The 54,628-nt window shown below is 73.4% G+C and carries 58 protein-coding genes (2 of these 58 running past the window's edge); 31 read left to right on the forward strand and 27 right to left on the reverse strand.

Annotated elements, in window-relative coordinates; all coding sequences use genetic code 11:
- The 7 genes from AB0C21_RS34605 to AB0C21_RS34635 form a co-directional block, all read left to right on the forward strand.
- On the forward strand, positions 1 to 88 hold the final stretch of the coding sequence (locus tag AB0C21_RS34605) for an ATP synthase subunit C (RefSeq protein WP_149264590.1). 164 nt of this gene lie to the left of the window's left edge; only the last 88 of its 252 coding nucleotides appear in the window; its start codon lies off the left edge, out of view; the stop codon is at positions 86 to 88.
- On the forward strand, positions 85 to 339 hold the full coding sequence (locus AB0C21_RS34610; RefSeq protein WP_500210007.1) for a hypothetical protein: 255 nt from the start codon (positions 85 to 87) through the stop codon (positions 337 to 339). The genes AB0C21_RS34605 and AB0C21_RS34610 overlap by 4 nt, the downstream gene beginning before the upstream one ends.
- A complete protein-coding gene (locus AB0C21_RS34615; protein ID WP_500210009.1) occupies positions 336 to 860 on the forward strand; it encodes a hypothetical protein in 525 nt (174 codons plus the stop codon). Before AB0C21_RS34610 ends, AB0C21_RS34615 begins: the two co-directional genes overlap by 4 nt.
- Complete coding sequence (locus AB0C21_RS34620; protein WP_500210011.1) at positions 845 to 2,353, forward strand: V-type ATP synthase subunit A; 1,509 nt, start codon at positions 845 to 847, stop codon at positions 2,351 to 2,353. The genes AB0C21_RS34615 and AB0C21_RS34620 overlap by 16 nt, the downstream gene beginning before the upstream one ends.
- Entirely contained in the window at positions 2,350 to 3,843 is a 1,494-nt protein-coding gene (locus AB0C21_RS34625) for a V-type ATP synthase subunit B (protein ID WP_500210013.1), read from the forward strand. Before AB0C21_RS34620 ends, AB0C21_RS34625 begins: the two co-directional genes overlap by 4 nt.
- Positions 3,840 to 4,445, forward strand: a complete 606-nt coding sequence (locus AB0C21_RS34630) for a V-type ATP synthase subunit D (protein WP_500210015.1) — start codon at positions 3,840 to 3,842, stop codon at positions 4,443 to 4,445. Before AB0C21_RS34625 ends, AB0C21_RS34630 begins: the two co-directional genes overlap by 4 nt.
- A gap of 178 nt (positions 4,446 to 4,623) precedes the next feature.
- On the forward strand, positions 4,624 to 5,250 hold the full coding sequence (locus tag AB0C21_RS34635; protein WP_500210017.1) for an SPFH domain-containing protein: 627 nt from the start codon (positions 4,624 to 4,626) through the stop codon (positions 5,248 to 5,250).
- Between the two features lie 27 nt (positions 5,251 to 5,277).
- Here the strand turns inward: AB0C21_RS34635 and AB0C21_RS34640 are convergent, their stop codons facing one another.
- Entirely contained in the window at positions 5,278 to 5,724 is a 447-nt protein-coding gene (locus tag AB0C21_RS34640; RefSeq protein ID WP_500210019.1) for a hypothetical protein, read from the reverse strand.
- Between the two features lie 25 nt (positions 5,725 to 5,749).
- Complete coding sequence (locus AB0C21_RS34645) at positions 5,750 to 7,039, reverse strand: MFS transporter (protein ID WP_500210021.1); 1,290 nt, start codon at positions 7,037 to 7,039, stop codon at positions 5,750 to 5,752.
- Positions 7,040 to 7,178: 139 nt separating this feature from the next.
- Between AB0C21_RS34645 and AB0C21_RS34650 the strand changes: the two genes are divergently transcribed.
- The 3 genes from AB0C21_RS34650 to AB0C21_RS34660 all read left to right on the forward strand — a co-directional run bounded on the left by AB0C21_RS34650 (position 7,179) and on the right by AB0C21_RS34660 (position 9,333).
- Positions 7,179 to 7,865, forward strand: coding sequence for an ArsR/SmtB family transcription factor (locus AB0C21_RS34650; protein ID WP_500210023.1), 687 nt, complete (start codon positions 7,179 to 7,181; stop codon positions 7,863 to 7,865).
- Positions 7,866 to 8,007: 142 nt separating this feature from the next.
- Positions 8,008 to 8,574 carry a TetR family transcriptional regulator C-terminal domain-containing protein gene (locus tag AB0C21_RS34655; RefSeq protein WP_500210025.1) on the forward strand — a complete coding sequence of 189 codons (567 nt, stop codon included), beginning with the start codon at positions 8,008 to 8,010 and terminating at the stop codon, positions 8,572 to 8,574.
- 15 nt (positions 8,575 to 8,589) lie between these two features.
- Complete coding sequence (locus AB0C21_RS34660; protein ID WP_500210027.1) at positions 8,590 to 9,333, forward strand: (R)-mandelonitrile lyase; 744 nt, start codon at positions 8,590 to 8,592, stop codon at positions 9,331 to 9,333.
- Between the two features lie 49 nt (positions 9,334 to 9,382).
- On the opposite strand, the gene AB0C21_RS34665 is transcribed toward AB0C21_RS34660, so the two are convergent.
- On the reverse strand, positions 9,383 to 9,772 hold the full coding sequence (locus AB0C21_RS34665; RefSeq protein WP_500210029.1) for a DUF302 domain-containing protein: 390 nt from the start codon (positions 9,770 to 9,772) through the stop codon (positions 9,383 to 9,385).
- Positions 9,773 to 9,920: 148 nt separating this feature from the next.
- Here AB0C21_RS34665 and AB0C21_RS34670 point away from each other — a divergent pair, with 148 nt between their 5' ends.
- Positions 9,921 to 10,289, forward strand: a complete 369-nt coding sequence (locus AB0C21_RS34670; RefSeq protein WP_500210031.1) for a thioredoxin family protein — start codon at positions 9,921 to 9,923, stop codon at positions 10,287 to 10,289.
- A gap of 11 nt (positions 10,290 to 10,300) precedes the next feature.
- Complete coding sequence (locus tag AB0C21_RS34675) at positions 10,301 to 10,573, forward strand: metal-sensitive transcriptional regulator (protein WP_149264603.1); 273 nt, start codon at positions 10,301 to 10,303, stop codon at positions 10,571 to 10,573.
- Between the two features lie 2 nt (positions 10,574 to 10,575).
- Here the strand turns inward: AB0C21_RS34675 and AB0C21_RS34680 are convergent, their stop codons facing one another.
- Positions 10,576 to 11,262, reverse strand: coding sequence for a pentapeptide repeat-containing protein (locus AB0C21_RS34680; RefSeq protein ID WP_500210033.1), 687 nt, complete (start codon positions 11,260 to 11,262; stop codon positions 10,576 to 10,578).
- A gap of 230 nt (positions 11,263 to 11,492) precedes the next feature.
- Here AB0C21_RS34680 and AB0C21_RS34685 point away from each other — a divergent pair, with 230 nt between their 5' ends.
- The gene (locus tag AB0C21_RS34685) at positions 11,493 to 12,242 is read left to right on the forward strand and encodes a ZIP family metal transporter (RefSeq protein WP_500210035.1); all 750 of its coding nucleotides are present in this window, start codon (positions 11,493 to 11,495) and stop codon (positions 12,240 to 12,242) included.
- A 50-nt stretch (positions 12,243 to 12,292) separates the two neighbouring features.
- Here AB0C21_RS34685 and AB0C21_RS34690 read toward each other — a convergent pair whose 3' ends face one another.
- From AB0C21_RS34690 to AB0C21_RS34705, 4 genes are all read right to left on the reverse strand, one after another.
- Positions 12,293 to 12,625: a MerR family transcriptional regulator gene (locus tag AB0C21_RS34690; protein WP_500210037.1), complete on the reverse strand. Its 333-nt coding sequence runs from the start codon at positions 12,623 to 12,625 to the stop codon at positions 12,293 to 12,295.
- A gap of 68 nt (positions 12,626 to 12,693) precedes the next feature.
- Complete coding sequence (pflA, locus tag AB0C21_RS34695) at positions 12,694 to 13,488, reverse strand: pyruvate formate-lyase-activating protein (protein ID WP_500210039.1); 795 nt, start codon at positions 13,486 to 13,488, stop codon at positions 12,694 to 12,696.
- Positions 13,485 to 15,743, reverse strand: a complete 2,259-nt coding sequence (gene pflB / locus AB0C21_RS34700) for a formate C-acetyltransferase (protein ID WP_500210041.1) — start codon at positions 15,741 to 15,743, stop codon at positions 13,485 to 13,487. The genes pflA and pflB overlap by 4 nt, the downstream gene beginning before the upstream one ends.
- Before the next feature lie 294 nt (positions 15,744 to 16,037).
- A complete protein-coding gene (locus AB0C21_RS34705; protein ID WP_500210043.1) occupies positions 16,038 to 16,913 on the reverse strand; it encodes a class I SAM-dependent methyltransferase in 876 nt (291 codons plus the stop codon).
- A 78-nt stretch (positions 16,914 to 16,991) separates the two neighbouring features.
- On the opposite strand from AB0C21_RS34705, the gene AB0C21_RS34710 reads away from it, so the two are divergent.
- Positions 16,992 to 17,384 (forward strand): VOC family protein, encoded by a 393-nt coding sequence (locus AB0C21_RS34710; RefSeq protein WP_500210044.1) that lies wholly within the window; start codon positions 16,992 to 16,994, stop codon positions 17,382 to 17,384.
- Between the two features lie 15 nt (positions 17,385 to 17,399).
- On the opposite strand, the gene AB0C21_RS34715 is transcribed toward AB0C21_RS34710, so the two are convergent.
- A complete protein-coding gene (locus AB0C21_RS34715; RefSeq protein ID WP_500210046.1) occupies positions 17,400 to 17,906 on the reverse strand; it encodes a MarR family winged helix-turn-helix transcriptional regulator in 507 nt (168 codons plus the stop codon).
- 97 nt (positions 17,907 to 18,003) lie between these two features.
- On the opposite strand from AB0C21_RS34715, the gene AB0C21_RS34720 reads away from it, so the two are divergent.
- Both AB0C21_RS34720 and AB0C21_RS34725 read left to right on the forward strand, forming a co-directional pair.
- Positions 18,004 to 20,139, forward strand: a complete 2,136-nt coding sequence (locus AB0C21_RS34720; protein ID WP_500210049.1) for an MMPL family transporter — start codon at positions 18,004 to 18,006, stop codon at positions 20,137 to 20,139.
- A 72-nt stretch (positions 20,140 to 20,211) separates the two neighbouring features.
- Positions 20,212 to 20,718 (forward strand): hypothetical protein, encoded by a 507-nt coding sequence (locus tag AB0C21_RS34725; protein WP_500210051.1) that lies wholly within the window; start codon positions 20,212 to 20,214, stop codon positions 20,716 to 20,718.
- Positions 20,719 to 20,751: 33 nt separating this feature from the next.
- Here the strand turns inward: AB0C21_RS34725 and AB0C21_RS34730 are convergent, their stop codons facing one another.
- Together AB0C21_RS34730 and AB0C21_RS34735 are read right to left on the reverse strand one after the other, a co-directional pair.
- Positions 20,752 to 21,150, reverse strand: coding sequence for an ester cyclase (locus AB0C21_RS34730; RefSeq protein ID WP_500210053.1), 399 nt, complete (start codon positions 21,148 to 21,150; stop codon positions 20,752 to 20,754).
- 300 nt (positions 21,151 to 21,450) lie between these two features.
- The gene (locus tag AB0C21_RS34735) at positions 21,451 to 21,645 is read right to left on the reverse strand and encodes a hypothetical protein (protein ID WP_149264613.1); all 195 of its coding nucleotides are present in this window, start codon (positions 21,643 to 21,645) and stop codon (positions 21,451 to 21,453) included.
- Positions 21,646 to 21,842: 197 nt separating this feature from the next.
- Here AB0C21_RS34735 and AB0C21_RS34740 point away from each other — a divergent pair, with 197 nt between their 5' ends.
- The 3 genes from AB0C21_RS34740 (at position 21,843) to helR (ending at position 25,460) form a co-directional block, all read left to right on the forward strand.
- Positions 21,843 to 22,388, forward strand: coding sequence for a P-loop nucleotide/nucleoside kinase family protein (locus AB0C21_RS34740; RefSeq protein WP_500210056.1), 546 nt, complete (start codon positions 21,843 to 21,845; stop codon positions 22,386 to 22,388).
- Positions 22,389 to 22,510: 122 nt separating this feature from the next.
- Positions 22,511 to 23,002 (forward strand): cupin domain-containing protein, encoded by a 492-nt coding sequence (locus AB0C21_RS34745; protein ID WP_149264615.1) that lies wholly within the window; start codon positions 22,511 to 22,513, stop codon positions 23,000 to 23,002.
- A 304-nt stretch (positions 23,003 to 23,306) separates the two neighbouring features.
- Positions 23,307 to 25,460, forward strand: coding sequence for an RNA polymerase recycling motor ATPase HelR (helR, locus tag AB0C21_RS34750; RefSeq protein ID WP_500210058.1), 2,154 nt, complete (start codon positions 23,307 to 23,309; stop codon positions 25,458 to 25,460).
- Between the two features lie 14 nt (positions 25,461 to 25,474).
- Here the strand turns inward: helR and AB0C21_RS34755 are convergent, their stop codons facing one another.
- Positions 25,475 to 26,026 (reverse strand): MarR family winged helix-turn-helix transcriptional regulator, encoded by a 552-nt coding sequence (locus AB0C21_RS34755; protein ID WP_500210060.1) that lies wholly within the window; start codon positions 26,024 to 26,026, stop codon positions 25,475 to 25,477.
- Positions 26,016 to 26,738 (reverse strand): SDR family NAD(P)-dependent oxidoreductase, encoded by a 723-nt coding sequence (locus AB0C21_RS34760; protein ID WP_500210062.1) that lies wholly within the window; start codon positions 26,736 to 26,738, stop codon positions 26,016 to 26,018. Before AB0C21_RS34760 ends, AB0C21_RS34755 begins: the two co-directional genes overlap by 11 nt.
- Positions 26,739 to 27,062: 324 nt before the next feature.
- Between AB0C21_RS34760 and AB0C21_RS34765 the strand changes: the two genes are divergently transcribed.
- Positions 27,063 to 27,962: an esterase/lipase family protein gene (locus tag AB0C21_RS34765; protein WP_500210064.1), complete on the forward strand. Its 900-nt coding sequence runs from the start codon at positions 27,063 to 27,065 to the stop codon at positions 27,960 to 27,962.
- A 63-nt stretch (positions 27,963 to 28,025) separates the two neighbouring features.
- Here the strand turns inward: AB0C21_RS34765 and AB0C21_RS34770 are convergent, their stop codons facing one another.
- On the reverse strand, positions 28,026 to 28,502 hold the full coding sequence (locus AB0C21_RS34770; RefSeq protein ID WP_500210066.1) for an iron chaperone: 477 nt from the start codon (positions 28,500 to 28,502) through the stop codon (positions 28,026 to 28,028).
- 50 nt (positions 28,503 to 28,552) lie between these two features.
- A complete protein-coding gene (locus tag AB0C21_RS34775; RefSeq protein ID WP_500210068.1) occupies positions 28,553 to 29,008 on the reverse strand; it encodes a carboxymuconolactone decarboxylase family protein in 456 nt (151 codons plus the stop codon).
- 175 nt (positions 29,009 to 29,183) lie between these two features.
- Here AB0C21_RS34775 and AB0C21_RS34780 point away from each other — a divergent pair, with 175 nt between their 5' ends.
- The 3 genes from AB0C21_RS34780 to AB0C21_RS34790 all read left to right on the forward strand — a co-directional run bounded on the left by AB0C21_RS34780 (position 29,184) and on the right by AB0C21_RS34790 (position 35,419).
- Complete coding sequence (locus AB0C21_RS34780) at positions 29,184 to 31,679, forward strand: helix-turn-helix domain-containing protein (RefSeq protein ID WP_500210070.1); 2,496 nt, start codon at positions 29,184 to 29,186, stop codon at positions 31,677 to 31,679.
- A gap of 103 nt (positions 31,680 to 31,782) precedes the next feature.
- Positions 31,783 to 32,721 carry a DUF5996 family protein gene (locus AB0C21_RS34785; protein WP_500210072.1) on the forward strand — a complete coding sequence of 313 codons (939 nt, stop codon included), beginning with the start codon at positions 31,783 to 31,785 and terminating at the stop codon, positions 32,719 to 32,721.
- An 85-nt stretch (positions 32,722 to 32,806) separates the two neighbouring features.
- Positions 32,807 to 35,419, forward strand: coding sequence for a DUF4132 domain-containing protein (locus AB0C21_RS34790; protein WP_500210074.1), 2,613 nt, complete (start codon positions 32,807 to 32,809; stop codon positions 35,417 to 35,419).
- A 20-nt stretch (positions 35,420 to 35,439) separates the two neighbouring features.
- Here the strand turns inward: AB0C21_RS34790 and AB0C21_RS34795 are convergent, their stop codons facing one another.
- The 3 genes from AB0C21_RS34795 to AB0C21_RS34805 all read right to left on the reverse strand — a co-directional run bounded on the left by AB0C21_RS34795 (position 35,440) and on the right by AB0C21_RS34805 (position 38,747).
- Positions 35,440 to 35,760: an antibiotic biosynthesis monooxygenase gene (locus AB0C21_RS34795; protein ID WP_353820958.1), complete on the reverse strand. Its 321-nt coding sequence runs from the start codon at positions 35,758 to 35,760 to the stop codon at positions 35,440 to 35,442.
- Positions 35,761 to 35,937: 177 nt separating this feature from the next.
- Positions 35,938 to 37,179 carry an oxygenase MpaB family protein gene (locus AB0C21_RS34800; protein ID WP_500210076.1) on the reverse strand — a complete coding sequence of 414 codons (1,242 nt, stop codon included), beginning with the start codon at positions 37,177 to 37,179 and terminating at the stop codon, positions 35,938 to 35,940.
- A gap of 335 nt (positions 37,180 to 37,514) precedes the next feature.
- Positions 37,515 to 38,747, reverse strand: a complete 1,233-nt coding sequence (locus AB0C21_RS34805; RefSeq protein WP_500210078.1) for an acetyl-CoA hydrolase/transferase family protein — start codon at positions 38,745 to 38,747, stop codon at positions 37,515 to 37,517.
- 194 nt (positions 38,748 to 38,941) lie between these two features.
- Here AB0C21_RS34805 and AB0C21_RS34810 point away from each other — a divergent pair, with 194 nt between their 5' ends.
- Positions 38,942 to 39,280 (forward strand): VOC family protein, encoded by a 339-nt coding sequence (locus AB0C21_RS34810; RefSeq protein ID WP_500210080.1) that lies wholly within the window; start codon positions 38,942 to 38,944, stop codon positions 39,278 to 39,280.
- 228 nt (positions 39,281 to 39,508) lie between these two features.
- Positions 39,509 to 40,603 (forward strand): NBR1-Ig-like domain-containing protein, encoded by a 1,095-nt coding sequence (locus AB0C21_RS34815; protein WP_500210082.1) that lies wholly within the window; start codon positions 39,509 to 39,511, stop codon positions 40,601 to 40,603.
- A gap of 192 nt (positions 40,604 to 40,795) precedes the next feature.
- Here the strand turns inward: AB0C21_RS34815 and AB0C21_RS34820 are convergent, their stop codons facing one another.
- Positions 40,796 to 41,617, reverse strand: a complete 822-nt coding sequence (locus AB0C21_RS34820) for an SAM-dependent methyltransferase (protein WP_500210083.1) — start codon at positions 41,615 to 41,617, stop codon at positions 40,796 to 40,798.
- A gap of 68 nt (positions 41,618 to 41,685) precedes the next feature.
- Positions 41,686 to 42,618, reverse strand: coding sequence for a LysR family transcriptional regulator (locus AB0C21_RS34825; protein ID WP_500210085.1), 933 nt, complete (start codon positions 42,616 to 42,618; stop codon positions 41,686 to 41,688).
- Between the two features lie 73 nt (positions 42,619 to 42,691).
- On the opposite strand from AB0C21_RS34825, the gene AB0C21_RS34830 reads away from it, so the two are divergent.
- The 3 genes from AB0C21_RS34830 (at position 42,692) to AB0C21_RS34840 (ending at position 46,198) form a co-directional block, all read left to right on the forward strand.
- On the forward strand, positions 42,692 to 43,528 hold the full coding sequence (locus tag AB0C21_RS34830) for an EamA family transporter (RefSeq protein WP_500210087.1): 837 nt from the start codon (positions 42,692 to 42,694) through the stop codon (positions 43,526 to 43,528).
- A gap of 327 nt (positions 43,529 to 43,855) precedes the next feature.
- Entirely contained in the window at positions 43,856 to 44,617 is a 762-nt protein-coding gene (locus AB0C21_RS34835) for an SAM-dependent methyltransferase (protein WP_500210089.1), read from the forward strand.
- A 54-nt stretch (positions 44,618 to 44,671) separates the two neighbouring features.
- Entirely contained in the window at positions 44,672 to 46,198 is a 1,527-nt protein-coding gene (locus tag AB0C21_RS34840) for a class I adenylate-forming enzyme family protein (RefSeq protein ID WP_500210091.1), read from the forward strand.
- A 45-nt stretch (positions 46,199 to 46,243) separates the two neighbouring features.
- Here AB0C21_RS34840 and AB0C21_RS34845 read toward each other — a convergent pair whose 3' ends face one another.
- Positions 46,244 to 46,807: a hypothetical protein gene (locus AB0C21_RS34845; protein ID WP_500210093.1), complete on the reverse strand. Its 564-nt coding sequence runs from the start codon at positions 46,805 to 46,807 to the stop codon at positions 46,244 to 46,246.
- Positions 46,807 to 47,064: a hypothetical protein gene (locus AB0C21_RS34850; protein ID WP_500210095.1), complete on the reverse strand. Its 258-nt coding sequence runs from the start codon at positions 47,062 to 47,064 to the stop codon at positions 46,807 to 46,809. Before AB0C21_RS34850 ends, AB0C21_RS34845 begins: the two co-directional genes overlap by 1 nt.
- 853 nt (positions 47,065 to 47,917) lie before the next feature.
- Between AB0C21_RS34850 and argG the strand changes: the two genes are divergently transcribed.
- Positions 47,918 to 49,366 carry an argininosuccinate synthase gene (gene argG, locus AB0C21_RS34855; RefSeq protein WP_500210097.1) on the forward strand — a complete coding sequence of 483 codons (1,449 nt, stop codon included), beginning with the start codon at positions 47,918 to 47,920 and terminating at the stop codon, positions 49,364 to 49,366.
- Positions 49,367 to 49,405: 39 nt separating this feature from the next.
- On the opposite strand, the gene AB0C21_RS34860 is transcribed toward argG, so the two are convergent.
- Together AB0C21_RS34860 and AB0C21_RS34865 are read right to left on the reverse strand one after the other, a co-directional pair.
- Entirely contained in the window at positions 49,406 to 50,149 is a 744-nt protein-coding gene (locus tag AB0C21_RS34860) for an aquaporin (RefSeq protein ID WP_500210098.1), read from the reverse strand.
- 111 nt (positions 50,150 to 50,260) lie between these two features.
- Positions 50,261 to 50,815 (reverse strand): Rv1733c family protein, encoded by a 555-nt coding sequence (locus AB0C21_RS34865; protein WP_500210100.1) that lies wholly within the window; start codon positions 50,813 to 50,815, stop codon positions 50,261 to 50,263.
- Between the two features lie 107 nt (positions 50,816 to 50,922).
- On the opposite strand from AB0C21_RS34865, the gene AB0C21_RS34870 reads away from it, so the two are divergent.
- Positions 50,923 to 51,774, forward strand: a complete 852-nt coding sequence (locus tag AB0C21_RS34870) for a universal stress protein (RefSeq protein WP_500210101.1) — start codon at positions 50,923 to 50,925, stop codon at positions 51,772 to 51,774.
- A 7-nt stretch (positions 51,775 to 51,781) separates the two neighbouring features.
- Here the strand turns inward: AB0C21_RS34870 and AB0C21_RS34875 are convergent, their stop codons facing one another.
- Positions 51,782 to 52,372, reverse strand: a complete 591-nt coding sequence (locus AB0C21_RS34875; protein WP_200842427.1) for a TetR/AcrR family transcriptional regulator — start codon at positions 52,370 to 52,372, stop codon at positions 51,782 to 51,784.
- A 93-nt stretch (positions 52,373 to 52,465) separates the two neighbouring features.
- On the opposite strand from AB0C21_RS34875, the gene AB0C21_RS34880 reads away from it, so the two are divergent.
- Positions 52,466 to 53,125, forward strand: coding sequence for an HAD family hydrolase (locus AB0C21_RS34880; protein WP_500210102.1), 660 nt, complete (start codon positions 52,466 to 52,468; stop codon positions 53,123 to 53,125).
- A 6-nt stretch (positions 53,126 to 53,131) separates the two neighbouring features.
- On the opposite strand, the gene dmpG is transcribed toward AB0C21_RS34880, so the two are convergent.
- Complete coding sequence (gene dmpG, locus AB0C21_RS34885; RefSeq protein WP_500210104.1) at positions 53,132 to 54,181, reverse strand: 4-hydroxy-2-oxovalerate aldolase; 1,050 nt, start codon at positions 54,179 to 54,181, stop codon at positions 53,132 to 53,134.
- Positions 54,178 to 54,628, reverse strand: the 3' portion of a protein-coding gene (locus AB0C21_RS34890) for an acetaldehyde dehydrogenase (acetylating) (protein ID WP_500210105.1). 437 nt of this gene lie beyond the right edge of the window; the window shows 451 of its 888 coding nt (coding positions 438-888); its start codon lies off the right edge, out of view — the gene reads right to left on this strand; it ends in the stop codon at positions 54,178 to 54,180. The genes dmpG and AB0C21_RS34890 overlap by 4 nt, the downstream gene beginning before the upstream one ends.

Below are 54,628 nucleotides of genomic sequence, written 5' to 3' on the forward strand. Positions count from 1 at the left end.
CGGGCGCGCGATGGTCATCGTCGGGCTCGCCGAGGGCATCGCCATCTACGGGTTGATCATCGGCATCATCCTGATCGGGAAGGCATGAGCTCCGCGAACGGCACCGGAGGAAGCGCCGCCGGCCGTGTCGCCGTGCTGGGGGAGCGCGCCCGAGTGGAGGGCTACGGTCTCGCCGGGGCGCTGGTCAGCCCGGCGGACGGCGCCGGGGAGGTACGGTGCGCCTGGGAGGCGCTGGACGACGCGGTGGCCGTCGTGGTGCTGACGCCCGCCGCCGCCGAAGTCCTGGAGGACGCGCGCCGCCGGCGTCCAGGGGTCCTGACCGTGGTGATGCCGCCGTGACCGGTGACCGTCACATCGAGAACGCGCTCGCTCCGGTGCGCGCGGCCTTGGCGGACGGCGCCCGCGCCGAGGCCGCCCGCCTGGTCGCCGGCGCCGAACGCGACGCCGCCGCGATCGTGGGCCGGGCCCGCGCGGAGGCGGCCCGGATCCTGGACGACGCGCGGGCGGCGGGACGCGCCGACGGGGCACTCGCCGCCGCGGCGGAGCGCTCCCGGGCGCGCGCGGCCTCGCGCGCGATCGTCCTGCGGGCGCGCAGGGAGGCCTACGAGGAGCTGCGCCGCCGGATCGACGGCGAGGTCCGGGCCCTGTTCGACGGCCCGGACGCCCCGGCGAACGAGCGGGCGCTGACGGCGAGGGCCCGCGGGCTGCTCGGGTCCGGCGCGCTCGTCGGGCGGGTGAGCGGCGGCGGCCTGGTCGCCCGCGGTCCCGGCGCGGAGGTGGACCTGTCCGCCCGCGCCCTCACCGACCGGGCGGTGGCGGCTCTCGGGACGGAGGTGGCGGAGCTGTGGGCGCCGAGGTGACCCGCGTCAACGGCCCCCTCGTGGAGACGTCCGGCATGCGCGGCACGGCGATGAACGACGTGGTCGAGCTCGGCCCGGCCCGCCTCCCCGGCGAGATCGTCGCGCTGGAGGGCGACGCGGCCACCGTCCAGGCCTACGAGTACACCGGCGGGCTCGCGCCCGGCGCGCCCGCCGCCACGACCGGCCGCGCCCTGTCCGCGCCGCTGGGCCCGCACCTGCTCGGCGGCGTCTTCGACGGGCTGCTGCGCCCGCTGAGCGATGCGGGGGTCTGGCTCGACCCGTCCACCCGCGCCGCGCAGGCGGACGCGCGCCGGACCGAGTACTGGCCGGTCCGGCGGCCCCGCCCCTATGCCGAGCGGCTCGACGCCGACACGCCGCTGCACACCGGGCAGCGCGTCATCGACCTGCTCTTCCCCGTGCCGTTCGGCGGGACCGTCGCCGTTCCCGGCGGCTTCGGGACGGGCAAGACGATGCTGCTCCAGCAGGTCGCCAAGTGGTGCGACGCCGACGTGATCGTCTACGTCGGGTGCGGCGAGCGCGGGAACGAGATGGCCGACGTGCTCGAGGAACTCGCGGAGCTGGACGACCCCCGGACGGGCGGCAGGCTCGCCGACCGCACCGTCGTCATCGCCAACACCTCCAACATGCCGATGATGGCCCGCGAGGCGGGCGTGCACAGCGGCGTCACCGTGGCCGAGTACTTCCGCGACCAGGGCAGGGACGCCGTCGTCATCGCCGACTCGACCTCGCGGTGGGCGGAGGCGCTGCGCGAGTTCGCCTCCCGCGCGGGCGAGCTGCCCGGCGAGGAGGGCTATCCGGCCGCGCTGCCGTCCGCGCTCGCCGCCTTCTACGAGCGCGCCGGACGGGTACGGACGCGGGACGGCGCCGAGGGCTCGGTCACCGTCATCGGTGCGGTGTCCCCGCCGGGCGGCGACATGACCGAGCCCGTCACCGCCTACACCGAACGGTTCGTGCGGGCGCGCTGGAGCCTGGACAAGGACCTGGCCTACTCGCGGCACTACCCGGCGGTCTCCTGGTCGGGGTCCTTCGCCCGGGACGTCCCGGTCCTGGCGCGCAGCCACGCCGCCGCCGGAGACCCGGAGTGGGCGCACCGGCGCGCGCGCACGGCGGGCCTGCTGGCCGAGGCCGACCGCCTGACCGCCCTCGCCGAACTCGTCGGCACCGCGACGCTGCCGGCCGCCGAACGCGTGACGCTCGTGGCAGGGCGCCTGCTGCGGGAAGGCGTCCTGCAGCAGAGCGCCCTCAGCCCGAACGACGCGTCCTGCACGCCCGAGCGCACCGCCGCGCTCACCGATGCCGTCCTCGCCGTGGTGGACCGGTGCCAGGACCTGGCCGGCCGAGGAGTCGCCGCCTCCGCGATCGAGGACCTGGACTACTCGCCTCTCGTGCGGGCCCGCGAGGACGCCCGGACCGCGGCGGACGTCCGCGAGCGCCGCGACACGATTCTGAGCAGGCTGGACGGCCTGCCGTGACCGGGGACGCCGACCCGCGGCAGGCGGCGGGGCGCGGCGGCTGGCCGAGGCCCTCCTACACCGGGATCGCGCGGGTCCGGGGACCGCTCGTGGTCGTGACGGGCGCCGGGAGCGTCGGATGGGACGAGTTCGCCGACATCCAGGTCGGCCCGGACGACAACCTCCCAGAAGACGACCGTGCGGAGACCGAACGCGCAGGCGGCGACGCCTCGGACGAGAGGGGCTCGGACGCCGACCGCCACGGGCTCGTGCTGGACACCGCGCGCGACCGCGTGCTCGTGCAGGTGCTGGAGGGCACCGGCGGACTGCGCACGGAGGGCATGCGCGTCACCTTCAGCGGCGCGCCGCTGCGCGTCCCGGTCGGAACGGCCTGGCTCGGACGCGTCTGCGACGGTATGGGGCAGCCGCTCGACGGCGGCCCGCCGGTGCTCGGCGGCGCCGACGCCCCGGTGGTCGGCGTCCCCCTGAACCCCGTGCACCGCGAACCGCCCGCCGAGCCGGTGCTGACCGGGATCTCCGCCATCGACGCCCTCACCATGCCGGCCCGGGGCCAGAAGCTGCCGATCTTCTCCCGGGCCGGGCTCCCGCACCTGGAGCTGGCGGCCCAGATCGCCGCGCAGGCGTCGGCGGGCGACGAGCCCTTCTGCGTCGTCTTCGCCGCGATGGGCCTGACCCACGCCGACGCCGCCGCCGTCCGGGAGACGCTGGAGGGCCGCTCCGCCTCCGGCGAGCTGGTGCTGCTGCTCAACCTCGCCGACGCCCCCGTGATCGAGCGGACCCTCACCCCCCGCATCGCGCTGACCGTGGCCGAGCACCTCGCCTTCGCGGAGGGACGGCACGTCCTGGTCGTCATGGGCGACATGACGTCCTACTGCGAGGCCCTGCGCGAGGTGTCCGCCGCGCGCGGCGAGATCCCCGCGCGCCGCGCCTACCCCGGCTACCTCTACAGCGACCTGGCCTCCCTCTACGAGCGGTGCGGGCGCGTCCGCGGACGCCCCGGATCGGTCACGCTCGTCCCCGTCCTGACGATGCCCGGCGGCGACATCACGCACCCCGTGCCCGACCTGACGGGCTACATCACCGAGGGCCAGATCGTCCTGTCCGAGGAACTGCACGCGCTCGGCGTGTACCCGCCCGTCGACGCGCTGGAGTCGCTGTCACGGCTCATGCGCAAGGCCGCCGGACCCGGCCGCACACGCGCCGACCACCTCGACGTCGCCGCGCAGACGACGGCCGCCCTCGCCGGGGCCCGCCGCGCCCGCGAGCTCGGCGAGCTCATCGGAGCGGGCGCCCTCAGCGACACCGACCGCCACTACCTCGACTTCGAGCGCGCCTGCCGCGAGACCCTCATCTCCCAGGGCAGGACGGAGGCCCGCGCGCTCGACCGGACGCTGGACAGGGCGTGGCAGGCGCTCGCCGCACTGCCGCGCCGCGAACTCACGATGCTGCCGCGCGAGATGATCGACGACCACCTCGGGCGGGAGCGGTGAACACCGGCCCGCGGGGGCGCGCGGGGCGGCTCTGGCTCCGGCAGCGCATCGCGGCCGCCGAAGCCGCCCTCGACCTGCTGGAACGCAAGCTCGCCATCCTGCGGGACGAGCAGGCCGGGCTCCACCGGCTCGCCGAGGGAACCGGCGCGGAATGGGAGCGCCGCTGCCGGGAGGCCGACCGGCTGCTGGCGCGCGCCGCCCTGCTGGGCGGACGCCGCGTGCTGCCCCTGGCCACGACCGGAGAGCCCGCCGACCTGACCGTGGAGCACACCTCCCTCATGGGCGTGGCCTATCCCCGGCGCATCCGCTTCGAGGCGCCCGTCGGGCCCGCGCCGTCGCCGTCCGGCGTCGCCCTGGCCCCGGCGCGCCGGGCCTGCCGGGCCGCGCTCGAAGCCGCCTGCGCCCACGCCGCCGCGACGGCCGCCGCGGCCGCCGTCGACGCCGAGGCCGCCGCCACGCGGCAGCGCATCCGCGCGGTCGAACGCCGCCGCCTTCCCCGGCTGCGCTCCGCACTGGAACAGATCGAGGTCGCCCTGGAGGAGCGCGAACGCGAGGACGGCGCCCGCCTGCGCCTGCTCACGGTCCACGACGACCGGTCCTGAGCACGGCGGACGCATGCCCGATCGCGCCTCTTCGCAATCCCGGTCGTCCTCTACATGGTCGGCCTCGCCGAATTGGTGGCCGTGCCCGATGGCGAAGCGGCCGCGCAGCGGTCATGGTGGAAGCACGGGTCACCAGGTGAAGGCCCGGCCCGCGGGCCGGAACGCCAGGGGAGGACGCATGAACAGGGACCTCCTGAGAGGCGGTCCGACGGCCGCTGCCCCGCCTCCTCGGGACGAGTTGCCGCCCGGCTTCCTCACATGGACGTCGCTCGCCGTCCTGGCCCTGCTCGTGCTGATCACGATGCTGGTCATCGCGTCACTGCGAGTCGTGCCCGAAGGGGAGCGCCTGGTGGTCTCCCGGCTTGGCCGCCCTCCCACGGTGCGGGGGCCGGGCCGTGCGCTGGTGGTGCCGGGCGTCGACCGGTGGGTCCGCGTGCCCCTGCGCTGGAATCCGATGGACGTATGGCTCGAAGCGTCCACTCGGGACGGGGTGCTCCTGCGGCTGAAGGCGATGGTCCTCGTGGCGGTGTCCGACCCCGCCCGCCATGCGCTGCGGCCGGTTCCGCAGACGGCGGCGGTCAGCTTCACCGTGGAGGGCCGGCTGCGCCGCCACATCGCGGACCGGGACCTGAGTGAACTGGGCGGGCTGACCTCCGACCAGATGAGACTCCTGACCAGCGACCTGGATGAGGCCGTCGGCGAATGGGGGCTGACGGTCACGCTGCTGGAAGTCGTCCGAGCCGACGTCCCCCTCGCAGGCCTGAACCGATGGCTCGCCGACCGCGCCCCCGCTCCGCCGCAGTGAGCCTCGGGACGGCCGACCAATGAGCACTCAAGCGAGAGGCCGCCAGCGACCCTCGTAGGCGGGGCCTTCAAGGCGGTAGCGTTTCGGGGCGCCGTTTCCGCGCCACTCGACTCGCATCACTCCGGCGTTCTTCGGCACGGCGCGATGGGGCACGAGCAGTTCTTCGAGCGCGTCATAGCGGGCATCGACTCCTCCCTGCACCGGATGATCCTCCTCAGGGTTCGTGCCCGCCTCGAACCGGTCGTGCCAGGCAATGAAGATCGCCCACTGCTCCCGTTCCATGGCCAGTACTTCGGTGCTCAGGGGCCAGACGCGGTGTTCCGCGCCACCGCCCCTTCCGGGTAGCGCCCAGAAGTAGTGCGGAACGCCGTCGATATCCGCGATGCCTCCCCTCGGACCGTCGTACCACTCGAATTCGACGTGCACCCGTTCGAATCCCGTGGACGACGGCGTTTCCTCCGCGCTCCGCTCCATGGCGCCCATGGTAATTATCCCGCGTTCAGCGACGATGGGGCTGTTCGGTCGCGGCTGTGCGGTTCTCGCTGATCCAGCGGGCGGCGAGCAGGCCGGAGCCGGCGGTGAGGACGGCGGCGGCGATGACGGTGGCGTTGAGGCCGAGGGCGTCGGCGAGGACGCCGGCGACCAGGGCGCCGGCGGCGTAGCCGATGTCGCGCCAGAAGCGGTAGGTGCCGAGCGCGTTGGCGCGCCAGGCGGGGTGGGCGTGGTCGGACACCGAGGCGATCAGGGCCGGGTAGACCATCGCGGTGCCGATGCCCAGGACGGCGGCGGACACGACGCCCGCCAGCAGCGGCCGGGCCAGCAGCGCGAGGGCGAGCACGAAGGCGGCGGACTGGACGAGCATGCCCGCCACGATGAGCGGCTTGCGGCCGACGCGGTCGGCCAGATGGCCGGTGGGGATCTGCCCGAGCCCCCACAGCAGCGGGTACAACCCCTTGATCAGCCCGACGGCGGCCAGGCCGAGGCCGTGGTCGGTGAACAGCAGGGGGAAGACGCCCCAGGTCAGGCCGTCGTTGAGGTTGTTGACCAGCCCGGCCTGGCTGGCGCCGCGCAGCGAGCGGTCCCGCCAGGACGTCCGGGCGAACACGGTGCCCGGCCCGGTCCGCTCCCCGGCGGGGACGGGCCTGGGATGTTGGGCCAGTTCGAGGGCGACGTGCGCCGCGGTGTCCCGTACGACCAGCGACAGCCCCAGTCCCGCGGCGGCGAACACCACGCCGATGAGCTCGGGCGCGGGCCGCAGCCCGTAGGCGGTGGCCAGGTATCCGGTGAGCAGCGAGGTGGCGCCCACGGCGACGTACCCGGCGGCCTCGTTGAGGCCGGTGGCCAGCCCGCGCCGTGCGGGGCCGACGAGGTCGATCTTCATGTTGACGGTCATCGACCAGGTGAGCCCCTGGTTGACGCCCAGCAGGACGTTGGCGGCCACGATCCAGCCCCAGGACGGCGCCCACGCGAGGGCGAACGGCACCGGGAGGCCGACCAGCCAGCCGGCGAGCAGCAGCGTCCTGCGGTGGAACCGGGCGGTCAGCGCGCCCGCGGCGAGGTTGGTCAGCGCCTTGGTGACGCCGAAGGCGATGATGAAGGAGAACACCGCCAGGTCGCTGGTCAGCCCGAACACCGTGGTGCCGATCAGCGGGACGGTCGTGCGCTCCAGGCCGACCAGGGCGCCGACGCAGACGTTCACGACGACCAGCAGCGCGAACTGCGGCCAGTTCTCCCGAAGCCCCAGCCGGACCGGTCGCGCGGACGGGCGATCGGCGGAAACGTTCCTCACGCCCGCGCCCCCGCCTCATCGGGCAGCGGTGGCGGGCGCCTCTCGGCGAAGCCCAAGAGAAGTCCTCCAAGGTCAGGTCGTTGTGGGGATGCGGGACGCATCCGTGGACTACAATATTCCATGGATTTATGGAGGATTGATGGCGAAACAGGTTCCCGCGGGTTCGAAGGCGTCGAAGACGCGGCTGTACGAGGCGTTCGCGGCCGGCGGCAAGGCCCTGGCCAACGGCAAGCGGCTCGAACTACTGGACCTGCTGGCCCAGGGCGAGCGGACGGTCGACGCGCTGGCCGGCGCGGCCGGGCTGAACCTGACGACGGCCTCGGCCCACCTCCAGATCCTCAAGCAGGCCGGGTTCGTCGCCACCCGCCGCGAAGGCGTGCGCATCCACTACCGGCTGGCCGGGGACGACGTCGCGCAGCTGCTCGCGCTGCTGCGCAAGGTCGCCGACACCCACCAGGCCGCCGTCCCGGCCGCCCGCGACGCCTACCTCGGGGACGACGGCGCGGCGGAGATCACGCGCGACGAGCTGCGCGCCAGGGCGGCGGCCGGTGCGGCCACGGTGCTGGACGTCCGGCCGTTCGAGGAGTACCTGGCCGGGCACATCCCCGGCGCTATCTCCATTCCCGTCGAGAACCTGGCCGCGCGGATCGGTGAGCTGCCCGACGGCGGGGAGATCGTCGTGTACTGCCGGGGCGAGTACTGCGTGCTGGCCTACGACGCGGTCCGGCTGCTGGCCGAACACGGCCGCCGCGCGGTCCGGCTCAGCGACGGCATGCTCGAGTGGCGCCTCGCCGACCTGCCCGTCCATGCGGGGGAGTCGGCGTGACTGACGCCGCTGGCCGACGACATCGTGTCCGGCCGTTCCTCGCCCGAGGCGGTCGCGGCGGAGTGAGGGCGCCGGGGACGGGCCGCGCGGGCCGGCGAGGCAGGCGGTCGACTCTGTACCTATTGGTATGTACACTGGCCGGGTGAGTACACGGGAACGGCTGGTGGAGAGCGCGCGCGAACTGCTGTGGGAGCGCGGCTACGTGGGAACGAGCCCGAAGACCATCCAGCAGCGGGCCGACGCCGGCCAGGGCAGCATGTACCACCATTTCGCGAGCAAGGAGGACCTCGCTCGCGCCGCCATCGACCGCACCGCCGAGGAGATGCGCGCGGCCATCGACGCGCAGCTGTCCGGCCCGGGTCCGGCCGTCGAGCGCCTCGCCGCGTACCTGCACCGGGAGCGGGACGTCCTGCGGGGCTGCGCCATCGGCCGGCTCACCCAGGACCCCGACGTCATGGCCGCGCCCGCGCTCCGCGGCCCCGTCGAGGAGACCTTCGCCTGGCTTCGCGCGCGGCTCGCGGCGGTGGTGCGCGAGGGAGTGGACCGGGGAGAGCTGGAGCCCTCGGTGGACCCCGCGTCCACCGCGGCCGCGATCGTCGCCACGCTCCAGGGCGGATACGTGCTCGCCCGCGCGGCGGGAGCCTCCGAGCCCTTCGACCAAGCGATCACCGGAATCCTCGCGCTGCTCGACGCGCGCACCGTCCGCTGACCCCCGAGGAACGCCATGCAGATGACCCATGGAACCGCCGACCGCGCCGCCGCCCCGCCCGAATGGTTCACCGGCGACGCCTGGATCGCGCCGGTGGCCGACTCCGGGGAAGGCGCGCGGACGCAGATCGACAGCGTCCGCTTCGCCCCCGGGGCCCGCACCGTGTGGCACCGGCACCCGCTCGGGCAGGTGCTCGTCGTCACCGAGGGCATCGGGCGCGTGCAACGGCGCGGCGGGCCGGTCGAGACGGTCCGCGCCGGCGACACCGTGCGCATCGCGCCTGGCGAATGGCACTGGCACGGCGCCGCCCCCGACCGCCCGATGACGCATCTGGCCATCGAGCCGATCCCGGACGACGGCGCCTCGGCCGAGGCGGGAGAGCCGGTCGGTGACGGTGAGTACCGGGGCGGCGACGCGGAGGACGTCCCGCCGATCACTCGCACGGTGCTGCTCGACCAGGTCCTGGCGCCGCCCCGGAGCACGCACCGGGTCGAGGTCCGCCGCATCACCATCGCGCCCCGCCGGGCGGCCGGGCTGCATGTGCACAACGGGCCGGTGTTCGGCAGCATCGAGACCGGCTCGGTCGTCTACCAGATCGAGGGCGAGGAGGCGGTGGTCCTCGGTCCCGGTGACGTCTTCCACGAGCCCGAAGGGGCCCGCATCGCGCGCTTCGACGCCGAGGAGGACGGCGTGACGTTCCTCGGGTACTTCCTGCTGGCCGCCGGTCAGGAGGCCGAGATCGAGTTCCCCGGCCTCTGAGCGCGGCGGGCGGCGTCGGGCGCGGCTCGGGCGGGCTCCATCGCGCGGCTCAGGAGTCCAGCCGCCTCAACGCCGAGGCAAGCCGCCGCGTCGCCTCGTCGGCGACCGGCCCCAGGTCGGGACGGTCGCTGACCGACACCATGACCTGCGGGTCCAGCGCCTCCACGACGGTGTCGTCGCCGTCGACGCGGACCACGACGTTGCAGGGCAGCAGCAGGCCGATCTGCCGGTCGATGCCGAGCGCCTGGTGCGCGAGCGCCGGATTGCAGGCGCCCAGGATGAGGTAGGCCTCCATCGACTCGCCGAGCTTCTCGTGCAGGGTGGCCCGCACGTCGATCTCCGTCAGCACGCCGAAGCCCTGGTCCGTCAGCAGCCTGCGCACCTGGTCGACGGTCTCGCCGAACGGCCGCCGCAGTCGGACGCTGATCGAGTAACCCATGATGCTCCCCCCTTGAGGGATGCCTTCCCCAACGGGCCCGCATCAACGCGGGTTCCCGCCGCGCCGCTCGCATCGGTCCCGGAATAAGGGGGTTCCGGTGCCGGTTCCTATACCCGTAGGGGTATCCAGCGAAGGAACGGAGACCGTGATGGCCACGACGGAACTGACGCGCGAGAACTTCGACGAGGTCCTCGACGGCAACGACACGATCCTGATCGACTTCTGGGCGAGCTGGTGCGGGCCGTGCCGCTTCTTCGGGCCGGTGTACGAGCGGGTCTCCGGGCGGCACGACGACATCGTCTTCGGCAAGGTCGACACCGAGGCCCAGCCGGAGCTGGCCGGGGCGTTCGGCATCACCTCGATCCCCACCCTGATGATCATCCGGGAGAACGTGGTGCTGTACGCGCAGCCGGGCGCCCTGCCCGAGCAGGAACTGGAGAAGCTGATCGACGGCGCCCGCGCGGTCGACATGGACGACGTTCGGCGCCGGGCCGCCGAGCAGAAGCGCAGCGCCTGAGGAGGAGCGGGATGGAACTGGAGAGGGATGCGCTCGACGACGTCGTGCTGCGGCTGAAGCGGGCCCAGGGGCAGATCGGCGGCGTCATCAACATGATCGAGGAGGGGCGGGACTGCGCCGACCTGGTCACGCAGCTGGCCGCCGTCTCGCGGGCGCTGCACCGCGCCGGCTTCAAGATCATCGCTACCGGGCTGGAGCGCTGCGCCATGCCGGAGAACGCGGGCACCGAGCAGGCCGCCGTCGACCGCGCGCAACTGGAGAAGCTCTTTCTCACGCTCGCCTAGGTTCAGTCCTCGACGGTGATGCCGAGTTCCGCGGCGAGCGCGTCCAGAAGCCCCATCGCGTCGGCGCTCGACACGATCGCGCCCTGGAATGAACTCAGGCCGGCGACCCCGCGCAGGTCGCAGCCGCGGAACCGGACCGCCTTCATCGTCGCCCCCGAGAACTGGGCGCCGCTGAGCCGGCAGTTCTCGAACCGGACTTCGGTCATGCCGGCGGACTGGAACGTCGCCTCGGCAAGGTTGCAGTCGCGGAACACCACGTCCCGCAGGTGCGCGAACCTGAAACCGGCGAGGTCGGCGCGGCATCCCTCGACCAGCACGTCCCGCAGCCCGCTCTCGGGGAGCTGCATCCCCGTCATCCGCGCGTTCGCGATCCGCACGCCGAACATCCGCGAGTTGAACGCCCGCAGGTTCGCCAGGTCGGTGTCGCCGAACGCGCAGTCGGCGAACCCGGCCCGGTGCAGTACCACCCCGGTGAAGGCGGTCTGCGTGAACCGGCAGCGCTCGAACCCGACGTCCTCGACCCCGTCCGGATCGTCCATGGACAGGGTTTCCGCCCCGTACTCCAGCGACAGGTACTTCCCGTCATGCCGGAGATGCCGCTCGACCTTCCCGGCAGGCGTGAGCGTGCGGGGGATCTGGGGCGGCCTGGGCTCTCTCACCGGGGACGAGGAGGCGGCACGAGCGGGCATGCGCCGACCCTACTAGCCGGCACCACCCGGCTTCCCGCTACCGTGCCTGCGGCGAAGAGGACGAGGCGGCGCCCCGAAGAGCGCGGGCGCCCGTCGGAGAGCGCATGCTTCGCGGTTCGGGGCGTTTCAGACCGAACCGGCGGGTAGTCGCAGGGCGGCGTGCCGGATGGTGCGCCGCTCCGCGTGCCGGACCCGGTACCGCGTGGCGGTCGTGGACGGAAGGGAGAGCCGTGCAGGGAGCGTTGCAGGCCGGAGGATGGGGTTTGCTGGCCGGGTCGGCGCTGGTGATGGGCGCCCTGGTCGGCTTCCTGGCTCCGGTCCCGGCCCGGGTGGTGGCGAGCGTGATGGCGTTCGGCAGCGGCGTCCTGCTGTCGGCGGTGTCCTTCGACCTGATCGCCGAGGCGCACGACCGGGGTGGGCTGGCCCCGACGGCGATCGGCGCGGTGGCCGGCGCGGTCCTCTACGCCGGCGCCAACGCCGCCCTGGCCTGGCGGGGCGCGCGGCACCGCAAGCGCTCGGGAGGGCAGCAGCCCTCGGAGGAGGAGCAGCCCGGATCGGGGAGCGCGATCGCGCTGGGGGCGCTGCTGGACGGCGTGCCCGAGTCGATCGTGATCGGCACGAGCCTGCTGGGCGGCGGCGCGGTCAGCCTGGTCACCGTGGTCGCGGTGTTCATCAGCAACGTGCCCGAGGGCCTGTCGAGCGCCTCGGGGATGCGCCGTGCGGGACGCGGCCGCGGGTACGTCTTCGGGCTGTGGAGCGGCATCGCCGTGATCAGCGCCCTGGCGGCGGTCCTCGGCTACACGGCGCTCGGGGACGCTCCCGCCGACCTCCTCGCCGGCATCACCGCGCTGGCCGGCGGCGCCATCCTCACCATGATCGCCGACACGATGATCCCCGAGGCCTACGAGGACACCCACCTGTTCACCGGCCTGATCATCGTCGTGGGGTTCCTGGCGGCGTTCGCCCTGTCCCACGCCTGAGCCGCGCGGGTGCGGCCCCTCCGGATCGCTTCGGCGGCAGCTCCGGCGGGTCAGGCCGCCGCGAGGGGACCTCCGGACGCCTCCTCGTGCGGCTCGGCGGCCGCGGCCTGGTCGCGGACGACGACCTCGACTCCCGGGGCGAGGACCGCGGGCCGCCCGGCGGCCAGGGCGCGGGCCGCGCGATGGGAGGAGACGACGTTCAGCCCCGCGCCGTGGAGGCGGACCATCAGCGCGGCGACCCGGACCTCCTCGGCGCTGTAGTCGCGGGCGTGACCGGCGCCTTCGCCCGCCTGCGTCGCCCGCAGGTAGCCGGTGCTGGTCCATCTGTCGAGCTGCCGATACGTCAGTCCGGGGATCTGGCTGAGCAGTTGACCTGCGTTCACGTGCACCTCCTGCGAGGAGGGTGTTCCCGCTCGGCGGAGTTCATGCGCGGAGGGCGGCCGCGCGGTTCTCAGCGCGCGGTGACGCCGTGCGCTTCGAACCTCGCCCGGATCCGCTCGACGGCGTCGGCGGTGGGCGGCTCCACCTCGGCCAGCGGGAAGCGGATGCCGAGGCGCCGGTACTTGGCCGCGCCCAGGCGGTGGAAGGGCAGCACGTCCACATGCTCGACGTTGGGCAGCGCGGAGACGAAGGACGCGACGCCGTCCGCCTCGGCCGGGGCGTCGGTGATGCCGGGGACGAGGACGTAGCGCACCCACACCGGCTTGCGGAGTGCCGCGAGCCGTTCGGCGAAGCGCAGCGTCGGCGCGAGGTCGCGCCCGGTGAGCCGGCGGTAGACGGCGGGAGTCCACGCCTTGATGTCGAGCAGCACCAGGTCGGTGCCGGCCAGCAGCCGGTCGTCGGCGCGGTCGCCGAGGTGGCCGGAGGTGTCCAGCGCCGTGTGCAGGCCGAGGCCGCGGGAGCGGTGCAGCACCTCGGCGGTGAAGGCCGGCTGGAGCAGGGGCTCCCCGCCGCTGATCGTGACGCCGCCGCCGGCCACCGAGATGAACCGGCGGTACTCGGCGATCTCCGCGACGAGCTCGTCGACGGTGGTGCGGGGGCTGTCGCGCATCCGCCACGTCTCCGGGTTCTCGCAGTACAGGCAGCGGAGCGGGCACCCTCCGGTGAACACCACGAACCGCGTCCCGGGGCCGTCGACGCCCGTCGAAAGGTCCCAGGAGCTCACCGCGCCGGCGAGCCCGCCGGGTTCGGGCGGGGCGAGCAGTTCGGCGTCGGCCTCGCGCAGGACGCGTTCCCGGGCGTTCACAGCGCACCGTGGAACGTGCGGCCGACGACGTCCCGCTGCTGCTCGCGGGTGAGCCGCACGAAGTTCACGGCGTACCCGGACACCCGGATGGTCAGCTGCGGGTACCGCTCCGGGTGCTCCATCGCGTCCAGCAGGGTGGCGCGGTCGAGGACGTTGACGTTCATGTGGAACCCGCCCGCGTCGGTGTACCCGTCGAGGATGCCGGTGAGGTTGCCGATCCGCTCCTCCGGCGTGCGGCCGAGGCCGAGCGGGGTCACGGTCTCGGTCAGCGAGATCCCGTCCTGGGCCGTCTCGTAGGGGAGCTTCGCCACCGACAGCGCGGCGGCGACCATGCCGCGGCGGTCGCGCCCGTTCATCGGGTTCGCCCCGGGCGCGAACGGCTCCCCGGCCCGGCGGCCGTCCGGGGTGTTGCCGGTGTGCCGGCCGTACACCACGTTGGAGGTGATGGTCAGCACCGACAGGGTGTGCTCGGCGTTCCGGTACGCCGGGCGGCGGCGGACCTTGTCCATGAACGACTCGACCAGCTCGACGGCGATCCGGTCGGCGCGGTCGTCGTTGTTGCCGTAGGCGGGGTAGTCGCCTTCGACGCGGTAGTCGACGGCGAGGCCCGTCTCGTCGCGGATCACCGCGACCTTCGCGTGCCTGATGGCCGACAGGCTGTCGGCCGCGACCGACAGGCCGGCGATCCCGCACGCCAGCGAACGCGTGACCGGGTGGTCGTGCAACGCCATCTCGACGCGCTCGTAGGCGTACTTGTCGTGCATGTAGTGGATGACGTTGAGCGCGTCGACGTAGGTGGCGGCCAGCCAGTCCAGCATGGCGTCGTAGGCGGCCCGCACCTCCGCGTAGTCGAGGAGGTCGCCGGTGATGGGCGGACGCGGCGGTGCGACCTGCACGCCGGTGACCTCGTCCCGGCCCCCGTTGATCGCGTAGAGCAGCGCCTTGGCGAGGTTGACGCGGGCTCCGAAGAACTGCATCCGCTTGCCGACCTCCATGGCCGACACGCAGCAGGCGATCGCGGTGTCGTCGCCGAACCGGGGGCGGATCAGGTCGTCGTTCTCGTACTGGAGCGAGCTGGTCTCGATCGACACCTGGGCGCAGAACCGCTTGAACGGCTCGGGCAGCCGCGGCGACCACAGGACCGTGAGGTTCGGCTCCGGGGCGGGCCCGAGGTTGTACAGGGTCTGCAGGTAGCGGAACGACGTCCGGGTCACCAGCGTCCGGCCGTCCTCGCCCATCCCGCCGATGGCCTCGGTCACCCAGGTCGGGTCGCCGGAGAACAGCTCGTCGTACTCGGGGGTGCGGAGGAAGCGGACGATCCGCAGCTTGATGACCAGGTCGTCGACGAGTTCCTGGGCCCGCTCCTCGTCGATGCGGCCCTCGTCCAGGTCGCGGCTCAGGTAGACGTCGAGGAACGTGGACGTGCGCCCCAGCGACATGGCCGCGCCGTTCTGCTCCTTCACGGCGGCCAGGTAGCCGAAGTACAGCCACTGGACGGCCTCCTGCGCGGTGCGGGCCGGTCCCGAGACGTCGAACCCGTACGAGGCGGCCATCCGCTTCAGCTCGCCGAGGGCGCGGACCTGCTCGGCCAGTTCTTCGCGGTCGCGGACGACGTCCTCCGTCGAGGGGAGGTCGTCGAGGCGCGCCCGCTCGGCGCGCTTGGCCTCGATGAGCCGGTCGACGCCGTACAGCGCGACGCGCCGGTAGTCGCCGATGATGCGGCCGCGCCCGTAGGCGTCGGGCAGGCCGGTGATGACGCCCGCCTTGCGCGCCCGGAGGATCTCGGGCGTGTAGGCGTCGAAGACCCCGTCGTTGTGGGTCTTGCGGTACTCGGTGAAGACCTTCCGGACGGCCGGGTCGAGCTCGTACCCGTAGGCGGCGAGCCCGGCCTCCACCATCCGCAGGCCGCCCGCCGGCATGATCGCCCGCTTGAGCGGCGCGTCGGTCTGCAGCCCCACGACCAGCTCGCGGTCGCGGTCGATGTAGCCGGGCGCGTGCGAGGTGATCGAGGACGGCGTCGACGCGTCCACGTCGAGGATCCCGCGGCGGCGCTCCTCGGGGAACAGGGCGCTGACCTTCGCCCACACCGCGGACGTGCGCTCGGTGGGCCCGGTCAGGAAGGACGCGTCCCCCTCGTAGGGGGAGTGGTTCCGCTGGACGAAGTCGCGCACGTCGACGCGGTCGCGCCACGCGCCGCCCCGGAAGCCGCGCCACGCGGCCGGCGCGGTGTCCCGCCCGGTCTCCAGTACCGTCATCGTCCCTCCAACGGGTCCCGCGCCCCGACGGCCCGGTGCGCCACCCCCACTCTTCGCCAGTGGGGAGGTCCAGGGGATGGACGGAGGTCCGCGGCACGGGGACGAAGGTCCCAAATGATCAGGAGGCCGCGGGGAGGGACCGGCGCGGTACGCCGCCGGTGAGCGGGCCCCGCCTCGTGACCGGCGGTGTCGAAAGGCGGGGCCCGCGTCGGCAGGCCACGCGGGTGGCCGCCGACATCTCCTTCAGCGCCACGGGCCCTCGTTGTGTCACCCGGCCCGCGAGAGAGGTCCGCGCTACCGGTCGGCGGTCAGGACGCGGCCGGACGCCAGGGAGCGCGTGCTGCGGACGGGCATGGCGAGCGCCTTGGCCAGGGTGAGCAGGTCCGTGTCGCCGGACACCGTGTAGCCGTGCTCGGCCAGCAGGTCGCGCATGGCGGCCGGTGTCCAGGCGGAGCGCCATGGCTCGTGCGCCATCGGGTCGGGCTGCCGGGACAGCCGCCTCATCGCCCGGGCCAGGGGCCGCCCGACCGAGGCCACCAGCGACGGTGACTGGTAGTTCACGACGAGCCGGCTCCCCGGGGCGGAGGCCTCGGCGACGGCCCGCACCGTGGCGGCCACCTCGGCGCGGGTCAGGTAGGGGACCACGCCCTCCCAGATCCAGGTGGTGGGCCGGTCGGTCCGGTACCCGGCCGCCGCGAGGGAAACGCCGAGATCATCGTCGGCGGTGAAGTCGACGGGCACGAAGGCGACCTTCCCGGCGGGCGGGGGCAGGGCCGCGGCGCGCTCCCGCTTGTCCCGCTGGGAACGGGGATGGTCGACTTCGAACACGGCGGTCCCGGCCAGCTCGGGCATCCGCCAGGCCCGCCCGTCCAGGCCGGCGCCGAGGATCACGAGCTGCGGCCGGGCCCGCTCCCTGACGGCGTCGTCGATGGCGACCGTCCGCGGCACCAGTCCTTCGGCCGTGGCCCGCAGGAACTCGTACTCGAGCCGGGGGCCCATGCCCTGGGGAGGCACGCCCGAACGGACCTGCTCGACCGCCTCCAGCTCGTCGGGACGGAGCAGCGCCGACGCGGTGGCATCGTCGAACCGGTCGGGGGCCAGGCGGCCGTGCGCCACCGCCCGGCCCTGGCAGACGAGCACGGCGGTCCGGCTGCCCTCGGTCCTGTCCATGCCGGCTCTCCCATCCCTTCGGCGTGCACCCGGGGGCTTCCGAGCGCGCGGCGGCCGCACTGATCGTACGCTCGCGGAGTGCGACTCGACCTGATCACGATCGTCGTGGACGACTACGACGACGCCATCGCGTTCTTCACCGGTGCCCTCGGTTTCGACCTGGTCGAGGACTCGCCCTCGCGCACCGACGACGGGCGCCCCAAGCGGTGGGTGGTCGTCCGGCCGCCGGATGGTCGGACGGGCGTCCTGCTGGCCCGCGCGGACGGCCCGCGCCAGGCGTCCGCCGTCGGGAACCAGGTCGCCGGACGCGTGGGCTTCTTCCTGCGTGTGGAGGACTTCGGCGCCGCCCACGACCGCATGACGGCCGCGGGCGTGGAGTTCGTCACCGCGCCCCGCACCGAGCCCTACGGCCGCGTCGCCGTCTTCCTCGACATCGCCGGCAACCGCTGGGACCTGCTCGGTCCGGCCTAGGACGGGCGCCCGCGCCTAGCGTCCGGAGTCGCGGGTGCGGAGAGCCGACAGCTCGTCGTTCATCGCGCGGAGGAAGCGGAGGATGAGGCGGAGGTCCTCCTCGCCGAACCCGCTCCGCGCCGCCTCGGTGCTCTCCGACAGCGGGCGGAAGTAGTCGCGCGCCATAGTCATCGCGGACGGCTCGTACCGCAGGTGGACCACCCGCCGGTCGGCCGGGTCGCGCACCCGGGTGATGTGGCCTAGGCGTTCGAGGCGGTCGAGGCAGGCGGTCACCGCGCCGGAGGTGACGTTCAGCTCCTCCCGCAGCCGCCCGGGGGTCATCGGCCGGTCGAGGGTGCGCTGCGGGGCGTCCATGATCGCGACCAGGGCCTGGACGTCGGTGGGGTGCAGCCCGCTGGCGTGGGCGAACTCGTGGGCGATCCGGTTGAACTCGGCGTTCATCCGGCGCAGCTCGACGGCGAACGACCGGAGATCGGCGGGGCCTTGTGGCTCTTCATCCGCCTTGTCCGCTCCTTCGGCCATGCGGATCAGATTACATTAACTCAATCGTTGAGATAATCAATGATTGAGGTATTTGTGGGTATGGAGCGGCTGGTCGAACTCGCTGGGGGAGGAACCGATGGCCGGACCGCGCCGAACACCGCCGCGCTCGATCCGCTGGCTGGTGCCGGCGGTGCTGCTCCTGGTCTGGCTGGCCATCGGCGGCGCCTTCGGTCCCTACGCCGGGAAGCTCGGCGAGGTCGCCACCAACGACCAGGCGGCCTTCCTGCCGCGCAGCGCCGAGTCCACCAAGGTGCTGCAGGCCCAGCGGGCCTTCGACGAGCAGGAGACCATCCCCGCCATCGTCGTGTGGACGGCGAACGGCCAGGTCACGGCCGCCCAGCGGGACGCCGCGACCCGCGCGCTCGCCGGGCTGCGGGGCGCGCCCGGCACCCTCGGAACGCCGTCCCCGGCGCTGCGCTCGGACGACGGCCTGGCACTGGAGGGCGTGGTCCCGCTCAGACCCGACCTCGGTGACGAACTGCCGACCGTGCTGGACGGGGTCCGTTCGGCGGCGGAGACCGTGCCGGGGACGAAGACGCAGATCAGCGGGCCGGCCGCCACCCAGGCCGACCTGTCGGACGCCTTCGCCGGGATCGACGGGCTGCTGCTGGGCGTCGCGCTGGTCGCCGTCCTGGTCATCCTGCTGCTGGTCTACCGCAGCCTGCTGCTCCCGCTGGTCATCATCCTCGGTGCGGTGTTCGCGCTGAGCCTCGCGTGCGCGGTGGTCTACGCGCTGGCCAAGAACGACATCGTCCGGGTCGACGGCCAGGTCCAGGGCATCCTGTCGATCCTGGTCATCGGCGCCGCCACGGACTACGCGCTGCTGCTCGCGTCCCGCTTCCGGGAGGAGCTCGCGGCGGGCCGGGACCGCTTCGCCGCCGGATGGCTGGCGGTGCGCGAATCGTTCGGCGCGATCGTCGCCAGCGCGGCGACCGTCGCACTCGGCCTGCTCGCGCTGCTGCTCAGCAACCTCACCAACAACCGGGCGCTCGGGCCGGTCGGGGCGATCGGCATCGCCTGCGCCGTCCTCAGCGCGCTGACGTTCCTCCCGGCCGTGCTCGTCGTGTTCGGACGGGTCGGGTTCTGGCCCGCGAGGCCCAAGCCGGTGGCGGAAGGGGCCGACGCGGGAAGTGGCCTGTGGTCCCGCGTCGCCCGCCTGGTCGACGTGCATCCGCGCCGCGTCGTCGCGGGAACGGCCATCGCCCTCGTCGCGTGCGCCGCGTTCGCCCCGGGGCTGCGCGCCCACGGCGTCCCCCTGGACGAGATCTTCATCAACGACGCGCCCTCGGTCGCCGCGCAGCGGACGCTCTCCAAGCACTTCCCGGGCGGTTCGGGCCAGCCGGCGGTCATCATCGCCGACGCGGCGCAGGGCAGGGCCGTGCTCGACGCCGCCGCCCGCACCGAGGGCGTCGCGAGCGCCGCGCCGGTCGGCGCGTCCGGCCGCCCCGGCGGCCCGCCGAAGGTCGTGGACGGGCGGGTCCGGATCGACGCGACGCTGAAGGCCGCCGCCGACAGCGACGCCGCGAAGAGCACCCTCAAGCGGCTGCGCACCGCCGTGCACGCAGTCCCCGGCGCGAACGCGCTGGTCGGCGGCTACACCGCCCAGCAGTACGACACCCAGCAGACCGCCGCCCACGACCGGACCCTCATCGTCCCGGTCGTCCTGGTGATCATCCTGGTCATCCTGGTGCTGCTGCTGCGCTCGATACCGCTGCCGGTCCTGCTGATCGCGACCGTCGCGCTGAACTACGCCGCCACGCTCGGCGTCGCGGCGCTCGTGTTCCGGTACCTGTTCGGTTTCACCGGCCTGGACGCCTCGGTGCCGCTCTACGGGTTCGTCTTCCTGGTCGCCCTCGGCGTGGACTACAACATCTTCCTGATGTCGCGGGTCCGCGAGGAGACGCGGCGCCGGGGCGTCCGCGAGGGCGTGCTCCGGGGGCTGACGGCCACCGGCGGCGTCATCACGTCGGCGGGCGTCGTGCTGGCCGCGACGTTCGCCGCGCTGGTCGTCATCCCGCTGTCGTTCCTGGCGCAGATCGCGTTCATCGTCGCGTTCGGCGTGCTGCTGGACACGCTCGTGGTCCGGTCGCTGCTGGTCCCGGCGCTCGTCCGGATGATCGGGCCCAGGGTCTGGTGGCCCACCCGTTTCGAGGGGCACCCGCGGGACGCAGGTGCGGGCGAGGCCGCCCCGTCCGCCGCGAGGGACAGGTGAGCCCGCCCATCGGGCCGGGATCGTAGGGTGTCGTCGGCGTCCCGCCGGGACGCCGACGAGGGATGGGAAACCGTGGGCAACTCCTTCCTGGCCCTGGGCACGTCCGGCGAAGAGCTGTACCTGACCAACGGCGGGACCGACGTCTTCTTCGACGTGCTCACCCTGGCCGGGTGCGCCCTCGCCGAGTCCGCCTGGGAGAGCAACCTCGTGCTGCTCTTCGCGGACGGGCACCGCATCGGCCGCGGCACGGCCGGGTTCGACCTGAACGAGCTGCCCTGGACGGCGGACTGGCCGTCCGAGAAGGCGTTCCTGCTGCGAGTGCTCGACCTGGCGATGACGCGTCACGGCTGGGGGCTTCTCACCTACGACCCGCCTTTCGCCCTCGGGTACCTGCGGCGATACCGCGCGATGGTGGAGGGCTGGCCCGCCCCCGCCCCCGTGTGGAGGCCGGCGGCGTGGCCCGACTGGCGCGTCCCGCCGCCCCCCGAAGACCTGGAACCGTGCCCGGAGCACGGCATCTGCAAGGGAAACCTGGGCTGCCGCCTCTGCGACGCGTCCATCCAGCCCTTGCCCATGTGACGCGCCGGGCGGGTCCGCCGGACGCGGCGGCGGTCACTCCACGCCGAGGGCGCTGGAGAGGGACCGGGTGTCGGAGATCACCCAGTACTCCGCGAACCGGCCGTCCTCAGCGCGCAGGATGTCGTGGCCGCTGAACGAGACCTCCGTGCCCTCGGCGGCGGTCGCCCCCGGCATGCCGCCCCGGTACCGTCCGCTGAACGTCCACCGCGCGGCGACCCGGTCGCCGTCCACGATCGGGCCCACGTCCATCGTCACCGCGACGTCCTCGAAGGGCGCGTGCCCCTGCCGGAGCATGTCGACCAGCTCGTCGGCCCCGTGCACGTCCTGCCCCGGCCAATGGCCGACGAACCCCGGCGCGATCAGTTCGCGGGCGAGTTCGAAGTCCCCGGCCCACATCTCCAGCAGCCACCGCTCGTACAGCTTGCCGAGCACGCGGATCCCCCCTGTCTCTCGGCCCTACCGCCGTTCACCGCCGCCGGGTCCGCTGAGCCTGCCCCAGTGCCTTGGCCTTCACGGGGTCGGGGGACCGCGCGGGAGCCGGCGACCTGGACCTCGTTCTCGAACGAGCCCGCGACGACATGGTCCTTTCCGGCCACGAGGGCCTCGAATCCTTCGCGGGCGACTTGTACGGGATAGTCCTTTTCCATTCGGCCGAACTCGTTGAACCGGCGGCGGTCGGCGCGCTTCGCACCGCCCGCCGGCCGCGTTCGGCCTCCGGGCTTCGAGGCCGCCTCAGGACCCGGAGAAGTCGTCCCGCGACAGCCCCTTCTCCGACATCTTGTCCTCGAGTTCGGCGCCCAGTTCGGTGCGCACGTCGGGCCGCCGCTCGGGCTCCCGGCCGGACTTCCTGCCCGACTTGCCGCCCGGCTTCCTCGCGGCCTGGTCGGTGTCGTCGGTCTTCGGAGCGTTCTCCTCAGGCGTGGTCAACTCCGCCCCCCTCGGTGTCGATCGAGTCGCCGGCTCCTCCGGCCTTCGCATACGGCTACCCGGCCATGCCCGGCTCTAACGACGACGAGGGGCCGGTCTCTCGGAAACGTCCAGGTCGGAGGTCCCGCCGGCCGCGGCACCCTGGGCGCCGGGGCGGGATGCCACAATGCGCTGTGACCAAGCCGACCTTGATCGTCGTGAGCGGACCGCCCGGCGCCGGGAAGACGACGCTCGCCCGCCGGCTCGCGCAGGGGCTCGGGTGCCCCGCCGTCGTCCGGGACGAGATCAAGCAGGGCATGGTCCTGGCCGCCCGGTCCGGTCCGGCGGCGAACGACCGCCTCAACCTGCCGACGCTCTCCGCCTTCTTCGACGTGCTGGCCGTGCTGGCGCGGGCGGGGGTGACCGCGGTCGCGGAGGCCGCCTTCCAGGACCATGTCTGGCGCCCGCGGCTCGAACCTCTCGGCGGCATCGCCGACCTCCGCGTCGTCCGCTGCACCGCCCCGCCGGCGGTCGCGCACGCGCGGATCGCCCGCCGCGCGACCGACGACGCCCACCGGGCCGCCCACGGGGACCGGGACCTCCTGGAGGCGATCGCCGACGGACGGCACTCCCTCGACTCCTTCGGGTGGATCTCCCTCGACGTCCCGACCATGACCGTGGACACCGGCGACGGTTACGACCCGGCCCTTCCGCAGATCATCGCCTTCGGCCGGGGCGAGGGCCCCTCGCGCGCAGCGCGGTGATCCAGGGCGGGTGCCGAGCGGAATGTCACGGTCGACCGCCACTATTGGGACGTTGACGGGACCCGGCGGCCTCGGCCATGGAAGGGCCGGCGGCGACGGGGACGAATGACGAGGAGGCGGGCATGTCATATCCCAAGGAGCTCTTCCACGGTGACAAGGGCGAGGTCAGCGGCAGGCTGTGGAAGGGCGACTCCGAGCCCGACCTGCTGATCGGCACGCGCTCGAAGGTGCACTACCTGGCCACGGGCGAATCGACCGGCGGTCAGTACGGGCTCTACCGGTGGGACATGGGGGCCGAGCCCGGCCGCGGCTCGGGCGCGCACTTCCACAAGACGATGTCGGAGTCGTTCTTCGTCCTGGACGGCACCGTCGCCCTCTATGACGGCGACCGCTGGATCGACGCCGCGCCCGGCGACTTCCTGTTCGTCCCGCCGGGCGGGATCCACGCGTTCGACAACCCGCACGGGCCCGCGTCGATGCTGGTCCTGTTCGCCCCCGGCGCCCCGCGCGAGGCCTACTTCGAGGAGCTGGCCGAGATCGTGGGGAGCGGCCGGCAGCTCAGCGAGCAGGAATGGGCGGACCTCTACCACCGCCACGACCAGTACATGGTCTGATCAAGGGGGAGCGGCGGCTGCGTCTGCCGGGGGAGCGGCGGTGAAGGCGGCGGCGAAGCCGCGGGCCCTGGGAGGGACGACTCCCCCCGCCACTCTCAACGTATAGCGCACCGGGGGGCTTGCGGCAAGACCCGGGTCGTGCCGCAGAATCGTCGGCCGAGGCCGGAACCTGCGGAAACCGGGGGCGCAGTGCGGGTGGCCGACGCCGCCGTGCGAGTCGCGCGGCGACGGCGGTCCGCGGGCTCCCCGGCGGTCGCGGGAACCCGCCGGCACACGAGCAGCGACCACGAGCCGGAGCCGATACGTGAACCCCTTGACCGCCAGCGTGTTCGACCTCCCCGAGCGCCTGTCCGCGAAGGCCGACCCGGCGCTGACCGAGGCCGACGAGCGGCATTTCGCGGCGATCGCCGAGAGCCTCGACCAGGCGATCCGCGACCTGTCCGACCGCCTCGAGGCCGAGCGCAAGGCGCCCGGCGGCATAGGGCAGCGGGCGATGGACCGGGACATGGAGATCCACCGCCTCACCGCCCGGCTGCGCACGCTCCGCCGCTTCGGCCTGGACCTCTGCCTCGGGCACATGGTCGGCGCGGACGGCTCCGAGCCCGTCTACGTCGGCCGGCTCGGCCTCACCGACACCACGGGCCGCCGGCTGCTCCTCGACTGGCGCTCGCCCGCGGCCGAACCCTTCTTCGGCGCGACCCACGCCAATCCGATGGGGCTGGCGAGCCGCCGCCGGTACCGCTGGACCGCCGGCCGGATCAGCGACTATTGGGACGAGGTGTTCACCGCGGACGAGTTCGCCGGGCACGCCGCGCTGGACGACCAGTCCGCGTTCATCGCGAGCCTGGGCGGCGACCGGTCCGACCGGATGCGCGACGTGCTCGGCACCATCCAGGCCGACCAGGACGCGATCATCCGTGCGGGGTCGCGCGGCGCCCTCGTCGTCGACGGCGGCCCCGGCACGGGCAAGACGGTCGTCGCCCTGCACCGCTCCGCCTACCTCCTCTACTCCGATCCGCGCCTCGGCCACCACCGGGGCGGCGTGCTGTTCGTCGGCCCGCACCAGCCCTACCTGGCCTATGTGTCCGACGTGCTTCCCAGCCTCGGAGAGGAGGGCGTGCAGACCTGCACCCTGCGGGATCTCGTCGCCGAGGGCGCGGGTGCGGCGGTCGAGGCCGACCCGGTCGCGGCCCGGCTGAAGTCGTCCGCGGACATGGTCAAGGCGATCGAGAAGGCCGTCGGGTTCTACGAGAACCCGCCCGCCGAGGGGATGGAGGTCACCACCCACTGGTCCGATGTCTGGCTGAGCCCCGCCGACTGGGCCGAGGCGTTCCAGGCGCCGGAACCCGGAACGCCGCACAACGAGGCGCGCGACCAGATCTGGGAGGAGCTGCTCACGATCCTGGCGGACAAGCACGAGGGCGACGCGTCGCCCGACCTGGTCCGCAGGTCGCTCCGGCAGGACCCGGAGCTGCGCAGCGCCTTCAACCGCGCCTGGCCGCTGATCGAGGCGGCCGACCTCGTCGGGGATCTGTGGTCGGTGCCCGCCTACCTGCGGTTGTGCGCGCCCTGGCTCGGCGCCGACGAGATCCGCCGGTTGCAGCGTGAGGACGCCCAGGCGTGGACGGTGTCCGACCTGCCGCTCCTGGACGCCGCGCGGCAGCGGCTCGGCGACCCGAAGGCGCCGCTGCGCAGGCGCCGCCGCGAGGCCGCCGTCGCCGCCGAGCGCGAGCGCATGGCCAGGGTCGTGGACGACCTGATCGAGGTGGCCGACGACGAGTACGGGACGGGGCTGGTGACGATGCTGCGCGGCGAGGACTTCCATGACGTCCTCGTCGACGAGAGCGCCCTGGGCGGCGCCGACCCGGACCTGCTCGCCGGCCCGTTCGCGCACGTCGTCGTGGACGAGGCGCAGGAGCTGACCGACGCGGAGTGGCGGATGCTGCTGCTGCGCTGCCCGTCCCGCAGCTTCACCATCGTCGGGGACCGCGCCCAGGCCAGGCACGGGTTCACCGAGTCGTGGCGGGAACGGCTCGAACGGGTCGGGTTCGACCGGATCGAACTGGCGTCCCTGAGCATCAACTACCGGACGCCGGAGGAGATCATGACGGAGGCCGAGCCGGTCATCCGTGCCGCGCTCCCGGACGCCAACGTGCCGACGTCGATCCGCGGGACCGGCGTCCCCGTCGTCCACGGCTCGGCCGCGGACCTGGACGCGGTCATCGGCGCCTGGCTGGCCGCGCACGACGACGGCATCGCCTGCGTCATCGGCGATCCGGCGTTCCCGGGGACGCCCCGCGTCCGGTCGCTGACCCCGGAGCTGGCCAAGGGGCTGGAGTTCGACCTGGTCGTGCTCGTAGACCCGGAGGGGTTCGGCGACGGCATCGAGGGAGCGGTCGACCGCTACGTCGCGATGACCCGGGCGACCCGGGAGCTCGTCATCCTGACGAGCCCCTGACCCGCCGGGCCGGCTCAGTCCCCGACCTGGCCCCGCGGGCTCGGGCCGCCGAGCCCGGCGAGCAGCTCGCGCAGCAGGCCGGCGAGCTGCTCGCGGCGGTCGGGCGCCAGGTGGCCGATGAGGCGGTCCTCGGCCCCGAGCAGGTCGGCGACGACGCGGTCGAGCAGGGCCCTGCCGTCCCCGGTGAGGGTGACCGCCCGCGTGTGGTAGCCGGATCCGGCGGTGGTCCGTTCGACGAGCCCGGCCTCCGCCGCCCGCTCCACCCGCTGGGTGATCGCCCCGCGCGTCACCATGCAGGCGTCGGCCAGCTCGCCCGGGCTCATCCGGTACGGCGGGCCGGCGCGGCGCAGCGTGGACAGCAGGTCCAGCGTCGCGACGTCCACTCCCAGCCTCGCCAGGAGGCGGCGGCGCTCGTCGCCGAAGACCTTGGCGGCCCACCAGATCCTGGTCACGACCCCGATCGACTCCACCGGGACGCCCGGCAGCTCGCGCCGCCAGGCGTCCTGGATGGCGTCGGCGCCGTCGCGCAGCGGCTCGGCGGCCACGCGCGGCGGCTCAGCGGCCACGCTCGGCCCCGCCGTTCACCTGGATGATCTGCGCGGTGACGTGCCCCGCGCCGGGCGAGGCGAGCCAGTGCACGGTCTCGGCGACGTCCCCGGGCGTCCCGGCCCGTCCGGTGCGGGTCTGCGCGACCAGCGCCGCGCGGCGCTCGTCGTTCATGGAGCCGCCGAAGAACTCGGTGTCCTCGATGAACCCCGGGGCGACCACGTTGACCGTGATACCGCGCGGCCCGAGGGCGGCGGCGAGATCGAACGCGTACGGGTGCAAGGCGGCCTTCATCGGGCCGTAGGACGTGCCGCGCGAGCCGCGCAGCGCCGCGACCGACGAGACGAACACGACCCTCCCGGCCGGGTTCAGCAGATCGCGGAACGCCTCGGTCGGCAGCACCGCGGTCAGGACGTTGGCGCGGAAGTTGCTCGTCCACCGCTCCGCGACGCCGTCCGGGCCGCCGTGGTACTCGGCGTTGCCCCCCGCGCAGTTGACCAGCACGTCGATCGAGCCGAAGCGCCCGGCCAGCTCGGCGCGGACGCGCTCGACCTCGGCCGGATCGCCCAGGTCGGCCGGCAGCGCCGTGCCACCGATCTTCCCGGCCGCCTCCTCCAGCACGCCGGCGCGGCGGCCGATGACGACGGTCCGGTCCCCGTCGGCCGCGAAGCGGGCCGCCACCGCCCTTCCGATGCCGGTGCCGCCGCCGCCGACCACGATCGTGCGTGCCATCTCGAACCCCTCCCCGTGTCCAGGTCCCACCGTGTTCCGGCCTGAGTTTAGACCTAAAGTCAGCCGGTCCGCGACCCGGCCGTCCGGGACGCCGTTTCTTCCCGGTCCTGGCCGGACTCGGCCGATTCCACGGCTCGAAGTCCTTTCCTGGTGGAGGCCTTAGGAGGGCCCCTAGCAGAAAGGGGAGGTGTTCACCAGAACCTCCGGCACCGTTCTTCCCGGACCGTGAACGGTTCCCCGGGCACTATCCGGTATTCGCCGGAATCCGGGATCTTTCTTCCAGCCGCGACCGTCCCGTGGTCGCGGCCCGGAGAAAGGCCAGAGATGGTCCGTCGAATCGTCCGAGTCCTCGCGGCACTGGTGGTCGCCGTCGCCGTCGCCGCGGCCGTGGTGGTCGCGCAGAGCCCCGCGTGGGCGTCCGGTCCGGCCCGCGGCAACGGCAAGTCGGAGCCCGTCTATTTCATCCACGGAATCGACTGGAACCACGCCACGGCGGGAAATGCCAAGGTGGACTGCAAGAGTGCGTGGAGTTCCGCGCAGACCGCTCTGCGTAACGGCGGGTGGACCGGCAAGTTCATCACGTGGGGTTACTACAAGAAAGACGTGAACTGCACACGGAAAGTGAACGGGAACCTGGACAGCAGGATCCAGGAACTCGGCCGCAGGCTCGCCTGGGACATCTACAACAACTACTCCAGGCACGGGAAGTCGGTCGACGTCGTCGCCCACTCCATGGGCGGCCTGGTCGTCCGGGCGGCCATCACCGGGGTGAAGAAGTACCACCAGAACGCCGACTGGCCGAACTACATCTACATCGAGGACGTCGCCACGTTCAGCACCCCGTTCAGCGGCACGAACTGGGCCACGACCTGCACGCTGGCGCGCGGGTGGAAGCAGTGCAGCGACATGCGTCCCGGCAGCGGCTTCCTCAGCTGGGCGGGCCAGAACCCGCAGTCCAACCAGGGCACCGACTGGACGCTGATGGGCGCGAGCGACGATGACGTCGTCACCAGCGGCGCCGCGATCAGCATGAAGGCCAAGCACAAGGCCGTCTACGCCGCCGGCCAGGGCCTGGAGCACTCCTCGATCAAGAACAAGGGGCCCGGCCCCCACTGGAAGATGAAGTACTCGCACGACAACGGGAGCCACTGGACCAGCACGAGCAACGGACCGGGGCCGCTCAAGCTGATGATGAACGCCCTCTACTACTGGTCCCGCTCCTAGCGGACCAGCCGAAGCGGCCCCGGGCCTCCACCGGCCCGGGGCCTCCGGCCGTCCCGGCGGTCCTCAGCCCGCGGCCTTCTCCACGAGCGCGGCGATCCGCGCCTCGCCCTCGGCGGTCAGCTCCGTCAGCGCGTAGGCGGTCGGCCACATGGCGCCGTCGTCGAGCGCCGCCACGTCGCTGAAACCGAGGGTCGCGTACCTCGTCTTGAACTTCGCCTTGGCCTGGAAGAAGCAGAGCACCTTGCCGTCCTTGGAGTAGGCGGGCTGGCCGTACCAGAGCCTCGGCACGAGGTCCGGCGCCGCGGCCTTGACGATCTCGTGCACCCGCTCGGCGATGACCCGGTCCGCCTCGTCCATCTCGGCGATCTTGGCGAGGACGTCGGCCTCCCCGTCGGCCTTCGCCTTGCCCGGGCTGCGGCGCGCGGCCTTCTTCAGCTCCTGGGCGTGCTCCTTCATCGCGGCCCGCTCCTCGTCGGTGAAGCCGTCGTACTGCGCGCCGGCCGCGGCGGTGCCCTTGGTGGTCTTCTTCGTGTCGCTCATGGCTGGATTCTCCTGGTTCGTGAGTGAGTCGTGCCCGGGACGGGACGCGCTCAGCCCCACGCGCCGGCGATCTGCCGGGTCGTGGCGTTGAGGCGGTTGAACAGGTTGGTGACGCCGATCATCAGGACGATCGCGGCCAGCTGCCTCTCGTCGAAGTAGGTGGCGGCGCTGTCCCAGACGTCGTCGTCCACGGCGTCGGCGCGGTCGGCGAGCCGGGTCGCCGCCTCGGCCAGGGCCAGCGCCGCCCGCTCCTCTTCGGTGAAGTAGGGGGCCTCCCTCCAGGCGACGACGGTGGCCAGCCGCTCGTCGCCCACCCCGGCCTTGCGCGCCGTCTTGGCGCCGGCGTCCACGCAGGCGCTGCAGCCGTTGATCTGGCTGACCCGCAGGTGCACCAGTTCGAGGATCTCGTCCGACACCCCGCCGGAGTGCGCGGCCTTGAAGATCTCCTGGATGGGCTGCATCGCGCCGGACAGGACCATGGCGGGGTTCTTCATACGGGACTGCATCTGCGTTTCTCCTCTGCGTGGCGCCCCCTTCCCTCGAGGGCATGTCACCATCACAGCCGCCGGGGCCTACGATGACGACGTCGGTGGGACACCGTGGGACAGCTGAAACGGCTCTGAGCTGCGGATACGCGCCTCGGGCGAGTTCGGCCGCGGTGGGACGGAGAGGCGGGGATCGGTGGTCGCGCAACAACACCGGGCGGCGAAGGCCGACCCGCAGGACGAGCTGGCGGCCCGGCTGCGCATGCTCCAGGAGGTGTCCGGACGCGGCGTCCGCGCCCTCGCGCGCGACGCCGGGCTCAGCTCCTCGTCGCTGTCGCGCTACCTCAGCGGCCAGACCGTGCCGCCCTGGACGGCGGTCATCGCGCTCTGCCGCCTGCTCAAGCGCGACCCCCGCCCGCTGCGCCCGCTGTGGGAGCGGGCGTCCAACCCGCTGCCGGCGCCCCCGAAGACCAGCCGCCAGGTCCAGCCCCCGTCGCCGCCGGCCGGCGCGCCGCGCCCGCCCCGCAACGACCTGCCGCGCGACGTCCCCGACTTCACCGGGCGCGAGGCCGAGCTGAACGCCGTGCTCGCCGCGGTGGAGACCGACCGGGTGGTGGCCGTCGACGGCATGGCGGGCGTCGGGAAGACCTGCCTCGCCGTGCACGCCGCGCACCGGCTCGCCGCCGACTACCCCGACGCCCAGCTCTACGTGGACCTCCACGGGTTCACCGCCGGGCGGGAACCGCTCGACCCCGACGCCGCCCTGCGGACCCTGCTCGCCGCCCTGGACGTGCCGTCGGAGAAGATCCCGCAGGAGGGCGGCATCGAGCCGCTGGCCGCCTGCTGGCGGTCGGAACTGGCGCACCGGCGGGCCGTCGTCGTCCTCGACAACGCCGCGGACGCCGACCAGGTCCGCCCGCTGCTGCCCGGCGCGGGCCCGTCCGTCGCCCTGATCACCAGCCGCAACCGGCTGCTGGGCCTGGAGGAGGTGCCCCCGGTGTCGCTGGACGTGCTGACACCGCGGGAGAGCGCCGAACTGCTCGCCCGCGCCAGCGGGGACCCGGGCGGACCGGACGGCCGGCTGGCGCGCGAACCCGAGGCCGCCGCCGAGGTCCTGCGGCTGTGCGGCCGGCTGCCGCTGGCCCTGCGGCTGGCCGCGGCGCGGCTGCGGCACCGGCCGGGCTGGACCGTGGGCATCCTCGTCGAGCGGATGGCCGAGGGCGCCACGGAGTTCGACACCGCGTTCGCCATGTCGGTGCGGCAGCTGGACCGTGCGCAGCACCGCTTCTTCCGGCTGCTGGGGCTGCTGCCCGGGGCGACCTTCGACGAGTACGTGGCGGCGGCAGTGGCGGGCGTCCCGGTGCGCGCCGCCCGGGCGACGCTGGAGAACCTTCTCGACGCGCACCTCGTCCAGCAGCCGGCGGCCGGCCGCTACCGGCTGCACGACCTGGTGCGCCTGCACGCGCGCCGCGCCGGCGCCGAGCACGACCCGCCCGCCGAACGAGAGAAGGCGCTCGGCAGGGTGCTCGACTACTACGTGCACGCGGCGGCCGCCGCCGACGCCGCGGTGTCGTACCTGCCTCCCGTCCTGGAGGTCTCGGCGGGCCGGCCCCCGGCCGAACTGCCGGCGTTCACCGGCAAGCACGCGGCGCTGGGCTGGTTCGGCGTGGAGTACGCCAACCTGATGGCCGTCTTCGAGGCGGCGGTCGCGGCCGGAGCCGACGCCCACGTGTGCGAGCTGCCCCGCCACATGCGGGCCTTCTTCGCGCGGCGCTGCGGCACGACGCACCTGAACGTCCTCTTCGAGCACTCGCTGGCCGCCGCGCGGCGCCTGGACGACCCGCTGCAACTGGCCGAGGCGCACAGCGACCTCGGCTTCGCCCGCTACAACGCGGGCCGGATGGCGGAGGCGGACGCCGCGTACCAGGCGGCGGAGCCGCTGGTGTCCCGGGCCGGGGACGCCAGAGCCGAGGCCGAACTGACCATGCGCCGGGGCTACCTGCGGTGGGACGAGGGCCGCGTCGAGGAGCCGCTCGACCTCTTCCGGCGGGCGGGAAGGCTCTACGCGGACGCCGGCTGCCCCACGGGAACGGCCCATGCGATCGCCTACGAGGCCTGGGCCAAGCTCCAGCTCGGGCACCGCGAGGAGGCGGCGCGGCTGGCCCGCACCGTGCTGGACCTCCCGCACACCGACCCCGCCTGGCCCCCGGTCCTGACCGCCCGCATCACCCTCGGGGTGGCCATCGCCCAGGAGGAGCCCGACGAGGCGATGGGCCACCTGGAGAGGGCGCTCGCGCTGGCGCGCGAGGACGGGCACAGGCACAACGAGGCGTGGTGCCTCAACTGCCTCGGCGTCGCCCTGCGGCAGGCGGGCCGGTACGAGGAGGCGCTCGCCGCCCATCGCCGGGCGTTCGCCCTGCTGGACGAGCTGTTCGAGGAGCACTGGAAGATCCACTTCCTCTACGGCCATGCCGAGACCTGCCGGCTCGCGGGCCTCCCGGAGGAGGCGCTGCGGCTGCACCGGGAGGCCCTGGAACTGGCCCCGCGACTGGGGTACCGGTACGCGGAGGCGCTGGCCCGCGAGGGGATCGCCGCCGTCCTCGACGGCACGGACCCGGCCGCGGCCGCCGAGCACCGCGCGGCGGGGCAGGCCATCCGCCGGGAACTCGAACCGGACGCCCGGCCGGCCTGACGCTCCGCCGGCCGCGCCCACGGCTCCGGATCAAGCGTTCGCGCTATTGCGGTGGCCGCATCCGGGGCATGAGCATGGTGTTCCGGCTGGAAGGGGGCCCCTGGTGGAACGACAGTCCTGGCCGCGGCTGCGCGTCGCCGACTGGACGCGGACGCGCGACACGCTGCACATGTGGACGCAGATCGTCGGCAAGGTCCGGCTGGCCCACGCGCCGCTGCTGAACCACTGGTGGAACGTGACGCTGTACGTCAGCCCGCGCGGGCTGACCACGTCCGCGATCCCGTACGACGGCGGCGTGTTCGACATCGAGTTCGACTTCGTCGACCACCGGCTGCGGATCCGCTCCTCGGACGGCAGTCTCCGGGAGTTCGAGCTCGCGCCCATGCCGGTGTCGCGGTTCTACGCCCGGACGATGGAGGCGCTGCACGAACTGGGGATCGAGACGCACATCCAGGCGCACCCGAACGAGGTCGAACCGGCGATCCCGTTCGCGGAGGACGACCAGCACGCCTCCTACGACCCCGAGGCGGCGCACCTCTTCTGGCAGCAGCTGCTCCAGGCCGCGCGGGTGCTGGGCGAGTTCCGCTCCCGCTATATCGGCAAGGTCAGCCCCGTGCACTTCTTCTGGGGCGCCATGGACCTCGCCTGCACGCGCTTCTCCGGGCGGGAGGCGCCCGAGCATCCGGGCGGGGCCCCGAACTGCGGGGACTGGGTGATGGTCGAGGGGTACTCGCGGGAGCTCAGCAGCTGCGGCTTCTGGCCGGGCGGGGGCGAGGAGGGCGCCTTCTACGCCTACGCCTACCCCGAGCCCGCCGGGTTCGCCGACCGTACGGTGGGCCCGTCCGGCGCCTTCTACAGCCGGGAGAACGGCCAGTTCCTGCTGCCGTACGAGGCGGTGCGGGAGCACCCCGACCCCGACGGGGCCCTCCTGGAGTTCCTTCAGGGCACCTACGAGGCGGCGGCCGACCTGGGCGGCTGGGACCGCGCCTCTCTGGAGGCCGACCCGGCGCGATGGGCCCACAAGACCCGGCAGGGGGACTGAGCGAGGGCACCGCCAGGGGCCGAGCCCACCGCGGCCGGTCGGCGCCGGATCAGGATGTCGGCCGCCGCCGCTAGTTTGCGGTGCCATGGTCGAGACGGTGGAGATCCCGGTCGAGTGGCGTGAGCACATCCATCCGAGGCGCGGCGGGGTTCCCGTTCCGCCGTCCGTCCCGGACGAGGGCGCGGCGCGGAGGGCGCGCGAGCGGTTGCGGGAGGCCCGTCCGATCGCCGCGGAGATGCTGGAGCACGAGCGCACCGACCCGGAGCTCGGCCGGGCCGCGCGGGCGTGGCTGGACGGGGAGGTCGAACCGGCGGGCGCGGCGGCCGTCGCCGCCGTCGCGGTGAAGTACCTCGAAGGCACCGGCGGTGCGGCGTTCCTCGACGCGTGGGTGCTGGACCACGGGCTCCCCTTCGCCGCCTGCGCGGTCACCGAGCTCTTCTCGATCGGACTCGGCCCGGTGCCGGTAGTCGCGACGCCCGGCCCCGACGGCGTCATCCGGCTCGTCGCCTACAACTACGTCGACCCGCCCAGGGCATGGCGCGGTGAGATTCGGCGCGTCACCACCGAAGACCACTTCCCGACGAACCGGTGGATCGCCGAGAAGGGGTTGCTCAAGCGGCTCCGCACGCTGCTGGCCGCCGCGCCCGAGGACGAGTACCGCGACGCCGTCGCACGAGTGTCGTGCCATCGCGGTGACGCCTGGAGGCGGCGGGTGGCCGCCTATCTCCTCCCGTCCGAGACGGCCTGGCTGGACGAGACCTTCGACGACTCCTTCGGGCGGATGCACCGGGCACTCGAACACGAGTACCTGGTGTGCTCGCTGTCCAGCGCGGCGCAGATCGACAGGGTGGGCTGGGTGCCGGTCACTCCCGGCGTCATCGGAACGCTTCTCGACGCCCTGGGCGCGGAGGCGCTCCCGCTGCTCGACAGGGCGCTCCAGGGCGGATACAACGCCGACGAGACGCGGCCGACCGTGCTGCGGGGCCTCGTGGGGATCGCGGACGAGGGGGTCTTCCCGCTCCTGCTCGACCACATGGGGCTGGAAGGCGTGCCGGCCGCTCTGCAGGAGGCGGCCGAACGGCACCCGGAACACGCGCTCCGAGCCCTGGCGCCGCTCGTCGGCGACGACACGGTGAGGGGCCTGCAGGCGGCGGGAACGGTGCGCGGGCTGCTGCACGCCAGGCCGGCCCTTGCCGAGTCGCTGCCCTCGGGGAGCGCCGAGGCGCTCCTGCCGCGACCGGCCGTTCCGGACAGCGACGACGTGCCCGCCATCCTCACCGGCAAGCCGGGCCGGGGTGCGAAGTCGGAGTGGGCCGACCCCGCGCTGCTGCCACGGATCCTCACGCGCGGCGGTGACCGGGCGCTGCCCGCGAGCGCGACCGCGCGCCTGCTGACCCTGCTCGCCAAGAAGGCGCCCGAGGCGGCGGAGGTCCGCGCGTACTGCGACCGGCACTCGCTGGCCGAGTTCTCCTGGGCGGTGTTCCAGCGCTGGCACGCGCTCGGCGCGCCGACGCGGCACAACTGGGCGCTGGCGCAGCTGGGGCTCATCGGCGACGACACGACGGTGCGGCGGCTCAGCCCGCTGATCAAGGCGTGGCCGGGCCAGGGCCTCGCCGGCCGGGCCGCGGCCGCGCTGGACGTCCTCGCCGCGATCGGCTCCGACGTGGCCCTGACCCACCTGTTCGAGCTGACCCGCCGCGGCAGGTACAAGGGGCTGAAGGGCAGGGCGGACCGCACGATCGACGCGATCGCCGCGGCGCGCGGGATGACGCGGGACGCGCTGGCCGACCGCGCCGTCCCCGACTTCGGGCTGGACGAGCGGGGCACCCTCGTCCTGGACTACGGCGCGCGCCGGTTCACCGTGACGTTCGACGAGCAGCTCGTCCCGCTGGTCGTGGAGCCCGGCGGCAAGCGGCGCAAGAGCGCCCCGAAGCCCGGCCCCAAGGACGATCCGGCGCTGGCCCCCGCCGCCCACGCCCTGTTCACCGGCCTCCGGAAGGATCTGCGGACGATCGCCGACCAGGAGATCAGGCGCCTGGAACTGGCCATGATCAACCGGCGGAGCTGGACGCCGGAGGAGTTCCGCGCCCTGTTCGTCGACCACCCCCTGCTGGGGCACATCGTCCGCCGGCTGGTGTGGACCACCGATTCCGGAACCGCGTTCCGCGTCGACGAGGGCCGCGCCTACGCGGGGGTCGGCGACGACCCGTTCACTCCCGCGCCGGACGCCCGCATCAGCATCGCCCATCCCGTGCTGCTGGGCGACGACCTCGACGCCTGGGCCGAGCTGTTCGCCGACTACGAGATCCTCCAGCCGTTCGAGCAGCTCGGGCGCCCCGTCCACCGCCTCACGGACGACGAGCGCGCCGCGCACCGGCTCGCCCGGGTGGAGGGGCTCGTCCTGCCCTACGGCAAGGCGAAGGGCCACTCCCAGGGGCGGTGGGAGTCCCTCGACGCCGACGGAGGTTTCGCGGGCGGGTGGCTCGCCCGGCGCGACCCCGCCGGCCTGTACGTCGTGGCGGACCTGAGCCCGGGCCTGGGGTACTACATGTACGGGGAGGGCGAGGACCAGAAGATCAACGCCCTGTGGGCGGGGCCGGCCCCCGCCGGCTCACCCCGGGACACGGTGCCGCTCGGCGAGGTCGACCCGGTCACCATGAGCGAGGCCGTCCACGACCTCGTCCGCAGCGCGTCCTAGCCGGACGGGACGGCTCCGCCCTACCGCGCGTCGGAGACGGAGTCGACCATGACCGTCCGGTGGGTGACCGTCGTGTCGTAGGCCAGGACGGCGGCCTGCGCCTCCGGCTCCACGACGGCCGTCGAGATGTCGTCTCCCGCGAACGCCCGGACGGCGTCGAGGGAGTCCCACAGCGTCATGACCTCCAGCTCCACCCGGTCGCCCGCGTCCCGGCGGAACAGGTACGCGCCTCGATGACCGTCCACGGAGGCCAAAGCCGGGAGCACCGAGCCCGTGAAGTGGTCGCGGTAGGCTTCCGCGCCCTCGGCGGTGGCGGTCGCGCGCCACACTCTGGCGATCATCGGAGCTCCCCTCGTCGACGGCCTCAACGCTGGACCGCCGACTGTACCGCTCGCGGGCGGGAGGCGCGGCGGATCGCGCCGGGCTCGGAACCTCCTCGGTTCAGAGCCCGGCGTCGACGTCGAGCGTCTCCGGGGGAGCGGGAGCCGGGTCGAGGCCCCGGTCCGTGGCGGCCCGGGTCAGTAGTGCGGGTTGTTGGTCTGCGGGATCTCGATGCTGATCGGCAGCTTGAACCCGGACAGGTAGAGCAGGGCGCCCTGGCGGAGGATCTCGTCGAAGGCCCAGTAGAGCTGCCGCAGCTCCTTGGGCGCCTTCGTGAGGTCGAGGACGCCCTCGCGGACGGCGACGAAGGGCGGCCAGAGGGTCTCGATGAGCGGGTCCCACAGCGGGTCCGGGGAGATCTTCAGCCATCCGGCGATCTCGTCGCCGAGCAGGTAGCGGGTGAGCGAGCCGAGGATGGGCTTGGTGAGGATCCCGCCGTCGATCGTGGAGCCGAGGTTGAGCAGGATGTCGGCCAGCTTGACGCCCTCGGGCGTCGGGGCGAGCACCGGGTCCAGCACCTGCTTCGCCTGGGAGTTCGCCTCGTCCCACGACTTGGGGATGTACTCGTCCTGGATGCCGAGCATGTGCCCGGCGAGCTGCCAGGAGTGCAGGAACGCCTCGGACTCGGCGGCCGGGATCGGCACCTTCCACTTGACCAGGTTCTGCATGACGGTCGTGGGAAGGCTGTGCCAGGTGACCATCATGTCCGCCTGGCTGATCGGGATCTTCTCGTCGGCCGTCTTGGACCAGTACGGGGACTTCGGCAGCAGGTGGCGCACGGCGGCGTGCACGAGGCGGGTCTTGACGCAGGTCACGACCATCTCGCCTTCGGGCTCGAAGGCCTTCTCGGTGCCGATGTCGTAGCCGAGTTTGGCGGTCTTGGTGATGCGGTCCTTCATGTCCGCGCCGCCCTTGGAGTAGTAGACCGCGCGCGCCTCGTGCGGGATCGCCGTGCTCATCATCCCGCTGGCGAAGCCGTAGGTGACGCCGAGGTAGAGGCCCCGCTTCTCGTTGAACTCGAACGCGGTGGCCAGCTTGCCCCGGTCGGCCCAGTCCGGCAGCCGGCGGGCGCGCTCCATGAAGTCGCGCAGATCCGCCGGAAGCCCGTCCGGCAGCGGCTGCCCGTTCTTCGTCCACTGCCGCAGCAGCTCGTTGACCTTGGGGACGTCGCCCCGGTCGAGCAGCGAGGCGACCAGTTCGTCCGCCTCGGGGTCCCAGACCCATCGCGGGTCGGCGCCCTTGCCCGCGCCCGCCACCGAGCCCTTGGGCGACCACGTCCACAGTGAGGACGCCTGCGCGGGCGAGGCGACGCTCAGCGCGCCGAGAGCGCCGAGCGCCCCGCCCGTCATCAACACGTTGCGTCTGGTGGGTCTGTCCATGCCTTCGCTCCTCCTCGGGCCGGGAGCGCCCTCCCCGAACGCGATGTCGGACACTCCCGGGTTTCCTGAGCTAATCCGGAACCCTAGACCGTTATTGGCGCTCTGCCAATAGGCGGCGGGAGCTTCGCCGACGCGGCCGGATGGCGCCACCCGATCCGCTTCGCCCGGGGAGTCGGCGGGCATGCGGCCGTCCTGGACACCGCCGAGGTCCCGCCCTACGGGGGGTGGGGCGTCGAAGGCCGCACCTACCGTCCCTGGCGGGTCGGACCGGGAAGACGCCGCCGTCTCGAAGGAAGGCGGGCGTGCGAGCGCGGGCCGCCGCGCCGGGGGGAGAGTCAGCGCAGCGGGAAGCCGAGATCCCGGCCCTGCTCGCGCAGCTCGTCGCGAGCGGACGGGTGGGCGACGTTGTCGATGATCTGCTGCGCCTGGGAGGCGGCGTCCTTGCCCCAGACGGTGGCGGTGCCCTGCTCGCTGACGATGTAGCTGTGCTGGAACGAGGTGACCGGGCCGGTGACGCGCGGGATGACGGTCGAGACGTCCGCGCGCGGATGCCAGGACGGCAGGGCGATGACGGCGTGCCCGCCGGGGGAGTGCAGAGCCCCGACGACGAAGTCGGTCTGCCCGCCGAAGCCGGAGTAGATCGCCCCGCGGACGCGGCTGGCGTTGGCCTGGGCGAACAGGTCGACCTGGAGCGCGGAGTTCACCGAGACCATGCGGGGCTGGCGGGCGATGAGGCTCGGGTCGTTGGTCTTCTCGGTGCGCAGCATCCGGATCCGCTCGTTGCGGTCGGCCCAGGCGTAGAGCTCCGGGCCGCCGAACGCGAACGAGGCGGTGATCGGGCTGCCGGCGTCGAGCGCCCCCGCCTTCTCCAGCGCCAGCACGCCGTCGCTGAACATCTCCGACCAGACGCGCAGCCCCCGCCGCTCGAGGAGCGAGGAGAGCACGGCGTCCGGGATGGCGCCGATGCCGAGCTGGAGGGTGGCGTCCTCCGGGACGAGCCGGGCGACCCGCCCGCCGATCTCGTGGGCGACCTCCCCGGGCGGCCGGGGGACCGGGGTGGCGAGCGGCTCGTCGTCCTCGATCGCCAGGTCGATCTCGTCGGTGGCCAGGACGGCGTCCCCGAACGTGTAGGGCATGCCGGGGTTGATCTGCGCGATGACCAGGCCGCCGCGCGCCCGGACGGCCTCGATGGCCGCGGGGAGGATGTTGACCTCGATCCCGAGCGAGACGGTCCCGCCGACCGGCGGGGAGGTCTGCACGATCACCACGTCCGGCGGCAGCGAGCCCTTCAGCAGGTTCGGCACCAGCGACAGCCGCGACGGGAAGTAGCGCAGGTTCGCGCGGCCGCGCATCCCGGCGCCGACGAAGGGCGTCTCCAGGTCCACGCCCTCGCGGTCGGGCAGGCCCGCCTGGGCGTTGAGCATGAACAGCCGGTACTCGCCGACCGCGGCGTCCACGATCCCGAGTGCCCAACGCGGGGCGGCGAAGTTGCCGCCGGCCACGATCCGAGGCCGTCCCGGCAGCCCTGCGAGCACCCGTGCCAGATGCTCCTCCGAGACAACGCGCATCGAGATCCCTTTCCGAGAGGCGGACACTTCGCGACCGGGCCGAGGGGGCCGCGTGGCCAGTCTGCCCGACCGTCCGGGATGCCGCCGACCCGCCCGCCCGATCATGCGGACGGACCGGCCGCCCGCCGGCGCGATGAATTCGCGGCGCCACCGTGGTCGTATCCACGACGCATCGACGACGAGCGAGGAAAGACATGTCACTCGATCTGTTCGCAGGCATCCCCGTCACCGACTACGCGGCGGCGCGGCCGTGGTACGAGCGCTTCTTCGGCGGCGAGCCGTCCTTCCTGCCCAACGACGTCGAGGCCGTGTGGGAGGTGGCCGAGCACCGGTACGTCTACATCGTCCAGGACCCGGAGCGGGCGGGGAACGCCCTGGTGTTCTCGTTCGTGGACGATCTCGGAGACCGGGTGGCGGCGCTCGCCGAGCGGGGCATCACCCCGGCGGGGCGCGAGGAGTACGGCAACGGGGTGACCAAGGTGGTCTTCCGGGACGCGGAGGGCAACGAGATCGGCTTCGGCGGCTCCGGGTGACCCGCTCCCGCGCCGGGCCGCCGGGCCTCTTCGACGCCATTCCATAATCGCCGTTGCTTCGGCATTAACCCGGCGGCCATGGAAAAGGCGCCGGGTGATCAGCCCGGCCGGTGTTTCTAACACAGCCGCTTCGAAACGGCAAGCTACCCAGAACCCCGGGAGCCCGGTAATCTGCGGGCCACGCGACGGCGCCGTTGCGCCGATGCGCGGTAGACGAGGGAGCTGGACGTGTCGGGCGCACCGGGGAAGTCGCGAAAGGACCGCGCCCGCGCGATCGAGGGCTTCGCCGCCGAGCTGCGGGCACTGCGCGCCTCGGCGGGCACGCCGTCGTTCCGCGAGATGGCGGGCCGCTCGCGGGCGATCTCCCACACCACCCTGCATGAGGCGGCCCAGGGCAACCGGCTTCCCAGCTGGGCGACGACGGTCGAGTTCGTCAAGACCTGCGGCGCCGACCCGGAGGCCTACCGCGAGCGCTGGGAGGCGGCGAACCGGCTGGTCCGCACGGCGGGCGCCGCCGGGCAGCAGCCGCTCGCCGCCCCGGCACCGGCCGAACGGGGCGAGGCGGGCCCGGCCGGCGCGGAGCCCGCGCGGACCGACGCGGCGGCGGACCTCGCCACGGCCGGTCCGCGCGCGCGTGACCTGGGCGTGCAGGGCCAGGACCCGCCGGATCCGCGTACGCGCGACGACGGGCCGCGCCAGAGCGGCGAGATCGTGCGTCTCACCGGCCCCGCGGTCCCGTACGTGGTCGAGCACGGGCCCGCTCGGCGGCTCGCGCGGTCGCGCGGCCGGTACGTCGCCCTGGGGGCCCTGGCCGCGGCCATCGCCGCGGCCGCCGTGATCGGGGACTCCCTCCTGCCCGACGCCACCGGCAACACCGCCGCCCGCCGGCCGGTCTCCTCCGCCGGCCCGGTGATCACATCCTCCGACTGCCCCGTGAAGCAGCAGAACCCGCCGCCCAGCGCGCCCGCGCACGAGGGCGACCGCGCCGTGTTCGTCGCCGACGTCACCCTGCCCGACTGCACCCGCGTCCGCCGCGGCGCGAAGGCCGAGAAGGTGTGGCGCTTCAGGAACACCGGCACCGTCGCCTGGCGCGGCTACTCCCTGCACCGCATCGACCTGCCGCAGCGCCGCGACCAGTGCCAGACGATCGTGGACGTCCCGATCCCGGACACACCGCCCGGCGGGGTCGTCGACATCCGGACCCAGGTGACGGCCCCGCCCGGGCCGGCCTTCTGTTTCGTGCGCTTTAAAATGCTCGACGGCAATGGCGAAGTGGCATTCCCGGGCAACCGGCCGGTGAACTTCCAGCTGATCGTGGGATAGCCGCCGGCGGCAGTTCCGCATTTCCCGGCCGCCGGAGCCGCCGCGGGTCGCGTCCGGGCATTTTCCGCCCGGGTCATGCCCGGCCGTGCGGGTCCACCGCCGGGAGGCGGCGCCAGACCTCGTCGACGGCCAGGTGCAGGGCGCCCCCTCACCGAGGTGAGCGTCTACGGCACCCCGGTCGCGTGACGGGCGTCAGGCCTTGTGCCCGACGCCCCCGACGCTCCAGATCGGCCTGGACGTCTCGATGGTCTCGTGCTCGGGACGCCACAGGGGGAGGTAGACGACACCGGGCTCGACCAGGTCCCAGCCGGAGAAGAGCCGCTCGACTTCGGCCCTGGTGCGGATGTTCGACCGGGGCGTGCCGCGGATCGCGTGGGTCTGCTGCTGGTAGAGGAAGGCGAGCCGCGCGGTGACCTCCGGGCACAGGTCGCTGACCGGGTGCGAGATCGCCATGTAGCTGCCCGGGGCCATCAGGTCGCCCAGCCGCCCGACGCTCCGCGCCACCTCCTCGTCGTCGGGGATGGTGTAGAGGACGTGGAAGAACAGCAGCGCCGTCGGCTGGTCGAGGTCGATCAGGCGGCGCAGGGCGGGGTCGCCCGCGATCCGTTCGGCATCGCGCATGTCGGCCTCGACGACCGCGGTGCGGGGGTCCTTCCCCAGCAGGGCCTGGGCGTGGACGCGCACCACGGGGTCGTTGTCCACGTACACGACCCGGCAGTCGGGCGCCACCGCCTGGGCGATCTGGTGGACGCTTCCCTGCGTGGGCAGACCGGTCCCGATGTCCAGGAACTGGCGGATTCCCGCGGCCGCGAGGAACCGCACGACGCGGTTCAGGAACTTGCGGCCCTCCCGCGCCAGGACGGGCAGCTCCGGTGCCAGCTCGATCGCCTGGAGCGCCGCCTCCCGGTCGGCGGCGTAGTTGTCCTTGCCGCCGAGGTAGTAGTCGTGCATGCGGCTCTCGTTGGGCGCGGTCGGGTCGAACGCCTGAGGCTCGTGCCCTGCGGGGAAGGGCATGACTTCTCCATTCAGCTGACATCCGGCGGAGGACGCGCGGCCGCCGGAGGTAACCGCCACCGAAGCACTCAAGGTAGGGGCCTTCGCGGCGCTTGTCGATCGTCAGGGCCGCGCGGCGGCGCGGAGGGCCGCCAGGCCCCGCGCGATGGGCGGCTGCGCCTCGCTGCCCCGGCGGACGATCGCGATGATGCGCCGGGACGGCACCGCCGCGCCCCGCAGTGGCACCCGGACGACGTCGTCGTCCGGCGGCAGCGGCGCCAGCCGGGGCACCAGGCGACGCCGAACCCGCGGGCGACGAGGGCCGAGACGGCGAACCACTCGTTGGCCTCGTGGGCGACGCGCGGCGTGAATCCGGCGGCGGCGCAGGCGGCGAGCATGAGCTGGTGCTGGTCGAACCGGTCCGGTGAGCCGATCCAGGGCTCGGCCGCCGCGTCGGCGAGCCGGGCCGCCCCGCCCGCGGCGAGCGGATGCCCGGCCGGGACGAGCAGGTCCTGCGGCTCGTCGAGCACCGGCCACTGCGCGAACCGCGCGTCGTCCGGGGCCGGGGTCTGCTCGCTGGGGACGACCACGGCGATGTCGCAGTGCCGGGCGAGGAGCAGGTGGGCGGCGTCCTCGCTCTCCTTCTCGCTCATGTGCACGGCGAGCGCCGGATGCTCCTCGCGGAGCCGCGCGGCGGCCGGCGCCACGAGCGCGGCGAGGGCGCTGGAGACGGCGCAGAACCGCACCTGCCCGGCCGTCCCGGCGCGGTGGCCGGCGAGGTCGGCGCGGGTCCGCTCCCACTGCGCGGCCAGGACGTCGGCGTGCCGCAGCACCGTGTGCGCCGCGGCGGTGAGCCGCACCCGCCGCCCCTGCGCCTCCAGCAGGTCGACGCCGAGGTCGCGGGCGAGCTGCCGGAGCTGCTGCGACACCGTCGAGGGCGTCAGGTGCAGCGCGTCGGCGGTCGCGGTGACCGTGCCCCGCTCCCGCAGCACGCGCAGGGTCTCCAGGCGATGGTCGATCATGCGGCCATCCAACACGATGATGTGCGGAATCTTTCGATGGACGCGAAAGATCGTCTCTTCCGAGACTGGCCGCATGGTGATCGGAACGACGGGCCGCCGGGTCCCCGCGCCGCTGCTGGTCCTGGGCAGCGTGGCCTCGGTCCAGGCCGGTCAGGCCTGCGGCAAGGCGATGTTCGCGATGACCGGGACCGCCGGGGTGGTCGCGCTGCGGCTGGCGTTCGCGGCCCTCGTCCTGCTGCTCGTCCACCGCCCCGGCCCGCCGCCCCGGGAGTCGGCGGCCCTCGTCGCGGCGCTCGGAGCGGCGATCGCCGGGATGAACCTCATCTATCCGGCGATGGCGCTGCTGCCGGTCGGGGTCGCCTCCACCCTGCAGTTCCTCGGGCCGCTCACGCTGGCCCTCGTGAAGGCGCGCGGCCCGGCCGACCTGCTGTGGGCCGCCCTCGCGGGCACCGGGGTGTTCCTGCTCTACAGCCCCTCCGGCTCGGCCATGCCGGCCGCCGGTGTCCTGCTCGCGCTGGCCTCGGGCGCCTGCATGGCCGCCTACCTCGTCCTGAACGAACGCGCCGGGGCGCTGGACGGCGCCCCGCTGGCCTGGGCCGTGGCGTTCGCGGCGCTGCTCGCCATGCCCCTCGCGGCGCCGGAGGGCGGGACGCCGCCGCGACCGGAGGTGCTGCTCGCGGGCCTCGGCCTCGCCCTGCTGTCCGCCGTCATCCCGTGGTCGCTGGACATGGCGGCACTGCGCAGGCTGCCAGCGCGCACGGTCGCCGTGATGGTCAGCCTCGAACCGGCCGCCGGGGCGCTCGCCGGGCTCCTGCTCCTGCACGAGCGCCTCACCTGGTGCGCCTGGCTCGCCGTCGCCTGCGTCTCCGCGGCGGCGGCCGGCGCGTCCGCCGCCGGAGAAAAAGAATGATCTTGGTTTCGGATCGTCCGTAAGGTCGTTCGTGATCAAGGAGAACCCCGCGGCTTCAACGCCGACGTCACGGTGAAGCTCTGCATCTACCGCAACTGGGGCGGCTCGCACCCCCAAGCTCTGATCCGCGGCGGCGGGAGGCCCCGGCCGGACCGCCCGGCCGGGGCCTCCCGCCGTCCGACCGAATCGTGATCGGTTGTTCGTGTGGACCGGTCCGATGGAGCGATTGCAGACCATAGAGTGGCGTGTGAAGATCAGCATGGGGCTGTCCGCGAGGGAGGCACGGTGGCAGGCGAGGGGTTTGGGCCAGGCGGATTCGACCCGAGCGTGCCGAACATCGCTCGCATGTACGACTACTACCTCGGCGGCAAGGACCACTACGAGGCCGACCGCCTCCGCGCCGAGGAGGCCAAGGCCGCCGACCCCACCCTGACCACCCTGATCAAGGAGAACCGGGCGTTCATGGGCCGCGCCGTCCGGTACATGGCCGAGCAGGGCATCGACCAGTTCCTCGACATCGGCACCGGGCTGCCCACCCAGCAGAACGTCCACCAGATCGCGCAGGCGGTGAACCCCGCTGCCCGCGTCGCCTACGTCGACTACGACGGCCAGGTGGTCGCGCACGGCCGGGCCATCCTCGCCGACTCGCCCGGAACCCGGATGGTCCAGGCCGACATCCGCCGCCCCCGCGAGATCCTGGAGCACCCCGAGATCACCCGGCTGCTGGACCTGCGGAAGCCGGTCGCGCTGCTGACGATCGCGACCCTGCACTTCATCCCCGACGAGGACGACCCGCCCGGCATCATGGCCGAGCTGCGCGACGCCCTCGCTCCCGGCAGCCACATGGCGATCACCCACGCCTCCGCCGACGGCGTGCCCGAGATCGTGGCGAAGGTCGTGGAGGTCTACAAGAGGACGAACGCGCCCGGCACGCCGCGGACCCGCGAGCAGGTGACGGGGCTGTTCGGCGACTTCGACCTGGTCGACCCCGGCCTGGTGTGGGCGCCGCTGTGGCGGCCCGAGCGTCCGGTCACGCTCGAGGAGGCCCTGCCGATCTGGTTCTACGCCGGAGTCGGCCGCAAGCTCTGAGGTGTGTGCACGACCGCTCCCTGATGAGATGCCACCGGGACGAGGGAAGGCGACATGCGTGCAGTGACGGTCGGAGGGGCGCTGGAGGCCGCGGCGACGCGGGACGAGGCGTTCCTCCACGACGGCGACCACACCATCACGTTCACCGGGTTCGACGAGCTGACCGACCGGGTCGCGGCCGGGCTGCTGGCCCGCGGCGTCGGCCGGGGCGACCGCGTCGGCCTGCTCGGCCCCAACACCGCGCAGTGGCTGGCGGCGTTCTTCGGCGCGGCCCGGATCGGCGCCGTCGTCGTCCCGCTCAACGTCCGCTACCGGGAGCGGGAGCTGTCCCACATGCTCGGCCAGAGCGGCGCCCGGCTGGTCATCAGCGTCGACGCCGTGCCCGACTTCGACTTCGCCGCCTACTTCGAGTCGTCCGGGATCCCCGCCGTGTACTTCGGTGCGGGCTTCGACGCCCTGGCCTCCGCGCCGGCGCCCGAGTCCCTCCCCGCGGCCCGCGCCGCGGTGGCTCCGGACGACCCGCTGATGATCCTCTACACGTCCGGGACCACGGGACGCCCTAAGGGCGCGGTCATCACCCACCGCAGCATCCTGGCCTCCGCCTCGGCCCAGGCCGAGCACTTCGGGATGGCGGACGACGACGTCCTGCTCGGGCACCTCCCGTTCAACCACGTCGGCGGCATCACCTGCACGATCATGGCGGCGCTGGTCAGCGGGGGGTCGGTCGCGCTCCTGCCCGCGTTCTCGCCGGACGCCGCCCTGCGCGCGATCGAGCGGCACCGGGTGACGTTCCTCGGCGCCGTCCCGACGATGTACGTGCTGATGCTCGGCCGCCCCGACTTCGCCGAGCACGACGTCTCCTCCGTGCGGCTGTGCATGGCGGGCGGCTCCAACGTGGAGCCCGCGCTCGCCGACGCGATCCGGCGCGGGTTCCCCGGCGCGCCGCTCTACGGCCTGTACGGCCTGTCGGAGTCGTCGGGCGCCTGCGTGCTGTCACCGATGGACGACGACCCGGAGACGGTCTCCCGGACCCTCGGGGCGATCATCGGCGACTTCGAGGCCCGCGTGACGGCGCCCGACGGCACCGTCCTCCCGCCGGGCGAGACCGGCGAGCTCCAGATCCGCGGCGCCTGCGTCGCCGCCGGATACTGGGACATGCCGGACGAGACCGCCGAGGTGTTCCTCCCGGACGGCTGGCTCGCCACCGGGGACATGGTCGAGATGGAGCCCGACGGGCACCTGGTCCTGCGCGGGCGGAAGAAGGAGATGTACATCCAGGGCGGCTTCAACGTCTACCCGGTCGAGATCGAGAACGTCCTGACCGCCCACCCGAAGGTCGCGATGGCCGCCGGCATCGGGGTCCCCGACGCGGTCCTGGGCGAGGTCGGGCGCTTCTACGTCGTCCCACGCCCCGACGCCGAGCCGCCCACCGCCGAGGAACTGACCGCCTACTGCCGCGACCGCCTGGCCGACTACAAGGTCCCGCGCCAGTTCGTCATCACCCGGGACGTCCCCCTGACACCCGTAGGCAAGATCCATAAGGCCCTCCTCAAGGACGGCGACCAGCCCGCCCCGAAGTGAGCCCGGGCGCCGGGGAGGGAACGGCCTCCCCGGCCGCCCGGAGGGCTACGGGAGCGCGTGGGCGGCGATCGTCTCGGCGAGGGCCTCCGAAGCGGGCGCGTTGACGAGCCTCCACCGCGCGGCGCCGGGGATGAGGGCCCACCACTCCTTGGTGTGGGCCCCCCACCAGCAGACGACCCCGAAGCGCGCGTGGAGGTCGGCGATCGTTCTCGTGCGGGACGGGTCGGGGTCGGGCGGCGGGGCCGGGAGCGCGACGCCGCTCCGCACCGGGCGGCGCGCCCGGCGGGCGAGCGCGGCCGTCACGAAAGGCGTGAGGATCCGGGTGACCTGCCCGGCCGCGCCGGCCGGGTCCGTGTGCGGGCCCAGCTCCTCTCCGGTGCTGGACCGGTAGCACCAGAGGTCCGGCGCCGCCCCGGGGACGAGCGCGATGCTCTCGCCGAACCCCGGGACGGCCGGGTCGAAGACGCGCAGGAACGGGCGCGTCCCCTCGTAGCGCGGCACGGCCTCCCAGCCCTCCCGTACCACTTCCCGTGCGAGCCGGTCGAGATGGTCCGTGATGGAGGACGCCGAGGCGCCGGTAGGGAGATGCTTCGGTTCGATCCATCCCATTACCGGCGCCCCCGGCTGCCGCGTACGGGCGTCGGCCGGCAGGCTGCGCGGCTGAGCTCGTTGGTGAGCACCTTGCGGAGTTCGTCCGCGGTGGTGCATATAACGGTCGGGTCAATGCCGGCCTTCGGGTCGTGCAGCGTGGCGACCCAGTCGCCGAGCTTTCCGTCGTAGCGCGTCGCGCGCCAGATCCGGTGGCCTTGGAAGTCCTCGCGGAGACGGGCTAACGCCTGGTCAGCGGGGTTGACGGGCGTGTCCATGATCAGTTTTGGCTTCCGTTGGTGGTTGCTCTGCGTTACCGATCCTAATCTTCCCGTGACCGGGTCGACTTTTGGAAGAGCGGGGAGCCCGGCAGATGGAAAGCTCTCGGCGGCGTTAGAAAACACTTCGCTTCCGGACCGCCCGGGTTCTCCGTGCCCGCCGCCCCGCAATCCCGGGGTTCCGCCGCCTCTCGACTGCTTTGGCGGGTAACGCCTGCTTGCCGGACGGGCCGCATCTCGTCTCCTTCCGTTCCGTGCAATCCGGAGTAACTGGACAATTCTCGCTCGGGCTCGGCGGTCCGGGGGCCGGCCGAGCGGGACCGGACTCGGGCGGTCCGCGGCGGACGCGTCCTCCACTCGTGCCGCCGGCCGTCGTCAGTGCCATGAACCAGGGAACGCGAGGCCGCGCGGAATGGAAAATCATCGGCCACAAGCGGCCATTCATCGATGGCGGATCGCCATATTACGGTCATTCCCATTCCGGGTCGTGCAACTTACGCGGTAATTGCCGGTGCCATGGTCACTGATAATCAAGCCGCCGCGTCGCCCCCGCATCTCGGAAGGGCGAATGTGTGACGAATAGAGCATTGTGCATTCAAGTTCAAAGCGGTGCGGTTCGGTACTACTCGGCGTCCCGCATTCCGACCGCCCTCCTGGCCGGTCGTGAAGTCCCGGGCGCCGAATGCCGCGAGCGCGGGACCCGGGGCGGCGCCCGCGGCGCGCGGTCGCACGGCGCCTTCGCGGCGGAGCCGATGGGACCGGGCCGCGCGGGCGGTGAACGACTTCCCCGTCCCGGACCTGCGGAAGCGCGGCAGCGTTGCATGTTCATGCAGGAGCGTGCATACTTGTGCTCATGTCCAAAGTGCTGACCTCCCTGCCCGTCGGTGAGCGCGTCGGGATCGCCTTCTCCGGCGGCCTCGACACTTCGGTGGCCGTCGCGTGGATGCGCGACAAGGGCGCGGTCCCGTGCGCCTACACCGCCGACATCGGGCAGTACGACGAGCCCGACATCGCCTCGGTGTCCGGCCGCGCCGCCAAGTACGGGGCGGAGGTCGCGCGCCTGGTCGACTGCCGGGCCGCCCTCGTGGAGGAGGGGCTCGCCGCGCTGGCGTGCGGCGCCTTCCACATCCGGTCCGGCGGCCGCAGCTACTTCAACACCACGCCGCTCGGGCGGGCCGTGACGGGCACGCTCCTGGTCCGCGCGATGCTGGAGGACGACGTCCAGATCTGGGGCGACGGCTCGACGTTCAAGGGCAACGACATCGAGCGGTTCTACCGGTACGGGCTGCTGGCCAACCCGTCCCTGCTGGTCTACAAGCCCTGGCTGGACGGCGACTTCGTCAGCGAGCTCGGCGGCCGTACGGAGATGTCGGAATGGCTGCTCGAGCGCGGCCTGCCCTACCGGGACAGCGCGGAGAAGGCCTACTCCACCGACGCCAACATCTGGGGCGCCACCCACGAGGCCAAGGCGCTGGAGCACCTCGACGCCGGCATCGAGACCGTCGAGCCGATCATGGGCGTCCGGTTCTGGGACCCCGCCGTGGAGATCCCCGCCGAGGACGTCACGATCGGCTTCGAGCAGGGCCGCCCGGTCACGATCAACGGCAAGGAGTTCGGGTCCGCCGTCGACCTGGTGCTGGAGGCCAACGCCATCGGCGGGCGGCACGGCCTCGGCATGTCCGACCAGATCGAGAACCGCGTCATCGAGGCCAAGAGCCGCGGCATCTACGAGGCGCCCGGCATGGCGCTGCTGCACGCGGCCTACGAGCGGCTCGTCAACGCGATCCACAACGAGGACACCCTCGCCACCTACCACAGCGAGGGGCGGCGGCTCGGCCGGCTCATGTACGAGGGGCGCTGGCTCGACCCGCAGGCCCTGATGCTGCGCGAGTCCCTGCAGCGCTGGGTCGGGACGGCCGTCACCGGCGAGGTCACCCTGCGGCTGCGGCGCGGCGAGGACTACTCCATCCTCGACACGTCCGGGCCGGCGTTCAGCTACCACCCCGACAAGCTGTCCATGGAGCGCACCGAGGACTCCGCCTTCGGCCCCGTGGACCGCATCGGGCAGCTGACCATGCGCAACCTCGACATCGCCGACTCGCGCGCCAAGCTGGAGCAGTACGCCGGGCTCGGCATGGTCGGCAGCTCGCACCCGCGCCTGATCGGCGCGGCGCAGGCGGCCTCCACCGGGCTGATCGGCGCGATGCCGGCGGGCGGCGCCGAGATGATCGCCTCCCGCGGCAAGGACTCCGGGGACGCCGAGGTCCTGGACCGCGCCGCCATGGAGTCCGGCACCGACTGAGCCGCGCCCCGCTCTGCCTGTTGAACCGCTGCCGCCGGGCTAGGGGGTCTCCTCCTCGACGGGCGGGAGCGGGGTCTCCTTCTCCGGCGGACCGACGAAGCTGTGCAGCGCCGCGGCCACCACGGACCCCACCAGGGGCGCGACGATGAACAGCCACACCTGCGACAGGGCCGTCCCGCCCAGGACGACGGCGGGGCCGAGGCTGCGGGCCGGGTTGACCGAGGTCCCCGTGATCGGGATGCCGATGAGGTGGACGGTCGTGAGGGCGAGCCCGATGCCGACTCCGGCGACGGACGGGATGGCCGCCGTGCTCGTCATGGACAGCACGATGAACACGAAAAGGGCGGTCAGCACGACCTCCGTGAGGAACGCGCCGCCCATGTCGATGCGGATGAGGCTTGCGGCACCCCACCCGTCCGCGCCGAGACCGGTCACGGAGCGCTCGTAGAGCGGCGAGCCGGAGAAGGTCGCCCAGAGGAGCAGCGCGCCCAGGATGCCGCCGACGAACTGGGCGATCCAGTAGCCGACGGCGTCGACCGGCGGGATCCGGCGGGCGAGCAGCACGCCCAGCGTGACGGCCGGGTTGATGTGGCACCCCGAGATCGGCCCGATCGCGTAGACCAGGACCAGCAGCACCAGGCCGAAGGCCAGCGCCGTCGCGACGACGCCCGCCGCGAGGCTCCGGCCGGCGACGCCGAAGCCGAACGACAGCGTCGCCACGCCCACCGCGAAGTAGACCAGGAGCAGCGTGCCCACGAGCTCCGCCGCGATCCTCCTGAACACGGCCTCCCCTTTCCCCCGAGGTCAGATGCCCTCGGCCTACCCCCGGGAGCGGCGAAGATCGTCTCGGAGCGCTCGCCGTGACCCGGAAATGGGGGCCGCTTGGGGAACGGATCAGGCGTGCTGGGCCAGGCTCGTCCAGCTCTCGTCCCAGAGGGCGTCGCGGCGGCGGTCGCAGCGGCGGCGGACGAGGAGGTAGCCGGCCAGCAGGGGGACCCCCGTGGCGGCGGCCGCCGCGGCCGCGGCCACGGCGGTGGTGGCGACGGTGGCGGCGCGGGTCTGTGGTTGCCGGACCGGGTTGCCCGCGGCGTCCACCCAGATCCGCTGCCCCATGCCCGGCCTGACGGACTTGTCGGCCGGGACGACGGTGGTCCGCGTCCGGCCGTCGACGGACGTCCAGGCCAGCTCGGCGTAGGTGTGGCGCACGCCGGCGCCGCCCTCGGACTCGGTGTGGGTGATCTGTGCCGTGATGCGGTGGACGTTCCGGTGCTCGGCCCGGACGCCGCTGCGGTAGGCGTCGGCGGCCAGGAGCACGGATGCGGGCGGGGCGAGCACCGTGAACAGCAGCACGGCGGCGACCCCGGCCGCCCGCTGGCGGCGGTCGACCCCGCGTCGCAGATCGTTGCGGTCGAACCCGAAACGGCGACGAACCCGTCCAAGCCTTGTCATTGCCTCCTCCTTCGCCCGTGACAGTAATCGCTTCCGAAAGCGGACGGGAACGCGCCTCTTCTTGTGCGCGCGGCGAGCGCGCAGACTGGCAGGAGGAGGGCAGGCACATGGAGGGCGTGGAAAGGGACGGGCGAGCGCACGTCCTGTTCGGTTACGACGGGACGGCGGAGAACGACACGGCGCTGCGCTGGGCGATCGAGGAGGCCCGGCTGCGCGGCGTCGACCTGGTGCTGTGCCACTGCTGGCACTGGCCCTACCCGGCGGAGCACCGGGACCCGCGCGCCGAGGCGGTCATGATGCGGGCGGGGCGGAACCTCCTGGAGCGCGGCAGGCGCCGGGCCCGGGAGCTGGGGGCGACCGGCACGGTGCGCGGTCGCCTCGTCCGCGGCCCGGCCCGCGAGGCGCTGCTGCACGAGTCCCGCGACGCGGAGCTGATGGTGGTCGGGGCGCCCGAGCGGCTGGAGGAGGGCGCGGCGGCGCTGGAGCTCGCGGCGGGGGCGTCCCGCCCGCTGGTCGTCGTCAAGGACGGCGCGGGCCCGCGCCGGGTCGTGGCGGGCGCCGACGGGTCGGCGTGGTGCGACCCGGCGCTCGGCTTCGCAGCCGAGGAGGCGGCGCTGCGCCGCTGGGAGCTGCGCGTGCTGTACGCCTGCTGGGAGCCCGCCGCCGTCGACGCGGCCGAGCTGGCGCTGTTCCACGACCGGGAGCTGCTGGAGAAGACGCGCGCCGCCGAGCTGGAGGCGGCCGTCGCGCCGTGGCGCGAGCGGTACCCGGAGCTCGACATCCGGGTCTCGCTGCGGCTGGAGCGCCCCCTGCAGGCGCTGTTCGACGCCGCGGACGACGCCGGCCTGCTGGTGCTCGGCGACCGGGGCGCCGGGATCGCCCCGCTCGGCACGACCAGCACGGCGATCCTCCGGGAGGCCCGCCGGGCCGTCGCGATCGTCCCCGCGCGGCACGGCTGAGCGGCGGTCAGCGGTCGGCGACCAGGGCCTCGGTCGCGTGCAGGGCCGGATCGGCCGGCAGGTCGGGATCGATGATCAGCTGGAGCAGCAGGCCGTCCAGCACGGCGGTGAAGAGCATGGCGGTGCCCTCGCGGCGCTCGGCGGGCCAGCCGGGGCGCAGGTGCTCCAGCCGCGCGGCGACGCGGGCCCGCACGTCCCGGGCCCAGTCCCGCCGCTCGGCGCCCATCCGCGGGTCGCGCAGCGCGCGGACCAGCAGTTCGGCGGTGAGCCTGAGGTTGCGCTCGCCGGCGAGCATGGCCAGGACGCGCTCGCGCAGCACCCGCAGCGCGGCCGCCGCGTCCGGCGCGGCGACCAGCGCGTCCACCACCGGGTCGACGATCGTCTCGCTGGCCCGCTGCGCGACGGCGACGTGCAGGCCCGGCAGCCCGTTGAAGTAGTGGTGGAGCAGTCCCGGCCGGATCCGGGCCCGGTCCGCGACCGCCCGGGCCGTCAGCGCGGCCCAGCCGCCCTCGGCGAGCAGGTCGAGCCCGATCCCCACGAGCTGCTCCCGGCGTGCCAGGCCGCGGGGTGTGGACGCGCGAGGCTCCTCGTGGGTCATCACGCCACGCTATCCCAACGCTTGCACCGTGCAACCGATCGAGATCGGCGCGGGCCCCGATTCCCCGGGGGCGCACGGGGTAGGGGCCGCTGCATGATCGATGCGGTGCTCTTCGACGTCGACGGCACGCTGGTCGACACCAACTACCTGCACGCCGCCACCTGGTGGCAGGCGTTCCTCCAGCACGGGCACACCGTCCCCATGGCGGACGTGCACCGGGCGATCGGCATGGGCTCGGACAAGCTGCTCGACCACCTGCTCCCGGAGGACCGGGACCCGGACGCCGACGACGCCATCCGCACCGCGCACACGGCCCTGTACGCGCAGTACTGGTCGCGGCTGCGGGCGTTCGACGGCGCCGCCGACCTGCTGCGGGCCTGCGCCGGGCGGGGAAGCCGCGTCGTGCTGGCCAGCTCCGCGGCCGCGCCCGAGCTGAAGGCGCTGCGGGCGGCGCTGGACGCCGACGACGCGATCGACGAGGCCACCTCCGGCTCGGAGGTGGAGGCGACCAAGCCGGCGCCCGACCTCGTCCAGCTCGCCCTGGAGCGCGCCGGGGTGCCCGCCGCGAAGGCCGTGTTCGTCGGCGACACCCGCTGGGACGTCGAGGCGGCCCGGCGCGCGGGCATGCCGTGCGTGTGCGTGCTCACCGGCGGCTGGAGCCGCGCCGAGCTGGAGGAGGCGGGCGCGGCGGCCGTCTACGACGACCCCCGCGCCCTGCTGGACGACCTTGACCGCAGCCCCCTCGCGGTATGACCCGCGCTAGGCCTTGCGGTCCCGCTCGGCGGCGAGCTGGAGCGCCACGTCGATGATCATGTCCTCCTGGCCGCCCACGTAGCCGGCCTCGCCGACCTTCTGCAGGATCTCGTGCGCCGGGACGCCGTAGCGCTCGGCGGCCCGCTCGGCGTGCAGCAGGAAGCTGGAGTACACGCCCGCGTACCCCTGCGTGATCGCGCCCCGGTCGGCGAACGGCAGCCGGTGCAGGAACGGCTTCACCACGTCGTCCGCAGCCGCCATCGCGCCCTGCACGTCCACGCCGGTCGGGACGCCGAGCCGCTCGAACGTCGCGACCAGCACCTCGGTGGGGGAGTTGCCCGCGCCCGCACCGAGCGCGCACAGCGCCCCGTCGATCTGCCGCGCGCCGTTCTGCTGCGCCAGGACGGAGTTGGCGACGCCGAGCGAGAGGTTCTGGTGGCCGTGGAAGCCGACCTGCGCCTCGTGCCCGATCTCCTTGACCAGCGCGCTGATCCGCTCCTGCGCCTCGCCGAGGACGAGGGCGCCGGCGGAGTCGACGACGTAGACGCACTGCGCGCCGCCGTCCACCATGATCCGGGCCTGCCGCGCCAGCTCCTGCGGGCCCACCCGGTGCGACAGCATGAGGAACCCGACGGTCTCCATGCCGAGGTCGCGGGCGGCGGCGAAGTGCTGCAGCGACACGTCGGCCTCGGTGCAGTGCGTGGCGACCCGGGCGACGGACGCGCCCGCGTCGTGCGCCATCTTCAGGTCGTTGACCGTGCCGAGCCCCGGCAGCAGCAGGACGGCGATCTTGGCCCGGGTCGCCTCGTCCACGGCGGCGGCGACGAGCTTGACGTCGTCCTCCAGCGAGAAGCCGTAGTTGAAGGACGACCCGCCGAGGCCGTCGCCGTGGGTGACCTCGATGACCTCGACGCCCGCGGCGTCCAGGGCGTGCACGACGCCGCGGACCTGCTCCTCGGTGAAGCGGTGCGCCATCGCGTGGCTGCCGTCCCGCAGCGTCGAGTCGGTGATCCGGATCTTCTCGCTGACGTCGCTCACCTGGTTCACATCGCTCATGAGGAGGCCTTCCTGCGCGCGAGCTGCTCGCCGACCCTGGCGGCGGCCGCGGTCATGATGTCGAGGTTGCCGGCCCACGGCGGCAGGTAGTCGCCGTTGCCGCGGACCTCCAGGAACACCGCGACGCGGGCCATCCCGTTCCAGATGTCGCGGGGCTCGTCGAACTGCGGCTCGGCCCGCAGCGTGTAGCCGGGGACGTAGGTGGCGACCTCCGCGACCATCTTCTCGATCGACTCCGCGATCGCCTTGGTGTCGGCGTCGGAGGGGATCGCGCAGAACACCGTGTCCCGCATGATCATCGGCGGGTCCACCGGGTTCAGGATGATGATCGCCTTGCCCCGCCCGGCGCCGCCGACCTGCTCGATCGCGCGGGCCGTGGTCTCGGTGAACTCGTCGATGTTCGCGCGGGTGCCGGGACCGGCCGACCGGGACGCGATCGACGCGACG

It is taken from the genome of Spirillospora sp. NPDC049024, from assembly GCF_040649235.1.
Lineage (GTDB): Bacteria > Actinomycetota > Actinomycetes > Streptosporangiales > Streptosporangiaceae > Spirillospora.

Bases quoted from the DNA above. Each gene is read 5' to 3' on its own strand.
- AB0C21_RS34640 (WP_500210019.1), bottom strand. From the start codon at position 5,724: ATGGAGCGGAGCGCGGAGGAAACGCCGTCGTCCACGGGATTCGAACGG.
- AB0C21_RS34875 (WP_200842427.1), bottom strand. From the start codon at position 52,372: ATGACCCACGAGGAGCCTCGCGCGTCCACACCCCGCGGCCTGGCACGC.
- AB0C21_RS34775 (WP_500210068.1), bottom strand. From the start codon at position 29,008: ATGCAGTCCCGTATGAAGAACCCCGCCATGGTCCTGTCCGGCGCGATG.
- AB0C21_RS34770 (WP_500210066.1), bottom strand. From the start codon at position 28,502: ATGAGCGACACGAAGAAGACCACCAAGGGCACCGCCGCGGCCGGCGCG.
- AB0C21_RS34765 (WP_500210064.1), top strand. From the start codon at position 27,063: ATGGTCCGTCGAATCGTCCGAGTCCTCGCGGCACTGGTGGTCGCCGTC.
- AB0C21_RS34840 (WP_500210091.1), top strand. From the start codon at position 44,672: ATGCGTGCAGTGACGGTCGGAGGGGCGCTGGAGGCCGCGGCGACGCGG.
- AB0C21_RS34865 (WP_500210100.1), bottom strand. From the start codon at position 50,815: ATGACAAGGCTTGGACGGGTTCGTCGCCGTTTCGGGTTCGACCGCAAC.
- AB0C21_RS34635 (WP_500210017.1), top strand. From the start codon at position 4,624: ATGAACAGGGACCTCCTGAGAGGCGGTCCGACGGCCGCTGCCCCGCCT.
- AB0C21_RS34810 (WP_500210080.1), top strand. From the start codon at position 38,942: ATGTCACTCGATCTGTTCGCAGGCATCCCCGTCACCGACTACGCGGCG.
- dmpG (WP_500210104.1), bottom strand. From the start codon at position 54,181: ATGAGCGATGTGAACCAGGTGAGCGACGTCAGCGAGAAGATCCGGATC.
- argG (WP_500210097.1), top strand. From the start codon at position 47,918: ATGTCCAAAGTGCTGACCTCCCTGCCCGTCGGTGAGCGCGTCGGGATC.
- AB0C21_RS34715 (WP_500210046.1), bottom strand. From the start codon at position 17,906: ATGGCCGAAGGAGCGGACAAGGCGGATGAAGAGCCACAAGGCCCCGCC.
- AB0C21_RS34650 (WP_500210023.1), top strand. From the start codon at position 7,179: ATGGCGAAACAGGTTCCCGCGGGTTCGAAGGCGTCGAAGACGCGGCTG.
- AB0C21_RS34845 (WP_500210093.1), bottom strand. From the start codon at position 46,807: ATGGGATGGATCGAACCGAAGCATCTCCCTACCGGCGCCTCGGCGTCC.
- AB0C21_RS34745 (WP_149264615.1), top strand. From the start codon at position 22,511: ATGTCATATCCCAAGGAGCTCTTCCACGGTGACAAGGGCGAGGTCAGC.
- AB0C21_RS34665 (WP_500210029.1), bottom strand. From the start codon at position 9,772: ATGGGTTACTCGATCAGCGTCCGACTGCGGCGGCCGTTCGGCGAGACC.
- AB0C21_RS34795 (WP_353820958.1), bottom strand. From the start codon at position 35,760: ATGATCGCCAGAGTGTGGCGCGCGACCGCCACCGCCGAGGGCGCGGAA.
- pflB (WP_500210041.1), bottom strand. From the start codon at position 15,743: ATGACGGTACTGGAGACCGGGCGGGACACCGCGCCGGCCGCGTGGCGC.
- AB0C21_RS34805 (WP_500210078.1), bottom strand. From the start codon at position 38,747: ATGCGCGTTGTCTCGGAGGAGCATCTGGCACGGGTGCTCGCAGGGCTG.
- AB0C21_RS34830 (WP_500210087.1), top strand. From the start codon at position 42,692: ATGGTGATCGGAACGACGGGCCGCCGGGTCCCCGCGCCGCTGCTGGTC.
- AB0C21_RS34850 (WP_500210095.1), bottom strand. From the start codon at position 47,064: ATGGACACGCCCGTCAACCCCGCTGACCAGGCGTTAGCCCGTCTCCGC.
- AB0C21_RS34820 (WP_500210083.1), bottom strand. From the start codon at position 41,617: ATGCCCTTCCCCGCAGGGCACGAGCCTCAGGCGTTCGACCCGACCGCG.
- AB0C21_RS34720 (WP_500210049.1), top strand. From the start codon at position 18,004: ATGGCCGGACCGCGCCGAACACCGCCGCGCTCGATCCGCTGGCTGGTG.
- AB0C21_RS34825 (WP_500210085.1), bottom strand. From the start codon at position 42,618: ATGATCGACCATCGCCTGGAGACCCTGCGCGTGCTGCGGGAGCGGGGC.
- AB0C21_RS34660 (WP_500210027.1), top strand. From the start codon at position 8,590: ATGCAGATGACCCATGGAACCGCCGACCGCGCCGCCGCCCCGCCCGAA.
- AB0C21_RS34670 (WP_500210031.1), top strand. From the start codon at position 9,921: ATGGCCACGACGGAACTGACGCGCGAGAACTTCGACGAGGTCCTCGAC.
- AB0C21_RS34680 (WP_500210033.1), bottom strand. From the start codon at position 11,262: ATGCCCGCTCGTGCCGCCTCCTCGTCCCCGGTGAGAGAGCCCAGGCCG.
- AB0C21_RS34880 (WP_500210102.1), top strand. From the start codon at position 52,466: ATGATCGATGCGGTGCTCTTCGACGTCGACGGCACGCTGGTCGACACC.
- AB0C21_RS34790 (WP_500210074.1), top strand. From the start codon at position 32,807: ATGGTCGAGACGGTGGAGATCCCGGTCGAGTGGCGTGAGCACATCCAT.
- AB0C21_RS34705 (WP_500210043.1), bottom strand. From the start codon at position 16,913: ATGGACAGGACCGAGGGCAGCCGGACCGCCGTGCTCGTCTGCCAGGGC.
- AB0C21_RS34800 (WP_500210076.1), bottom strand. From the start codon at position 37,179: ATGGACAGACCCACCAGACGCAACGTGTTGATGACGGGCGGGGCGCTC.
- AB0C21_RS34675 (WP_149264603.1), top strand. From the start codon at position 10,301: ATGGAACTGGAGAGGGATGCGCTCGACGACGTCGTGCTGCGGCTGAAG.
- AB0C21_RS34870 (WP_500210101.1), top strand. From the start codon at position 50,923: ATGGAGGGCGTGGAAAGGGACGGGCGAGCGCACGTCCTGTTCGGTTAC.
- AB0C21_RS34610 (WP_500210007.1), top strand. From the start codon at position 85: ATGAGCTCCGCGAACGGCACCGGAGGAAGCGCCGCCGGCCGTGTCGCC.
- AB0C21_RS34760 (WP_500210062.1), bottom strand. From the start codon at position 26,738: ATGGCACGCACGATCGTGGTCGGCGGCGGCGGCACCGGCATCGGAAGG.